Here is a 57,671-nt window from a genome sequence, read left to right as displayed (position 1 = left end):
GATGTGTAATTTGCCGGTCACAACAAACCTTTTATATACGATACCATCAATCCATGGTTAATAATTTAGAACAAACATTTCGCTGGTTTGGGCCTTCCGATCCGGTTACATTAACAGCTATCAGGCAAACTGGTGCTACGGGCATAGTTACATCGCTTTATCACATCCCGGTTGGCGAGGTGTGGAGTTTAGACGAGATCAACCAACGCAAAAATATTATTGAAGATGCCGGGCTTACCTGGTCGGTAGTAGAGAGCGTTAATATTCACGAGAGTATCAAAACAGCCTCGGCCGATAGAGATAAATACATTGCGAACTATGTAAGTACGTTGAAAAACCTTTCGCTGGCAGGTATCAATATTGTATGTTACAATTTTATGCCGGTGCTTGATTGGACACGTACCGATCTGGATTTCCTGTTACCCAACAAAGGAACCGCGCTGAGGTACGATGCCAAAGCACTGGCCGCTTTTGACCTGTATATCCTGGAACGTGAAGGTGCCGAAAATGATTTTACTGCCGAACAACAGCAAGCTGCAAGAACATATTTAGACAGCATCAGCGCCGAAGAAAAAGCCCAACTGATCGATAACCTGATGGCTGGTTTACCGGGTACCAATAAAGTATTAACTATCCCGGAGTTTAAAGAGCATTTAAAACGCTACGCCAATACTGATGCTGTTGCATTGAAAGCCAATTTGGGTTATTTCCTGAAGGGCATTATTCCCGGCGCCGAAGCAGCCGGAGTGAAAATGTGTATCCACCCGGACGACCCGCCGTTCCCGATACTGGGATTACCACGTGTGGTTTCCACAGAACAGGATCTGGTGGATGTGGTTAATTTTAGGCTATCGACAAGTAATGGCCTAACCTTTTGTAGTGGTTCATTGGGTGCCAGACCTGATAACGACCTGCCAGGCATCGTAGAAAGGTTAGGCGAGCATATCCACTTTTTGCATTTACGCAATGTACAGCGCGAGGATGATGGCAGCTTTTACGAGGCGGAGCATTTGAACGGCAGTACAGATATGTACGCCGTGATGAAAAATATTGTTTTAGAACAGCAAAAACGCCAGCAACAAGGCCGCGCAGATGTGGCTATACCCATGCGCCCGGATCATGGTCATAAACTGCTGGACGATTTTAATTATAAAACCTATCACGGCTATTCGGCCATTGGCAGGTTAAAAGGGCTTGCCGAACTGAGGGGATTGGAAATGGGAGTAAAACGCTCATTGTTCGATAAAGCATAATTTATAGCCTCACCCCGCCCTCTCCAAAGGAGATGGTTCGAAAGTGAAGTTAAAGTCCTCTCCTTTGGAGAGGATTTAGGTGAGGTTAAATAAGGTATAATTATAAACTTAAAAAGCAGTTTACCTGCTTAGCTACTAATGAAGAATTTTTTAGATCAGGATTTTTTATTAAATACCAAAACGGCGCAGCGCCTGTACCATGAATATGCCAGCCAGCTGCCTATTATTGATTATCACTGTCACTTACCGCCCGACCAGATAGCCCAGGATATTAATTTTAATAACCTCACGCATGCCTGGCTTTACGGTGATCATTACAAATGGCGGGCTATGCGGGCCAATGGTGTTAATGAAGCTTATATCACCGGTAATAAAAGCGACCAGGAAAAGTTTGCAAAATGGGCCGAAACAGTGCCTTACACTTTGCGTAATCCATTATATCACTGGACACACCTGGAATTACAGCGCTATTTCGGTATCCATGACCTGCTTTCACCGGCAACTGCTCAGCAGATATATGATGAGTGTAATGCCAAACTGAAAACTCCTGAATTCAGCATCCGCAATATCCTGAAAGGAAAGAATGTGGAAGTGGTTTGTACTACGGATGATCCGCTGGATAATCTGGCCTTTCATCAGCAGATCAAAAAAGATGGTTTCGAAATAAAAGTACTTCCGGCTTTCAGACCAGATAAAGCGATGAATGCTGATGATCTGAACGCGCTGAATCAATATATCGATCAATTGCAATCGGTTAGTAATGTTGATATTGCAAGCTATGATGATTACTTAAAAGCTTTGAAGATCCGTCATGATTATTTCGCGGCTAATGGCTGTACCTTATCAGACCATGGTTTATCGCATATTGATGCTGATGATTATACTGATGCTGAAATAGCCACGATTTTTTTAAAGATCAGGAGTAAAAAAGTTTTATTACCATTGGAGATATCCAAGTTTAAATCGGCTATGCTGTACCAATTTGCTTTGTGGGATCATGAAAAAGGTTGGGTGCAGCAATATCACCTGGGTGCATTGCGTAACAACAATACCCGTGGCTTAGCCAATTCCGGCCCGGATACAGGCTGGGACTCCATTGGCGATTTTAAGCAAGGTGTTACCTTATCCAAGTTTCTAAACCGGCTTGATGCTGATAATAGGCTGGCGAAAACGATATTGTACAACTTAAATCCATCAGATAATGAGTTGTTTGCCGCGATGACGGGTAACTTTAACGATGGTTCCGTTGCCGGTAAGGTGCAGTTCGGTTCGGCATGGTGGTTTTTGGATCAAAAGGATGGGATGATCAAACAACTGAACGCGCTGTCAAACATCGGCCTGGTAAGCAGGATGGTGGGTATGCTTACAGATTCGCGCAGCTTTTTATCCTTCCCAAGGCACGAGTATTTCCGCCGCCTGGTTTGTAACCTGTTTGCCGAAGATATAGAGAATGGCGAACTGCCAAACGATATAGAATGGACTGGCAAGATAGTGCAGGACATTTGCTATTATAACGCTAAAAACTACTTTAATTTCGATAAGCAGTAATGAGTAATTCTTTCAATAACGGATCAGCTAAAGGCAGTATACTTTCGTTTGGCGAATTGCTACTCCGGATATGCCCGGACGCGGGTGGCGAATGGCTGCACGAAAACCAGTTGCCATTTTTTGTAGGCGGTGCCGAGCTGAATGTGGCTACTGCTTTAGCTTTATGGGGGCTGCCATCGGCTTATTTTACGGCTTTGCCCGATAATGCTTTATCCACACAGATCCTGGATTTCCTGCAGGATAAAAATGTGGATACAACGCCGGTTTATAAGGGTGGCGATAGGATAGGGCTGTACTATTTAACCCGCGGAAAAGATATCAAGAACAATGCGCTGATCTATGACCGGGCTAATTCGGCCTTTGCCGGTTTAAAACCCGGACAGGTGGATTGGGATAAGGTGCTTGATTGCGTAAGCTGGTTTCACTTTAGCGCTATCTGCCCGGCTATTAGTCAGGATGTGGCTGATGTTTGCGCCGAGGTGCTGGAAGCGGCATCTGCACGAAACATCACCATATCGGTCGACCTTAACTATAGGGCGCGCCTTTGGCAATACGGTAAACAACCTATCGACGTAATGCCACAACTGGTAAAATATGCCGACCTGATCATGGGCAACATCTGGGCTGCCGAACGGATGCTGGGCATACCGGTTGAACCCAATGTAACCGAATCGGGTCAAAAAAGTATTTACCTGAAGGAGGCTCAAAAATCATCAGAAACCATTATTGCGCAATTTCCAAAATGTAAGGCTGTAGCCAATACATTCCGTTTTGATGCTGGCGAGGGGATAAACTACTACACGGCTTTGTACGATGGTGATAAACTGCACAGCTCAAAACAATATGATACCGATAAGGTGGTGGATAAAGTAGGCAGCGGCGATTGTTTTATGGCTGGCCTCATCTATGGCTTTTACAGTGATCTTGATCCGTTGGAGACACTGGAATTTGCCACCTCGGCTGCCTATCAGAAATTATTTATAGAAGGTGATGCAACCCATAAAACGGTTCAACAAATCATAAACGCTATTAAACCATGAGCAAAAAAGATATTGTACTGAATGCCATATTAAACCAGGGATCATTACCACTCTTCTTTTATGAAGATGCGCAAGTAAGCCTGGAGATAACCCGAACCTTGTACAGGGCGGGCATTAGGGTATTTGAATATACCAACCGCGGCACCGCGGCATTGGCCAATTTTATTGTGCTGAAAAAGGCGCAGCAGGAAGAAATGCCCGATCTGCAATTGGGTATCGGTACCATAAAAACCGCTTCTGAAGCAACCGCTTTTATAGCTGCCGGAGCCGATTTTATTGTAGCGCCGGTAATCAACCCCGAAGTAGGGGCTATAGCCAAACAACATGATCTGTTATGGATTCCCGGGTGTATGACGCCGACCGAAATTAATACCGCCCAGCAACATGGCGCGGCATTGATTAAGCTGTTTCCAGCTAATATTTTGGGGCCAGAGTTTATGTCGTCTATCAAAGATCTGTTTGCAGGTCAGTTATTCATGCCAACAGGTGGGGTTGACTTGAATATCGACAGCATCAGTACCTGGTTCAAAGCCGGTGTTTGCGCGGTGGGCATGGGAAGTAAGCTCATCAGCAAAAAAGTACTGGACGACCGCTTGTATGAGCAACTTTACGCAGACACTATCAAACTCGGTGAACTGGTGTCAAGTATCAAGTAAATAACAATGTAGTATCAAGTAGCGAGTATCACGATTTAAATGCTTTGTAGATATATACCAAAGGGTGTCTTGATACTTGATACTCGCTACTTGATACTAATAGAACAACAACCAATTAAAAACCAATCATAATGAAAGAAACTAAAGTTGGGAATTACAGATGGGTCATATGCTCGCTGGTTTTTTTTGCCACTACGGTAAATTACCTGGACAGGGCAGTGATCAGTCTTTTAAAATCCGATCTGACCAAGGAATTCAACTGGAACGACGGAGATTATGCCAATATTGAAATAGCATTTAAAATAGCCTACTCTTTGGGCCTGCTGGCAGCCGGAGGTTTTATTGACAAGGTAGGCACCAAGCTGGGTTACTTTTTATCAACCCTTTTTTGGAGCATCTCTGCAGTGTGCCACGCTTTTGTGGGCAGCACCTTTGGCTTTGGCGTTGTACGTTCGGCTTTAGGTATCAGCGAGGCGGGGAATTTTCCGGCAGCTATTAAAACAGTAGCCGAATGGTTCCCGAAAAAGGAGCGGGCATTTGCCACCGGGATCTTCAACTCCGGATCAAATATCGGCGCTATTGTAGCTCCTTTAACTGTACCTTTTATCGCGGTAACCTGGGGCTGGCGCTGGGCGTTTATCGTTACGGGTTCTATTGGTTTTATATGGTTGGTGCTTTGGTACCTGTTTTATGAAACACCTGCCAAACATAAAAAAGTGACCCAGGCCGAGCTCGATTACATCAACAGCGACCAGGAAATTTTGGGTCAGAAAGAGGAAGTAGTAGCAGGCAAAAAGATATCCTGGGGCAAACTGTTAACGTTTAAACAAACCTGGGCGTTTGTGATCGGTAAGTTTTTAACCGACCCTATCTGGTGGTTTTATTTATTTTGGCTGCCCGATTTTTTGGAGAGCCAGTATAATTTAAAAGGTACGGCAATAGCCATTCCTGTGGCATTGGTTTATACCATGTCTACATTCGGCAGTATTGGTGGTGGCTGGATACCTATGCGCTTGATCAGGAACAACTGGCCGGTATTTAAAGCCCGCAAAACTTCCATGTTTATCTACGCCTTATTCGTGATCCCTATTGTGTTTGCACAGGTATTGGGAGGTATTAATATGTGGCTGGCAGTAATTGTGATCGGCATCGCTGCATCCGCTCACCAGGCCTGGAGCGCCAATATCTTCACTACAGTATCTGATATGTTCCCAAAAAGATCAGTTGGATCGGTAACCGGTATTGGCGGCATGTTTGGTTCAATTGGTGGTGTATTTTTATCACTATTGGTACAAAAAAACCTGTTTGTACATTACAGGGCAATTCACCAGATAGAAACTGCTTATTATATCATGTTTGTGGTTTGCGGCAGCGCCTATATACTGGCCTGGTTTATTATGCACCTGCTTGTGCCTAAAATGAAGCCCATCAACTTATAAAATACATACATTGATCAACTAAAAAAGCCCCTGTAAAGGGGCTTTTTTTTATTAAAGTCTGCTTTCAACCTGCTCGGCCAGTTCATCTATCCAACTGGATAAGAAGGGCTCAGTGCCTGTAAGCCTGATCCACTCACCTTCGGCATCTTTGGCTATAATCAAGTGTAGTGTTCCGTCAGTTGATTTAAACTCGTAAGCGTTTGTAAAGTTAGGATATGTAATCCCCTGGGCGATACCGTCAATTGTACTGTCGGTACCCGAGAGTGTTGCTTCAAATTGTTCCATAGGTGTATATTTTATTAACTAACACTGTTTTGGTGTTTGTGTTTGTTGAAGAAAGATTTCTGAACCAGGATTAACTGGATTAAAGGATTCTCTTGATTTATATTTTGTTTTTGTGATTATGAGGTAATCACAAAATCCTGTTCATCATGGTTCAGATGTTTACTAACTTTATGCCGTGCAAAATTTACAACCCGACCCCAAAATATTGATTGATATCGTACAAACCCGGATGCCTTATGGTAAATATAAAGGAACCATTATAGCAGATATTCCGATAAGTTACCTGGAATGGATGGCTGGTAAGGGTTTTACCAAGGATAAAATGGGAATGCTATTATCAACTACTTTTGAGATCAAGACCAATGGACTGGGCGAAATTCTTTTTATGGTAAGAAAATCACTGAGTCAGAGCGGAAACCGATAACCGGATTTATTACTTATCGATGACCATCCAACCGAAAGGTTTCGGGCGTATATACGACTAAAGAGCTAAAATCATGGTGATATGAAAAAGTTGATCTTATATATAGTCGGAGTTTTTCTGTTTGCTGGTTGTGCCAACGGACAGTCATCCAATAAATTTGCCGCGTTACCAAAACCTAAAGTCGGCGAGGCCGAAGCCACTTTTGGCGGGGGCTGTTTCTGGAGCATGAGTGAGGCCTTATCTGAGCTGAAAGGGGTAAAAAGTGTTGTTTCAGGCTATGCTGGTGGCAACACCAAGAACCCAACCTATGAGGAGGTAAGTTCACAAAGCACCAATCACGCCGAAACAGTCAATTTAATCTATGATCCTAAAGTAATCAGTTACGCGCAACTGGCCGAGGCCTTTTTCTTTGCCCATGACCCTACAACCCTGAATAGACAAGGGCCTGACGAAGGTACCGATTATCGGTCTATTGCTTTTTATCGTACCCCCGAGGAAAAGAATACCCTGCTGGCTACCATCAAAAAAGTAAATGAGTCAAAGCATTATAATAGCCCGATAGTGACACAGGTGGTACCTTATAATGTCTTTTATCCGGCCGAAACATATCATCAGGGTTATTACAGGAGCCATCCAAACCAGCCATACATCATGTCGGTATCGGAACCCAAAGTAATGAAATTCAGAAAAGCTATGACTGCAGAATTGAAGCCGGAGTTCAAATAACACCTTTTTATTTTGTCATTCTGAACGTAGTGAAGAATCTATTCTACGATCTGCATGTCCAATAACAAATCCTTCACTACGTTCAGGATGACAAACTTATATTTTCCCTACAACTTATTAAACCATCCCTTTTTCCAAAATACAAATACCTGTATAATGGCTATGGCAAACATAAGCACAATGGCGTAAACGTAGCCGTGCTGCCAGTAAAGTTCGGGCATGTTATCGGGAATAACATGGCCTTTGTCGTCCTGGCGGGCAAAGTTCATCCCGTAAATGCCGGCAATAAAAGTGAGGGGGATAAATATCACTGAAATGATGGTGAGCACCTTCATGATCTCGTTCATCCGGTTGCTTACCATTGATAGATACAGATCAATAATGCTGGAAGTTACCTCTTTGTAGTTTTCAATCAAATCCATGGCCTGTATACAATGGTCATAGGCATCACGCAGGAACAACTTTACTTCTGCTGTGATCAATGGGCACTCCGAGCGGATCATGTCGTTGATCTTATCACGCTCGGGCCAGCTTGCTCTGCGTATGATGATCAGCGTACGTTTGATCTGCTGCGAATTAAACATGATGCTTTTATCTGCACTGTTATAAACCTTATCCTCAATGGCATCCAGCTTATCGCCGATGAGTGCCAGCAACATAAAGTAGTTATCAATAATGGTATCAATAAGGGCGTAACACATATAGCCCGGTCCTGCGGTGCGTATCGCACCTTTACCCGCCTTGAGCCGTGCCTTTACCGCTTCAAAAAATTCTTCGTGATCTTCTTCAAAGCTGATGATCAAATTGTCCTTAAGAATGGCCGAAAACTGGTTGTTCACCAGTTCGTCCTCTTTGTTAAAACTAACCATACGACTGGTGCAAAAAGCATAATCATCGTATTCATCAAATTTGGGGCGCTGGTGGGTATTGGCTATATCTTCCAGCACCAATGGGTTAATGTTTAAGTGGGTGCCTATTTCTTCAATCAAGGTTGCGTTGCCCAGGCCGTTAATCTTTATCCAATGCGTATGATTATCGCATTTTTTTAGCTGGTTTAAAATTACTTTAATGTCTTTCCCTTCGGAGGTAACCAGCTCGTGCTCATTATAAGAAAACATAGCGATATGCGGTTTCAATGCGCCCTCAGGCAGTACAATTGTTCCTGGCCTGTCGCCAACATTGCCCTGGTGCCTGTTTACTTTATAGCGTACCCGTTTTATCCTGCTGTCCATTTACAAATAATTAATACTTTGCGGTCCCTGGTTAAATAACAGATCAACAATGCTCAGATTTTTCAGAAAACCCTTCCGATCTTCAAAAACCTGAAAATAAGGTTTTTGTTCCAGTTCCGTTTCTTTTTTTGGATGGATAGAAATTCTCAGGTCGGCAACGGATGACGGATATTCGGGTTGATACTCGTCCGTGTATTTTATATCGGCTTTTATTTTAATGAATTTCAGCAGCAACTGCAAAAGCTCTTCATTATAGTCAAAAAGAAAGGGTACCTGTTTCTGCTTTTGATAGAACGCGGCAAAATCATCCTCGTAATATTCAAAATAAGCCGAACGGCGATAACAGGCCCCCAGGCTTTGCCAATGCAGGCGTTGCCAGTCAAAGTCATAACTGATCTTCACATCCTTGGCCTTGGTATGATTTTTTGAACCTTTAATGACCGGAACGGTGAGGGCCAGCAGCCCATCGGGCGAGTAAATATTGGCCCGGTTGCGGTAGGTTTGTTTAGGGAAATGCTCTTCTCTTTCTATCAGAATATCAGGTTTATACGTGTTTAACTGTACGAAATATTCAACCGGCGGAAGATAAAACATAGGGAACACAGCGCCTTTTTCAATCATATATTTTATGTTTGTGTTCAAAATTGGTTAAAATAATGATAAAAAAAGGGTTTTTGAGGTTAGGTATATTTTTTTTGTACCTCATATCGTTACTTCCCTTTTGGTTTTTGTACATCCTGTCTGATATACTGTTTGTTATTATCTATTACCTGGTGCGGTACCGCAGGGATGTGGTGCAGCAAAATCTGGCCAATTCCTTCCCCGAAAAAACGGCTAAAGAACGCCGTGATATTGAATTCAAATACTACCGTTACCTGGCCGATCTGATTGTGGAGACAGTTAAAATGATCACCGTGTCGGAAAAACAGATCCAAAAAAGGGTAGTAGCTACCAATTCAGAACTGGTGCATGAGTATTTTGCCAAAGGTAAAAGCATTATAGCTGTGGCGGGGCATTATTGCAACTGGGAGATGGCGGCGCTCAACTTTAATTTTGTTACCGATAAAAGGTTCATGATTGTGTATAAACCACTGTCTAACTTTACATTTGACGAATTTTTTATACAGGTACGGTCTCGCTTTGGCGGGCAGCCGGTAGCCATGAAACAAACCATGCGCAAGATGGTTGAATACCGCAACGAACTTACCGTAAGTGTACTGGTGGGCGATCAGACACCGGTAATGCACGAAGTAAATTACTTTACTAATTTTTTAAATCAACCTACAGCCGTATTTTTAGGCATCGAAAAAATATCAAAGGCTATTGATGCCGCCGTGGTGTTTTACGATATGAAACGCGTAAAAAGAGGTTATTACACTTATACATTGGTTCCCTTAACAGAAAATCCTAAACAAACTGCCGAGCACGAAATTACCGATGCGCATGTGCAATACCTGGAAGGGATGATCAGACGGGAACCGCAATATTGGCTATGGTCGCACCGAAGGTGGAAATTTAAGCCGGAGGACATACATAAATGATCAACACACCCAAAGTTGCTGTAGTTATATTAAACTGGAACGGCGTTAAATACCTTAAACAATTTTTACCATCGGTATTAGCCTCCACCTGGCCGGGATTGGAGATAGTGATAGGTGATAATGCCTCTGCAGATGATTCCATCGCTTTCATAAAAGAAAACTACCCGGCTATCAGGATTATTCAAAACGATAAGAATTATGGTTTTACCGGCGGTTATAACCGGGTGCTGAGCCAGGTTGATGCCCACTATTATATCCTGCTCAACTCTGATGTGGAAGTAACACCCGGTTGGATAGAACCGGTGATCAGTTTAATGGAAAGCGATGAGCAGATTGCCGCCGCCGCGCCTAAACTGTTATCGTTCCCGCAAAAAGATCAGTTTGAACATGCCGGGGCTGCCGGTGGCTTTATTGATAGCTTTGGTTACCCATTTTGCCGTGGCCGTATGTTTTATGAGCTGGAGCACGATCTGGGGCAGTATGAACAATCGGGCGAGGTATTCTGGGCATCTGGTGCATCCTTATTTATCAAAAAGAAATATTGGGACGAAGCAGGTGGCTTTGATGAGCACTTTTTTGCCCACATGGAAGAAATTGACCTTTGCTGGCGATTGAAAAACCTGGGGTATAAGGTGATGTACTGCGCGCAATCAACCATATACCATGTGGGGGGCGGCACGCTGAATGCAGAAAATCCATTTAAAACCTATCTCAATTTCCGTAATAACCTGCTGCTGCTGAAAAAGAACCTGCCTTTTTGGAGAGCCCTGTTTGTGATTGGCATACGGTTTTGCATGGATCTGCTGGCCATATTCCGTTTCCTTGCCGAAGGCAAACGTAAGGATGCCTGGGCGGTTAGCCGGGCCCATCAGAATTTTGTACTGGGGCTTTTCGGGATACATGTTTCCGGTTATGGTGTTAAAGACCTGGGCAATGGCGAAAATAAGCTGTCGCCTAAAACGCACAAATCAAAACGGATAGTACATAATCTTAAAGGCATGTACAAAGGCAGTATTGTATGGGCTTTCTTCGTTAAAAAGAAAACCAGGTTTACTGATCTTGACCAGACTGATCTGATTTAGCATCATCCGCGCCGCTTTCTTTTATCCGCTTGGTCTTTGGAGCTTTCTCTTTGTCAGTAGAGCTGATAACCAGGCTTTCAGGCGGCCATATTAAATGCACATCCTGTTGAGGGAGTTGAATCCCTGCCTTATTTAGTACGTTATAAATATCGGCCAGTATCTGGCTTTTAAGGCCAACCCAGGTGCTGATGTCGGCAGCCCAGAAAAGTACCCTGAAATCAACCGAACCTGCCGTGAGGTTATGCAGCAATACCGATGGCTCGGGTACTTGCATAATATCGTTATGCGTATCCAATACGCCCTTCAGTAAACTTTTAACTTTTTCAATGTCAGCGCCATAGGCCACGGTAATAATGAGCTCTACGCGGCGGTTATTGTTGCTCAGTGTCCAGTTAATTACGTGGTGGGATATCAGGTCGCCGTTGGGAATAATCACTTCGGCACCATCGGCAGTGGCTATTTTACTGGCCCGGATGCCAATATCCAGAATAGTACCCGAGCGACTGTCGACCTCAATAATATCACCCACTTGTATTGGTTTTTCAAAGGCTAGTATCAGCCCCGAAACAAGGTTATTGACAATGTTTTGCAAACCAAACCCAATACCAATACCAAAAGCACTGATAATGATGGTTATCTTGTCAATCGGTACGCCTGATGCGGCAACCGCCAGGAAAAAGCCCACAGCAATAACGCCAATACGGATAAGCAGGGTAGAGGTGCGGTTTTTCTTTTTCAGTACATCCATATCATGCCTGTGTTTGGCCGATACATCATACAGATAACTGATGATCTTGGAACTGATAGACGATAGCCAGATCACCGCGATAAATATGATAACACTTTGAAACGTGAACACCGTATTGGTGCCGCCAATACTGCGGTTAGTGGTTAAAAATGCTTCAATGTGGTCAAAAACGGTATCTTCAACACTCAGGTTTTGAGTAAGCATCACAATCCAAAGCAAGCTGACTAAAACAGTAAGCACGCTCCTGAACTTATTTTTGAGTAACTGAAAGTCGATATATGAGCTGAAATTATTGCTGTTCTTACTGGCCTCCAGTTGTAAAAACAAAGCTTCCATGAACATTTGTACAATATAATACATCGCTATAGCCAACCATAAGTTATGCACTGCGGTTACCCCAATTATTTTACCCAAGCTAAAACGACCGAAAATATTACACAAAACCGAGGCAAGTTCAAGCACAATAAATACTTTAAGCACTATTCTGCTATAAGGTAAAAAGCCTTCGGGCGACTTTTTAATAACCGGCAATAGCCTGATACTGATATAGCCAGAAGCCAGCCCGAGTATTAGCACCGCAACCCTGTCGGCATTGGTTACCTGTATAAACAGGTTACTGATACAATAGAAGTTAGTGATGATAAACAGCAGCAGCAAATAATTGAACAGCGGTTTAGGGCAGGTTTTCCAGGTTATGTATAATATGCCAGTTATCAGAATCACAAAAAATGTTTCCAATACAACTACCGGCGGATGATCATAGAAATTCGGAACCAGGGTAAAAGCGATGATCACTGCCGAGGCCATTGGATAAAGGATCACATAATTGGCCTGTGTAAATACCGCATCAGGCGTATCATTGGCTTTTAATATCTTTTTACGGCTCGAATAAATCCAGGCCAGGAAGCCCACCAATACCAGCAGCCCGGAAAGATGAGTTAATATATCACGACCGATAAAAAAGCTGAAAAGCTTGGAATTCATTGAAGTGGTTTTGGAAAGCGCCTCCTTAAAATCGATACCCTCGCTGGCTTTCATATTCCAAATATTGCTGTATTCGGCCGATAACGCTCTTTCGCCAAAGTCTCTTATTTTTTGATCTATCTGGTCTTTGAGATCAAGTATGGCTATATATACCGACGAAGTTCGGTTTTGCAACAAGCCTACCTTTACCATTAATTTTTTGTTAACGGTATCTAACCGGTGGTATTTACTGTCGATTGCTATTTTTTGAATCAGGAAAGTGGTGGCTAACGAACTATCAGACGGAAGGATCTTCAAGGTGCTATCCTTGGATATGGCATTCAGATCGGTTTGATTCTGGACCATTTTGGAGTTGATGTCGGCAAGCTGATCCTGCCATCCATCCAACTTGTCGCCCAGGCGGGTTAAAACATCGCGTATGGTATATAAGTAACGCAATGTGCTCGATTTATCGTTATCGATCAACGATTTGATGACTCCTACGCTTTTTTCATACCGGGGTAGTTGCGCGCTGATGTCGATCGTGTCTATCTTTTTGGAAAGGTTTGATTTGATCTGGTTAAAGGCCGATGTATAATATTCTACCTTTTGCAGTAAATTATTGGTTGATGTGTCCGATCTTTTGAGGGCCCGCATCATTGAGTCGCGAGAGAGGATAGCCGCCCGGAGCGAATCTCTTACCGATCGTGTTTTTTTCTTTTTGGTTTGGGCCAAGGCGTCCGCACCGGAAAAAAGGGTGATAAGCAACAGGCAGTACGCGGTAATTCTGTATAATTTATGCATAGGGGTAAATACGCTAAACGCCATGAGTTAACACTTTATTTTAAAAAAGATGCAAGATATAAGAATCAGGAATCAAGCGTTGGGAATTAAGACGGGTTGTTTCCTGTCTTGATTCTTGGCTCTTACTTCTTGATTCCTGTTTTTAAGAACCCACCAGGTTTTCAATCGCAAGGCGGTATGAGTCCATACCAAAACCGGCAATCACCCCTCTGCAGCTCGCTGCCAGCATAGAGTGATGTCTGAATGCTTCACGTTTATGTACGTTTGAAATATGCACCTCAATAACCGGTGTATTGATAGCCGCGATGGCATCAGCAATAGCTATGGAAGTATGGGTGTACGCGCCGGCATTCAGTACAATTCCGTCATACGAAAAACCAATTTCATGTAGTTTGTTTATAATTTCGCCCTCAACATTACTTTGATAATAATTAATAGTGATGTTTGCATAGCGCTTACGCAACCCGTCGAGATAAGTCTCAAAACTGGTATCGCCATAAATCGACTTTTCGCGTACGCCAAGCAGGTTTAAATTGGGGCCGTTTATAATTTGTATATTCATTAGTTCAAACTTAAAATAAATCATTTAAAAAAAGTAACAAATTGGAGTGGCGTTCGGCAATAAAAGGTTTTCAGGCCTATTTGAAGTTAGAAAAATCGCTTGCCGATAATTCTATCGAGTCGTACAGTCGCGATATTGAAAAATTATTCCAGTTTTCCGATGCGCAGCAAGCCCAACTAAAACCGGAAACTATTACGTTAAGCGACTTACGATTGTTTATAACCTGGGTAAATGAACTGGGCATGATCCCATCATCGCAGGCCCGGATATTATCGGGCATCAAGGCTTTTTACAAATACCTGCTGATGGAGGACATCATCAAAACAGACCCATCTGAGTTGCTGGAATCGCCCCGGATAACACGTAAACTGCCCGATACCCTCAGTTACCAGGATATTAACCGGCTCATAGCGGCTATTGATCTGTCGAAACCAGAAGGTATGCGTAACAAGGCTATATTGGAAACCTTGTATGGCAGTGGCCTGCGCGTGTCTGAACTAACCGAGCTCAAGCTCTCCAACCTGTACCTGGATATTGAATTTATAAAAGTAACCGGCAAAGGGAATAAAGAGCGCCTTGTACCTATTGGCGCCGAAGCTATTAAGGCAATAAAAATGTGGATTGAACATGTGCGGGTTCATATTGCTATAAAAAAAGGGGAAGAGGACATTGTTTTCTTGAACCGGCGCGGTTCCCGCTTAAGCCGGGTTTATATTTTTCTGCTGATTAAGGATCTGGCCGAACGTATCGGGTTGAATAAGGCTATCAGTCCACACACTTTCAGGCATTCGTTTGCCACCCATCTGGTAGAAGGAGGGGCCGATCTGCGGGCGGTACAGGAGATGCTCGGGCACGAAAGTATCACCACTACCGAGATATATACCCATCTTGATCGTGAATACCTTAAAAGCACTATCAGTCAGTTTCATCCGCGTAGTTAAGAGGTAAAAAATATGGCCCGATGGTATGCTAATTCCCCGATTGTGGCGGGATTTACCCAGCTTGTTTTGCGAAATTTAATTAACATACATGATACTGACTTTAAGTAGATTTCGGCATTTAGCTTGCATAGGGTTAATTAAAGATTAATACCATGTTAGATTATATAGAAGAATTAAATGAGCTAAAGGAGTTGTTTGACGGCCTGGGCAACTATTCGAAAATTAATGCTTACGTGCTTCAGGTGCTTTTAGAACGCTATGATGGCGTTGTTGAACAGTTATACTGTATGAATGATCAGGTGTTCCAGTCTTCGGTAGCTACCATTCTGGAAGCCGAAAATGAGCTTAGCGTATTGATGAACGACGAATTACCATCAGTAAGAAAGAAACTGATATTTGAGATAAATAAGTTTAAGCTTAAAGTTGCTGTTAACAGCGATCTGAGTCGCTATGGACATTACAAAATGATCCAACAGATCAACTATAATTGATTAACCCTTATTTAACTGTTTCTATAAAGTGCACCAGGTTTATTCCAGGGCATTAAGCCGCGAAAACTCATAATTTCGCGGCTTTTACCATTCTATCGCGGCCGCTCATGTCCTGTTTTAAAATAATGTCTGTAAATCCCTTTTTGCGCAGCATTTCAACAGTCTCAGGCCCGTAGTTTTCGTTGATTTCAAAAAATAACAGGCCATTTGCAGGTAGTTTAGCCAGGGCAAAATCGGCAATGGTATGATAAAATAGCAAGGGATCATCCTCTGGTACAAATAGAGCGCTGTGTGGCTCGTGATCTGTCACATTAGCATGCATCTGCTTTTTATCCAGAAGTGTAACATATGGAGGATTACTGACTATTAAATTGTACAAGTCAAATTTTGCCATTTGCGCCTGCCAATTCAAAATATCATTATGAATAAAATGAATATCGGTTTTGTTCAAACCGGAATTCTCCCGGGCTGTTTGCAGCGCACTTTCCGAGATATCAACTGCCGAAACCTTGGCATTAGGCAGGTTTTTTTTAATACTGATAGCGATACAACCGCTGCCTGTGCCAATATCAAGGATACTGCCTGTAAAATGCTCGCTGTTTTCGGCAAATAACCCGCCGAAGGTTTCCAGTATCCACTCTACCAGTTCCTCTGTCTCGGGGCGGGGAATCAATACCGATGGATTTACTTTGAAGGGTAAACCATAAAATTCCGTTTCGCCTAAAATGTATTGTACAGGTTCGCCGGTTTGAAGGCGGAGGAGTACATCTTTGAGTTGATCGCTTTGTTCTACGCTTAATTCCCGTTCCGGGAACGCTTTGATGGATGCTTTTGATAGTTTGATTATTTGGCTGATGACCAATAAAGTAAGGGCTTCCGTTTCCGTGCTATGGTATATATTGTTCAGCTGTTTGTAATCTTCAAAAACATCCTTTATTGTAATCATGCAACAAAGTAACATAAAAGCTACTTTTGCAGCATGCTTAAACATGAAAAATATATGCAGCGCTGCCTGGAACTTGCCCAACTGGGTGCCGGGCAGGTAAGTCCAAACCCAATGGTTGGGGCAGTTGTGGTTCATGATGATAAAATAATAGGCGAGGGCTATCACCAAAAATATGGCGAGGCCCATGCCGAAGTGAATGCCATTGCCCAGGTAATCTCCCGGTTTGATAACGCCGCTGAGTTGTTAAAGCAATCAACTATATATGTTTCGTTAGAGCCTTGCGCACATTATGGCAAAACCCCACCCTGTGCCGATCTGATCATCAAACACCAGATACCACAGGTGGTAGTGGGTTGCCGCGATACCTTTGAGCAGGTGGATGGCAAAGGGATAGCTAAACTAAAAGCTGCCGGTATTGAGGTGATAGCGGGTGTGCTCGAAAAAGAATGCCAATGGCTTAACCGCCGTTTTTTTACCCGGATACAAAAACACCGGCCATACATTATATTAAAATGGGCGCAAACCACTGATGGCTTTTTTGCTCCGTACGATAATAGCCAGCTTTGGATAACCGGCGAACAATCGCGCAGGTGGGTGCACCAATGGCGCAGTGAAGAAGATGCCATACTGGTGGGTAAAAATACGGCCGCCATTGATAACCCTAAACTTAATGTACGCTATTGGGAGGGTAAATCGCCAAAACGTATAGTGATAGACCGAAGACTAGAATTAGATAAAAACTTGAATGTGTTTGATCAATCGGTTGAAACATTCATATTTAATGAGATTAAGTTTGATGCCGATGGCAAGAATAAATACATAGCCCTGGAGGATTTTGACCGTTATGTGCCCCAGTATATTTTGTACCAGTTATATCTGCAGGATATCCAGTCGGTTATTATTGAAGGTGGTGCCCGCACGCTGGAAAGTTTTATAGAAGCAGGTTTATGGGATGAGGCCCGCGTGTTTACCGGTAAAACTGTTTTAACAAAGGGTATAAAAGCACCGCAAATAACAGGTATAATTGCAGAAGAATTATCATCGGGCGATGATCGCCTGACGATAATACATAACATTTAAGTATCAAGTAGCTAGTATCAAGTATCACGACCAGAAAAACGGGTTGTGAAAACTGGATACTTAATTGATGAAAATCTTGTTACTTGATACTAACTACTTGATACCAATTATATCATGCTCTACGTTTTTTTAAGTATTTGCTGCAGCGTTGTAGTTTCTGTGCTATTGAAACTGGCTAAACGCTACCATATCGATGTATTTCAGGCCATCACCTGGAACTACTCTATGGCTATATTGCTTACCTGGATATTTTTTAAACCGCAGCTTAGCATCAATTTTACGGATGCACCAATTTATAATTATATAGCGCTCGGGATCTTATTTCCTTCGTTATTTGTCGTCATGGCCTCTTCTGTGCGGCTGGCGGGTATTGTACGCACCGATGTGGCGCAGCGGCTATCGTTGTTCATTCCCATTTTCGCGGCGTTTTTTATATTTAATGAGGCTAAGGATACCATAAAGATCATCGGCATTGTATTGGCTTTTATCGCTATCATATGCTCTATACCCTGGCAAAAGGCTTCACGTGATAAGGCCGCCAAAGTTTCCTGGATCTATTTACTCGTCGTTTTTTTAGGTTTTGGTATTATTGATGTGCTTTTGAAACAGATAACCAAGCTGAACAAAGTGCCGTTTACCTCGGCCATTTTTGTGATCTTTATATTGGCCTTCGCGCTTTCCATGATCGGACTTATTTACCAGGTAGCTACCAAAAAGACAAAATTCTCCTGGCCGCATATCCTCATTGGGTGGATACTGGGGATAGCTAATTTTGGCAATATTCTGTTTTACTTAAAAGCTCACCAGGCTTTGGCTAATAGTCCTTCGGCGGTGTTCTCATCCATGAACATCGGTGTAATTATAGTGGGGACTTTTATCGGGATATTCATATTTAAAGAAAAACTGAGTATGCTCAACAAAATTGGTATTGTAGTAGCTATACTGGCTATTGTAGTCATTTATTTCCCGCAGCTTTTTAGTTAACTATTGAATTATTGATTTAGTGAATTAGTGATTTATTCTTCATTATTGAGTTGTGAAAAAAAAATATGAACAATTTAGTAAAATCCTGAAATCCCTTAATCCGGAAAATCGAGGTTCAGATATTTAGTGAATTATTTGAATTTTTAAATGAGTTGTCGGTTTTTAGCTTTCCGCTTTTAGCCTTCCGCTTTTCGCTTAAAAAAATGCTTTTTGACGATACTTATAAAACTATAGAGAAACCAACTGAAGGTATATTCCGCGACCGGGGCAGCAAATTCCTGGCTTATGCCTATCCAATCAACTCAGAGAATGATATTAAAGGAATTATCACCAACTTGAAGGCTGAACATCCCAAAGCCAATCACCATTGCTGGGCCATGCGCTTGAGTATTGATAGGGGAGTGTTCAGGGTTAATGATGATGGCGAGCCCTCGGGTACTGCCGGTCGGCCGATACTCAATACACTGCTGTCGCGCGATTTGACCAATATAGTAGTTGTGGTAGTACGTTATTTTGGCGGTACCTTACTGGGGGTTCCCGGTTTGATTAATGCTTACAAAGTAGCAACAGAAGAAGCCCTGAACCAGGCGACCATCATTCATAAAACGGTGAACGATATATATACCATCAGCTTTGATTACTTGCAGATGAATGACGTAATGCGCGTTATTAAAGACGATAACCTGGCTATTCTCCATCAGCAATTTGACAATGATTGCCGCATACAGGTTTCCATCCGTAAAACCCAGGTGGAGCAAACCTTGTTTAAGATCAGCAAGCTTAGTGGCGCCGTGGCGAAATATGATCACAGTTTGTAAGATGCAAGAGTCAAGAGCCAGGAATCAAGATAAAGATGTTTTTTTTCTGTCTTGACTCTTGGTTCTTGGTTCTTGATTCTTGTCTCTGGTTTAAAAAACTGACTTTCTTTTCCTTACTCTTGGTTCTATAATTCCCGGCATAAATGACTATTTTAGTCGGAATATGCAATCTTTTGAAATCGATAAAACCGACCTGCTCCGCATTAAAGCCGCTCTGGAAAGCGATGATGTTGAGTTAGAGAAAGTTCTGCAGGGATACCACGCCTCTGAGATTGCTATTCTGTTTGAAAAACTTCCGCAGGAAGCTAAAGAACGCATCATCAATATTCTGCCAACCGACATCGCATCTGAAGTAATTTCGGAAATGGACGAGGAACACCACCCGGAAGAACTGCTGGTGAATCTTGACCCGGATAAACGTACCGAGATTGTTGAGGAATTGGATTATGACGATGCTACCGACATTATCTCGCAACTGGATGAGGAGCAGCAGCATGAGATCCTGAAAGATATTGACCAGGAGGATGCCAGCAGTATCCGCGCCCTGCTCAGTTATGACGAGGATACGGCAGGTGGTTTGATGAACTCCGAGGTTATCCGGGTAAATATCAACCTGGATAAGAAGGACGCGCTCGACGAGATCATCCATCAATCGGAAGAGATGGAGGAACTATATACTATTTATGTGGTTGATGACGCGGCTACGCTGAAAGGTATACTCTCCATCAAAAAACTCATTAAAGCTAAAGCCGACGCGCGGATAAGCGATTTGGTGCAAACCACCTTTGTGTATGTAAAGGCCGATGTTGACCAGGAGGAAGTGGCCCGTTTAATATCGCAATACAACCTCACCAATATCCCGGTAGTTGATGAACACATGAAACTGCTGGGCCGCATTACGGTGGATGACATCATCGACGTGATGGAGGAAGAAAATACCGAGGACATCCTGAAAATATCGGGTGTATCTGAGGACGAAGAGCTGAGCGGCAACTGGAAAGACGCGGTAAAAAGTCGTTTACCCTGGCTGGTTATCAACCTGGGTACGGCGTTCCTGGCGGCATCCATCATCCGTAATTTCGATTCGACGGTGGCTAAGCTTTCTATTATTTCGGCCTATATGACCATTATCGCGGGTATGGGCGGTAACGCCGCAACACAAGCCCTGGCGGTAACGGTAAGGCGTATTTCCTTGAACGATCTGAGCGATAAACAGGCCTATAACACCGTGCTGAAAGAGTTTTTGGTAGGGATGATCAATGGCGCGGCAAATGGTTTGATTGTTTTTACGGTGGCTTTTTTCTATGATGCCAACCCGATGCTGGGCCTGGTACTGTTTTTAGCCATGACGGGTAACCTCATCATAGCGGGTTTAACAGGCGCGTCTATTCCGCTGATATTAAAGCGGGTAGGGATCGATCCGGCGGTAGCGTCGTCTATAATCATTACCACGTTTACAGATTGCATAGGCTTTTTATTACCGCTTTGGCTGGCCACAAAGCTTTTGTTACACCACTAGGTAATTATTGAATTATTGATTTAGTGATTGGGAGAATGGTCTGATTGTTAGTGAGTTATTAAATTATTAAAGTTCTGTTAATTCTTTAATTCTGTAAATTCCGATCCAAGACAAATAAATCGCTAAATCACTAATTCACTAAATCACTAATTATTTTAAATTTGACCCATCAAAATCATAACAGAAATGACCGAGGTAAGATACAACTGGACTAAAGAAGAAATCGCTGAAATATACCATACCCCACTGCTTGACCTTGTTTACAAGGCCGCAACCATACACCGTGAAAATAAGGACTACGCCGAAGTGCAGATCAGCTCGCTGATCTCGATAAAAACCGGTGGCTGTTCTGAAGATTGCGCATATTGTCCGCAAGCAGCGCGTTACAATACCGGTGTTAATGTGCATGCCATTATGCCTAAGGATGAAGTGATTGCCGCGGCCGAAAAAGCCAAAGCCGGTGGTGCTTCACGCTTATGCATGGGTGCTGCCTGGCGCGAGGTACGCGATAACCGCGACTTTGACAAGGTGATAGATATGGTAAAAGCCGTGAATGCGCTGGATATGGAAGTTTGTTGTACCCTGGGTATGCTTACCGAAAGCCAGGCGCAACGTTTGGCCGATGCGGGCCTGTATGCCTACAACCACAACCTGGATACTTCTGAGGAAGATTATAAGCGTATCATCACCACCCGTACTTATGATGAACGTTTGCAGACACTGGAGCATGTGCGTAAAGCAAAAATTACCGTATGCAGCGGTGGTATCATTGGCCTGGGCGAAACTGTAGAAGATCGTATATCGATGCTGAAAACGTTATCAAACCTGCCTAAACACCCGGAATCAGTACCGATCAATGCGTTGGTACCTGTACAAGGCACACCACTGGCCGATCAGCCAAGGGTATCTGTTTGGGATATGGTACGTATGATAGCTACCACCCGTATCATTATGCCAAAAACGGTAGTGCGCCTGTCTGCAGGTCGTACAGAAATGAGCGTGGTTGAACAGGCTTTCTGCTTTATGGCCGGAGCCAACTCTATTTTCGCCGGTGAGAAATTATTGACCACGCCAAACCCATCATTTGATACCGATATGGCTATGTTTGAATTGCTGGGCTTGTCACCTCGCAAGGCATTTAAAAATGGTCGACCTAATGAAGTTAAAGAAGTTGAAGTAGCAGGGTAAGTCCTGTTATTCAAATACCATAAAAGAGAAAGAGCCGCAATTTGCGGCTCTTTCTCTTTTTATAAATAAAGCATCATTGCGAGCGCAGCGTGGCAATCCCTAATTAGCAGAGCCGCTCCGTATGTCGGGGATTGCCACGCTGCGCTCGCAATGACGTTCAAGTAATATTGGAATAGGAGCGGGTATTAGTCCCTCATATTAATATACTGCAATGGCTGACCGAAATTATCACCACGGCAAAGGCTGATCACCGCCTGCAGGTCGTCAATTTTTTTACCTTGCACACGCACTTGGTCGTCCATGATAGAAGCTTGAACCTTGAGGCCACTGTCTTTGATCTTTTTAACGATCTTCTTAGCTGTTTCTTTATCAATACCTTCTTTCACTTTGATCTCCTTGCGGATCATGTTACCCGACGCGTATTGTTCTTTACCAAAATCCAAAGCGTTAGAATCTAAATGCTGTTTCACCATACGGCTGATGATGGAATCCTGGATGGCTTTTAAACGCATATCATTTTCGGTAACAATAGTGATCTCGTTGGTTTTTTTATCCAGATCGATAGTGCTTTTTGAATCGTTAAAATCATAACGGTTCAAAATTTCCTTTTTTGCGGTATTGATAGCGTTATCAAGCGTTTGTCCGTCTATCTTGCTTACTATATCAAATGTGGGCATAAGTAAATGTTTTTAGTTTTATAAGTGTGCACAAAACTAAGTAATTTATAGTTTATAGTGTATAGTTGTTGGTTTATGGATGATAGATCATGGTTCATTGTTAAGAATCAATAGTGTATTGAATTTGCCAATCTTTATGGTTAATATACAGCAATAAACTATGCTCCATCATCTATGAACCATGAATTACCACCTATGAACAGTACCCCATGAACTATGTGTGAATAAAAACTCGTTAAATACTAATGAGTTAATATTAAGTTAACAAATAAATAAGCAGTTTTGTAAAAGTGAGCCCCAGGGGGGCAATTTATATGGATAAACAGGTTCCCTTAATAAACAGAGAGATAAGTTGGTTATATTTTAACGATAGGGTTTTGCAGGAAGCTGCCGACCCAACTGTTCCGCTAATTGAACGGGTAAGGTTTTTAGCCATATTTTCATCCAATCTTGACGAATTTTATCGTGTACGGGTAGCTACCATGAGCCGCCTGGCCAACCTGAATGAAAAATCGAAGGAAATACTGGGGTATAATCCCAAAAAGATCCTCAACCAGATCAAAAACCTGGTTGTAAAGCAGGAGCGCAAGTTCAATAACCTTTATGAAAACATCATTGTAAAGGAGCTCGCCGAAGAAAAGATCTTTTTGCTGAACGATAAACAGCTTAACGTAACCCGCGGCGCCTTCGTCAAAACCTATTTCAGGGAAAAGCTATTGGCAACGTTGGTGCCCATTATGCTGGATGATACCATGCCGCTACCCGAGCTGCGCGACAGGGCCATTTACTTTTTTGTAAAACTAACCAAGAACAATAAAACCAGGTTTGCCCTTATCGAGTTCCCGGATAACCTATCAAGGTTTGTAACCCTGCCCGAAACCAACAATCTGAAGTTTATTATCCTGCTGGATGATATCATCAGGTACAGTTTGGAAGACATATTCTTCATTTTTAACCACGATACTATCGAGGCTTATTCCTTACAGCTCACCCGTGATGCCGAGCTCGACCTGGATAAGGAAGTAAGTGAAAAATTCATCGATTCGCTGGCTAAAAGCCTGCAAAAACGCAAAAAGGGTAAGCCCATGCGTTTGCTGTATGATAGCGAAATGCCGTTGGATATGTTAAAATATCTGGTGAACAGGATGGGGCTGCACGGCGAAAGTTTAATACCCGGCAACAGGTATCATAACTTTAAAAATTTTATCTCGTTCCCTAACGTAGGCCGGCCCGAGCTGGAATATCCTAAGTATCCACCTTTACCTGTTGGTGATATCTCATTTGGTAAAAGTTTGATTGGTTTGATCGCCAAGCGCGATTACCTGGTGAGCACACCTTACCAGTCATATGATTATATTGTCCATTTTTTACGCGAAGCGGCTATTGACCCCAAAGTACGGGAAATTAGCATCGCGGTATACCGTTTGGCCGAAAACTCGCAGGTGATACACGCCCTTATCAACGCGGCCAAAAATGGCAAAAAGGTGAACTGCCTTGTAGAGCTTCGGGCGCGGTTTGATGAGCAGAACAACATTTTCTGGAGCAACAGGCTCGAAGAAGAGGGCGTTAATGTATTGTACGGCGTGGCTGGCTACAAAGTGCACTCCAAAATATGTTTGATTACCCGTATCGAAAAACGAAAACTGGCTTATTACGCTTGTCTGTCAACCGGTAATTTCAACGAGAAAACAGCACGTATCTATGCCGATCACACACTTTTTACGGCCAATCCAAAAATCACAGGCGATCTGGTAGTAGTGTTCAAGGCTTTATATAAAAACGCGTTGCCAAAAGGGCTTAAAAATCTGATCGTATCGCCCATTGATTCCCGGCCGGCTATTTATAAGCTGATCGATAACGAGATCAAGAATGCCAAGGCTGGTAAAAAGGCATACATGATACTAAAAATGAACAGCCTCGCCGATGAGGATTTGATCAATAAACTGTACCAGGCCAGCAATGCCGGTGTTAAGATCAGGATGATCGTTAGGGGGATGTGTTGCCTGATACCTGGCGTAAAAGGGTATAGTGACAATATCGAGGTGATCAGTATTGTTGATAAATACCTGGAGCATGCCCGGGTGCATATTTATTGCAATGGAGGCAGCGAGTTGCTGTACCTGACATCGGCCGATTTTATGAGCCGTAACATTGATAACCGTATTGAGGTAGGTTTCCCGGTGTATGATGAACAATTGCGCAAAGAGATCAGGGATATTATTGATATCCAGTTACATGATAATACTAAGGCCCGAGAAATAAACAGCCATAATAACAACAAGTACCACAAAACTCACTCCGCCGAGTCGCATCGTGCGCAGATTGAAATATATAATTATCTGAAAGCTAAAAATAAATAACAAATTGAGATACGCCGCTATAGACATAGGTTCAAACGCAGTAAGGCTGCTGATTGCTGATATTATTGAAAACAATGGTTCGGTTTCTTTTAAAAAGAATACGCTGATCAGGGTGCCTTTGCGCCTGGGCGATGACGCGTTTATACAGCACCATATTTCTGAACGTAAAACCAATGATCTTTTAAAGGCGATGCAGGCCTTCCGCAACCTGATGGATGTGTATAAGGTGACCGATTACCTGGCCTACGCCACATCGGCTATGCGTGAGGCCGAGAATGGAGAGGAGGTGGCTAAACTCATCAAACAGGAAGCAAATATCGATCTGGAAATCATCCATGGCTCGAAAGAAGCCAAAGTGATTTACGCAAGTCATGTTGATCAAAACATCGATAAAAGTAAAAACTACCTTTATATCGATGTAGGCGGTGGTAGTACCGAGCTTTCCTTGTTTTCTACAGGACAGCTCATGGCATCCAAATCGTTCAACATCGGTACCATCCGGATACTCGATAACCAGGATACCGAAGAAACCTGGAACGAGATGAAAGATTTTATACGTGAGCATACCCGTGGTTTTAAACAATTGTCAGGTATTGGCACCGGTGGTAACATCAACAAGCTATATAAACTCTCCGAAGAAGAGAACGAAGCACCACTGAGCTTTAATAAGCTTCGCCAGCTATATACTTATCTTACGTCCTTCTCCCTTAAAGACCGCATCAACGTGCTGGGCCTTAATCAGGACCGCGCCGATGTAATTATACCCGCCTGCGAAATATATCTTACCGTGATGAAAAATGCCGGTATTAAGAGTATTTATGTGCCCAGAGTAGGTATGGTTGATGGTATTATTCAATTACTTATCGAGAAGAATTTATAAAAACTTAACGTAAAATTATTTTTACAAATTTGTTTAGTAATTTAAAAACTCTTATTATATTTGTAGTGCCCTCTCAAGGGCATGTTTTTCATAGGTAGATGTAGGGTCGGGTACTTGTTATTCGACCCTTTTTTATGCCCGTAACTTTGGTAAGTTTGCGTTGTTGATGAAGGATTAATTATGAAGAAGAAGATCGTAGTTGCCATTACGGGTGCCAGCGGCGCAATTTACGCCCGCCTTTTGTTAGAAAAGCTAAGCCAGCTAAAAGACCAGATACAAGAAGTAGCCGTTGTGATGTCTGATAATGCCAAGGATGTTTGGCGTTTTGAGCTCGATAACGAGGATTTTAGCCAGTACGACTATCACTTTTACGCCAAGAATGACTTTATGGCCCCCTTTGCCTCCGGATCGGCAAGGTTTGATACCATGGTTGTGGTTCCCTGCTCTATGGGCACGCTGGGCCGTATAGCTGCTGGGATCTCTGATGATCTGATCACCCGCGCCGCCGATGTGATACTTAAGGAGCGCCGCAAACTCATTCTGGTAGCCCGCGATACCCCTTTAAACCTTATCCACATCCGCAATATGGAAACGGTGACCGAAGCGGGTGGCATAATTTGCCCGGCCATTCCTTCATACTACAGCAAACCCAAAACCATCGAAGAGCTGGCCATGACGGTAATAAACCGCGTCATTGACCTCATCGGCCTGGATAACGAAAGTTACCGCTGGAATGAAGGACAATAATAACTGTGATTACTAAGGCAGCTGATGCTTTTTATTCGTTCCGATATTCATCAGCACAACTGCGAGCAGGATCAGGATAACGCCTGCCCATTGTAAAAAGCTCACGGGCTCTTTTAGCAACAAATTTGCCATCAATACAGAAACCGGTATTTCTATAGATGAAATAATGGCTCCCAGTCCCATGCCTGTTAGCGGCATTCCTCTTGTGAATAGCAGCGGAGGAAGGATGGTCCCGAATAAAGAAAGGAGAAGACCCCACCGCAGGAATATCCCGCAGGAGAATTCGTGGTTGAGTGATGAATGGAAAATGAGTATGATCACGATCAATCCACCCAATATCATGTAAATACTTCGTTTTAACGGAGGAGCATGAAGCTCTATATTGTTCGAAGAGTACATGGTTGCCGTATAGCAAAGCGCTGCCATTAGTCCCCAGCCAAATCCGGTCCAGTTGATACGCACAGATTGGCTATGCAAATGGGTAGCCAATACAGTGCCGGTCAGGATAATAACGATGGATATTATTTTACTTAAGCCGGGCGATTTTTTATGCAGGATTGTTTCTACAATAACACCCATCCACACGGTTTGCATCAGCAACACAATAGCAACACTTACCGGTACGTATTGTACGGAGAAATAGTAAAAAGCGCTGGTCAGCCCCAATGATGTCCCCGCTATGATCAGCTTAAATACACCCTTTATGCCTGTCGATTTTGTTGCCGGTGCAGGCTCCCGTTTACGCAGTAAGGTTAAAATAAATAACCCTGCGACGCCAAGCATGTACTGCGAAAGTGTTACCTCGGCGGTGCTGAATCCTTCACGGTAGGCCATTTTTACAAAGGTTGCCAGCATTCCGTAACTTGCAGCGCCCAGCGCAATGAGAATGCTCCCTTTGAATACATTGTTTTTCATTTACACCAGTTCCCTCTCTATCAAGTCTCTGATATCCTGGTGCGATGTATCAATGGATGTTTTAGCTTTCTCCGGCCCGTAGGATAACCCGTTAATAGTGATTATGTGGATATTGCTGATGCCTATGATATTAAATACTGTTTTTAAATAGGTGCTCTGGAAATCCATGTACTCGTTATAATCTCCCTTGCCGTATCCAGGTTCGCCTCTTGAAAGCAAAAGAAACAGCGTTTTATTTTCAAGTAGTCCGGTATAAGTGTTCTGTACATCGGCCCGGTTAAAGGTAAAAGTCTCATTCACCCTTATAATCTGGTCGATATAGGCCTTAAGCACGCTGGGGATTGACCAGTTGTACATGGGCGAGCCTAATACAATCACATCAGCTTCCTTTAACTCGGCAATGTAGGTATCGCTTGTTTTTAATGTTTCCATTTCCTCGGCTAACCTTGCCGCTTCAGGCTTAAAAGCCGCGGCTATCCAGTTTTCGTTCATGTGGGGTACATCGATGTTCCCCAATTCCCGGGTGGTAATCATGGCATCACCATGGATGCTTGTCCAATGATCGATAAATACTTCTGTCAGTTTTCTGCTTTGCGATCTGAGCGCCCGGGCACTTGAATTGATGACTAATACTTTTTTCATTTCGATAATTTTATACAAAAGTATTGGGCTGTTGGGTTATATTTGTATGCCAATTTTTATAAAAACTACAGCCCAGATGTTGCCTTACAAATCATTGATCCTGGTTGAGCGAAATGCCTCCGTAGCGTTACATATCCAGGTGTGTAATAGTTTTATAGCGTTGATCACTAATGGCACGCTGCAGCCCGCTGATTTATTACCGAGTTCGAGGATATTGGCAGATCTGATCGGCATCAACAGAAATACGGTAAAACTGGCTTATGAAGAACTGATCAGCCAGGGTTGGGCCGAATCTATGGAGCGCAAGGGCGTGTTTGTACTTTCCAAGCTTCCTATACGTCGTTCCAAAACAGTATTACCCGAGGAGGAAAAAAACAATACTTCCAAAGAATCTTTCTCATGGAAAAAGCTGGGGAAGACTGCACCCAATGAAAATTTACAACAACAAACCATGTTGGCCATTGACGACGGTTTCCCTGATGTACGTTTGGCTCCTGTAGATGTATTGATGAGAGAATACCGGAGCCTTTCCCGACGGTTTCACGGCCGCAATTTTTTGAAGTACGGTAGTGCCATGGGGTCGGAACACCTTCGCCATTCTATTTGCAATTACCTTTCCCATAGCCGGGGTCTGATTGTCGCTGCCGAAAATATACTCATTACCAAGGGCAGCCAGATGGGCATCTATTTAGCCGCGCAATTGCTGCTCAATAACGGCGATAACATTGCGGTAGGTATTTCAAACTATAGCTCCGCCGATGAGACCTTTAAATACGCAGGCGCCAACCTGTTACGGATATCGGTTGATGATAATGGAATGGATGTAGATGAGCTGGAAGTGGTTTTACAGCACAAAAAAATAAAGGCGGTATATATTATTCCGCACCATCATTTCCCTACAACGGTAACCATGAGCATGGAACGCAGATTAAAACTATTGAACTTGGCCCGGGAATACCATTTCGCCATTATTGAGGATGATTATGATTTTGATTTCCATTACGATAATAAACCTTATCTGCCGCTGGCTGGTATCGACCATAATCATAATGTGATTTATATCGGCTCTATCTCCAAAACGTTTGCCCCGGCTTTACGTATCGGATTTATGACGGGGCCGGTAGCTTTTGTGGAAGATGGGGCATCATTACGGCAACTGATAGACAAACAAGGCGATACCCTATTGGAAGAAGCATTCGCGGTACTGTTTGATGATGGAGAAATGGAGAGGCATTTCCGCAAATCATTAAAAATTTATAAGCAGCGCAGGAACTTGTTTTGCGATATACTCCAATCCGATTTTAAAAACGTAATACAATTCAAGATCCCGGAAGGAGGGCTTGGCGTGTGGACAGTTTTTGATGAAAAGATTGACATGACCAAAATGTCACAAGAAGCCTCCAAAAAAGGGCTTTACATTGGCAATGGTAGTTTTTATAAGAACGAATCTTTTGCGGCCAATGCCCTGCGGATGGGCTTTGCCTCGCTAAAAGAAAATGAAATGATAGAAGCCCTCGGCATCCTGAAAACGATAATTCGCTGAGTTTGCTGGGCCACCCTTTATCTGCTAACTGGCATATTTAACACCCGTATCATCGGAGTAACTTTGTGGTAAATAAATCATAAAGACATGCAAACACGAATTAAAATTGACAAAATAGAGCCGGCAGTATACAGGGCAATTCTTGGCCTCGAAAAGTTCATTGAAAGCACATCGTTAACAAGAACGCATAAAGACCTGATCAAGATCAGATCGTCACAAATAAACGGATGTGCTTTTTGTATCAATATGCACACTTTGGATGCCCGTAAAGCCGGCGAAACAGAACAGCGTATATATGGCCTTAACGCCTGGCGCGATACCCCATTTTTCTCAGAAGAAGAACGCGCGATATTGGCCCTCACCGAAGAAGTTACCCTGATCAGCAACCATGTAAAGGATGAAACTTACGAGCAGGCAGCCAAATTATTGGATGAAACCTACCTGGCACAGGTGATCCTGGCTATTATCACCATTAACACCTGGAACAGGATCGGCATCACCACTAACTTAATACCGGCATAATTCTGCCATATAATGACGATGAAAGCCCTCTTATTGGAGGGCTTTTTTTTTTCTTTATCCGCTGCTGTCTTGAAGGCAGATAAAAACAGATATAGTGCTATGCCTTCTTCCGGGGATAATTTAATTACAATAAAGACTTTATAAACACCATCGGGGTTAAAGATTTTACTTCTGCGGAGTATCGGTAAGTTGATGGTAATGTATGAAGGGGGGCACCATTACTCCATAAATCACTAATTCAATAATTAATGCATTGTCATAACTCAATAATTCATTAACTCACTAAATCAATAATTAACTATCTTTGCGCCTTTTAGGATGAATAAGAAAGTTGCCTTTTATACGCTGGGCTGTAAGCTCAACTATTCGGAAACCTCGTCTATAGGGCGCCTGTTTAACCAGGCCGGCTACGATACGGTGGAGTTTACGAATACCCCCGATGTTTTTGTGATCAACACCTGTTCGGTTACCGAAAACGCGGATAAAAAGTGCAAGAAGATTGTTAAGGAAGCGCTTAAAATATCGCCAAACGCTTATGTAACCATTGTTGGTTGCTACGCTCAGCTAAAACCCCAGGAAATAGCCGAAATACCAGGTGTGGACATGGTACTGGGCGCTGCCGAAAAATTCCAGATCATTGATCACATCACCGATCTCACCAAAAAGCCTAAGGCGGTAGTATATAACCAGCCCGTAAGTGAGGCTAACGAGTTTGTACCCGCTTATTCTTTTGGCGATCGTACCCGTACATTTTTAAAAGTTCAGGATGGTTGCGATTACTCCTGTACCTTTTGTACCATACCATTGGCCCGTGGCAGCAGCCGCAGTGATACTATCGAAAATGTGCTGGAGCAGGCCCGCCAGATAGCCGCATCGGGCGTAAAAGAAATTGTACTGACCGGTGTAAACCTGGGCGATTTTGGCATCAGGAATGGCAAACGTGAAGATAAATTCTTCGACCTGGTACAAGCCCTGGACGAAGTAGAAGGGATAGATCGTTTCCGGATCTCATCTATAGAACCCAACCTGCTAACCGACGAAATTATTGCCTTTGTGGCCACTTCTAAACGTTTTGTGCCGCATTTTCATATCCCGCTTCAGTCAGGTTCAGATAAAATACTGGGACTGATGCGCCGTCGCTATAAACGCGATCTGTATATAAACAGGGTAGCCAAGATCAAAGAACTGATGCCGGATTGCTGTATCGGGGTAGATGTGATTGTTGGTTTCCCCGGTGAAACCCGTGAAGATTTTGTGGAGACCTATAATTTTCTGAATGAGTTGAACGTTTCATACCTGCATGTGTTTACCTACTCGGAGCGGGAAAATACCCTGGCCAGCCAGATGACCGGCGCTGTACCGGGTTCGGCCCGTGGCGAGCGCAGTAAAATGCTGCATATCCTGTCTGACAAAAAACGCCGGGCATTTTATGAAAGCCAGATAGGTAAAACAGAAGAAGTTTTATTTGAAGGGGATATCAAAGATGGCTATATGCACGGTTTCACCCGTAACTATGTAAAGGTGCGCACCAAGTATGACCCCGTGCTGATCAACGAATTGAAAAAGGTACACTTAACAAATATTTCACCTGATGGTGATGTCGATATAACAGAAAGCGAAGAAATATTAGTGCATTAAAATACTATATTCGCTTCAAACTATAACCTATGTTTCCAACCATTACATCGCTTCTTCAGTATCTTTTCGGTATAAATATCCCTTTGCCTGTTCAAACCTTCGGGTTTTTTGTAGCCATTGCTTTTATGGGTGCCTATTGGGCCTTTGCACAGGAATTTAAGCGGAAGGAGAAATTAGGCATCATTCATTCGTTTAAAAAAACGGTTACTGTAGGCAAACCAGCCTCGGTTAATGAATTAGTAGGAAATGGTGTCTTTGGCTTTGTTTTAGGCTATAAACTGGTTGATTGCATATTGAATTACCGCATGCTTTTAGACAGCCCGCAGGATTTTTTATTATCCTTACGCGGCAGTTGGATAGGCGGAATTATTGGGGCCGCGGCATTTGCTTATTGGGCTTATCATGAGGCCGAGAAACAAAAACAACCCAAGCCAGTAACCAAAGAGGTAACCGTGCATCCACATGAGCTCATGGGTAATATTTTGCTATGGGCTGCGATTTTTGGTTTTGCCGGAGCTAAGCTATTTAACGCGCTGGAAAACTGGGGCGAATTCATGAAAGACCCTGTAGGTATGTTGGTTGGCTTCAGCGGACTTACTTTTTATGGTGGTTTAATATGCGGCGGTGGCGCCGTGCTTTATATCGCCAATAAACATAATATTAAGCCGCTGGATATGCTGGATATCGGCGGACCGGGTATGATGCTGGCTTACGCCTTAGGCAGGGTAGGCTGCCAAATGTCTGGTGATGGAGATTGGGGGATAACCAATACCGCGCCAAAACCGGGCTGGCTGAGCTGGGCCCCTGATTGGATGTGGGCCTTTAAATTTCCGCATAATGTGAATGATGAAGGTGTGGCCATTCCGGGTTGTGTAGGCAAATTTTGTCATGAACTGGCTTCCCCTGTTTATCCTACATCGTTTTATGAAGTAATTGTTTGCTTATTATTGTTCTGGCTTTTGTGGAGCATCCGCGACCGTATCAAACCAGCAGGCGTTATGTTTGGTATATACATGATATTAGCCGGTGTTGAACGCTTTTTTATTGAATTGATACGCGTAAATACCAAATACCATGTTGCCGGTATCAGCTTTACCCAGGCCGAATTTATTTCGTTGCTGATGGTTGTTGGTGGAGCCATTTTGATTGTGAATGGGTTAAATAAGGATAAAAAATCAGCTGTTTTAAAGCATGGCTAATACTAAGCGAGCCAACAAATTACTGGACAACCAGGTATTCAGATTTGTTATTTCTGCAGGGGCAGGTTTTTTAGTTGATGTCTCTGCCTTTTACTTATTTTACCATAACTTATTGGTGAGGCATACTTACCAGATATTTTCATTCACGGTTCGTAATTCTACTCTATCCCTGGCACTGTCGTTTTTTATGGGTGTGATTGTGAATTTCCTGATAACCAGGTATATGGTTTTTACGGAGTCGAAGCTATCAGCTTATAAGCAGTTTATTCGCTTTGCATCCGTGGCTTGTCTTGGCTTTTTCGCCAATTTAGCGGTCATCAAAATACTGATACAGGACTTTGGCATATATCCGCCGGTGGCCCGGATAGGAGCCGCGTTAAGCTTGTTCTTCGCGAGCTTTTTTGTACATAAAGCATTTTCATTCAGCTTATCATTACGCAAACATGCAACTCAAAAACATAACTGAACAAGTAATTGAGGTTTCAAAACAAGCCGGGGATTTTATAAGACAGGAGCGTAAAACCTTTAACGCTGATAAAATTGAATACAAAGGCTTGAACGACCTGGTATCCTACGTAGATAAAACTGCCGAAAAACTGATTGTTGAAGGTCTGAAAAAGATATTACCCGAGGCGGGCTTTATTACCGAAGAAAAAACTACAACCACCGTTGGCGAAAGATATAACTGGATCATCGACCCTTTGGATGGTACCACCAATTTTATACATGGCATACCTTCATTTTCGGTAAGTATAGCACTTAAAGAATATGATGAACTGGTGGCTGGTGTAGTATACGAAGTGAACCTTGACGAATGCTTTTATGCCTGGAAAGATGGCCCTGCCTATCTTAACGGTACCGAGATCAGGGTGAGTAATAATCAAACCGTAGCTAACAGCTTATTAGCAACCGGGTTCCCATATTATGATTTTGGAAAACAAGACGCTTATATAGCCCTGTTTGCCGATTTGATGAAGAATTGCCATGGCCTAAGACGTTTAGGCTCTGCCGCTGTCGACCTGGTTTACACGGCCTGTGGCAGGTTTGATGCTTTTTACGAATACAACTTAAACTCCTGGGATGTGGCTGCCGGTATAGTTATCGTAAGGCAGGCCGGGGGCGAAGTAGTAACCTTTAGCGGTGGCAGCGATGTACTGGAAGCAAGAGAAGTGGTGGCAACTAACGGAAAAATAACAGGGGAATTGGTGCAGTATATCCAGAAATATTTCGTTTAGGATTTCACTGAAATAAAAAAGATTTCACGATCTCAATTGGATTAACAATATGAGATCTGTGAAATCTTAAATAATCTGTGTAATTAAATATTTATAGCGCTTCTGATACCACTTCGGTAACTTCAGGAACCATACGTTTCAACAGGTTTTCGATACCGGCTTTCAGGGTAACAGTTGATGAAGGGCAACCACTGCATGAACCACGCAGTTCAACGGTAACCACGCCTTCGTTAAATGAACGGTATGAAATAGCGCCGCCATCTTGTTCAACAGCCGGGCGAACGTAGTCATGTAATATCTGTTGTATTTTTACTTCGGTTTCAGAACCTTCAAAGTTTGCTGCTTCAGTTTCTTCCTCTAATTGTATTTTGAGTTCAGATTCAACCGCGCCTTTTACAAACTCTTTCATAATAGGCTCTACATCATCCCATTCGCTGCCTTCGGTTTTAGTAATGGTAACAAAATTACTGGCGAAGAAAACACCATTAACAAAAGAGAATTTATATAACTCTTTAGCAAAAGGCGACTTTTCTGCACTTTCTTTTGTGGCGTAATCGGCACTGCCATTAATAAGCAACTTGTTCACAATGAACTTCATGGTTGCCGGGTTTGGCGTTAACTCTGTATATACGTTGATATTCATTTCTTCTGCTATTTTTAATAAATCTTAATTAACAAATTTAAGTAGCTTTTTGATTTAAAGTTAGCTATTAATTAGTTATGACACATAAATGATAGACGTGAAAATATGCAGACGTGAAAATGTGCAGATATGCAAATGATTAAGGTTTTAAATGTCTTATAATCTGCACATCTGAAATCCGCACATCTGCACATCAGATTCCCGTATAATTTGACGGTGTTATCTGTTTTAATTCCTGTTTAATAGCGTCATTTACATTTAACGTATCAACAAAGGCTGCTATTGTTTGCCCGTTAATTTGTTGATTGGTTCTGGTAAGGTCTTTTAAAGCTTCGTATGGATTAGGATAGCCCTCGCGTCTTAAAATGGTTTGTATGGCTTCTGCCACAACCGGCCAGTTAGCTTCCAGATCGGCATTAATGGCATCCTGGTTCAACAGTAGTTTACCTAAACCTTTTATGGTTGATTTGATAGCGATCAGTGTATGCGCCAAAGGAACGCCGATATTCCGAAGAACGGTTGAATCGGTAAGGTCGCGTTGTAACCTGGAAACCGGCAATTTAGCGGCCAAGTGTTCAAATAAAGCATTGGCAATGCCCAGGTTACCTTCCGAGTTTTCAAAATCGATGGGATTAACCTTATGTGGCATGGCCGATGAGCCCACTTCGCCTGCTTTTATCTTTTGTTTAAAATAGTTCATGGATATGTAGGTCCACATATCGCGGTCCAGATCCATGATAATGTTATTGATCCTTTTCAGGGCGTCGCAATGTGCCGCGAAATTGTCATAATGCTCTATCTGCGTAGTGAATTGCGAGCGGTTAAGGCCTAATATATCGTTAACAAAGTGGTTACCAAAAGCTTTCCAGTCGTTTGATGGATAGGCTATATGGTGGGCATTAAAATTGCCCGTAGCGCCACCAAACTTGGCCGAATAAGGAACGGTAGCCAATAATTCGAGCTGAGCCTCTAAGCGTTCCACAAAAACCTGGATTTCTTTACCCAGGCGTGTTGGCGAAGCCGGTTGTCCGTGCGTGTGGGCCAGCATAGGTACGTGCTCCCATTCGCGCGCGTAGTTTTTCAACGTACTAACCAGTTCTTGAATAGCGGGGTAGTAGGTGTTATTTACCGCCAGTTTAAAGGTGTAAGGTATGGCTGTATTGTTAATATCCTGGGAGGTAAGGCCAAAATGGATGAACTCCTTATAAGGTTCAAGTCCGCCTAATTTATCAAATTCTTTTTTTATAAAATACTCAACCGCTTTTACATCGTGATTGGTAGTTTTCTCAATCTCTTTGATGCTTTCGGCATCGGCCTCGCTGAAGTTTTTATAGATATCGCGTAACTTTTCAACCACACCGGCATCAAAATGTTGTAATTGAGGTAGATTGATTTTCGTTAAGGCAATAAAATACTCTATCTCAACAAATACGCGGTATTTAATCAGGGCGTATTCCGAAAAATAATTGGCAAGTTCAGCGGTCGTATTACGGTAGCGGCCATCAATAGGCGAAATTGCTGAAAGCGGAGAAAGCGTCATGTTCTTTAAAATTTTGGCAAAGGTAAGAAAATAGACGCGCAGATGCTCCATATGTCGAGGGGTAAATGGAGGCTCTAAAATATTTATGATCCGATGTCCTGTTTTAGGATTATCAATTGTTATAAACTAAAAGTAATAAGGTATTCAAATTAAATAGCATGATATCAGTATGTTAAAATACTTTGTCAGGTAATTGTATTTTCTAACGGAAACTTTGAAATCAAAAAATGTTTCCTTAGTTTTGACCCGGAAAGTCAATGAGTCAAACAGAAAGAATATTACGCGGAAGCCTGGAACTGTTTTTAAGGGCAGGGATCAAGAGTATTACGATGGATGATATAGCCAGGCATATAGGCATGTCAAAAAAAACCATATACCAGTTTTTTAAAGACAAAAACGAATTGGTTACCGCGGTACTTAAAGCTCAGTTGAAAGAAGATGAAGAGCAAATCAACGATATCATCGGTAAATCAAACGATGTAATAGAAGCGATGATCAATATGATGAAATGCTCCGAAGAAATATTTGCGGAGATGAACCCTACCGCGGTGCATGATATGCAAAAATATCATCCTGAAGCCTGGGCCGAATTTCAAAAGTTTAAAGCCGAAGTATTGATCAGTACCCTGGAGGAGCTTTTAACAAAAGGAATGAAGCAAGGTTACATCCGTCAGGATATCGACGTAAAAATAATGGCAAGGATGCGGGTGAGCCAGATAGAGCTGGGTTTCAATACCGAAATTTTTCCAATTGGAGAGTTTAATACCTGGAAGGTACAGGTACAGTTCGAAGAGCATTTTAATTACGGCGTGTGCACCCTTAAGGGATACAAGTTGCTAAACCAATATAAAAACATACACGAAGAATAAAATTATCACCCGGCAGGTTACCGGTAAACGGTATAATCTTTAAATAAATAAGAATAAAACAGAATAATAACCCCAACCATACTATATAAAAATGAAATATTTACTTTTTACGGCAACAGTGTTTTGCGCCATAGCTTTTAAAAGTTATGCGCAAGAGGCGCCACCTAATAACCAATCCTTCAACTTTAGTATACAGGACTGTATAAATTATGCCTATGAGCATCAGGATTCTGTTGTAAACGCCGGGCTTGATGTTAAAAGCGCGGAATATAAGGTTAAAGAAACAAGAGGTATAGGTTTACCCCAGATAAGCGGAACGGCTAATTTTCAGGATTATTTGAAAATCCCGACAACCCTGCTGCCCGGCGAAGTATTTGGTCAGCCTGCTGGTACTTTTATTCCGGTAAAGTTTGGGGTTAAATACCAGTCAAGTATTGGTGCAACTGCTGATCAGATACTTTTTGATGGTAGTTATCTGGTGGGTTTAAAAGCATCTAAAACTTATAAAGAACTTTCATTGAAGACTCTGACCCGTAATAAGATCCAAATTAGCGTATCGGTGACCAAGGCCTACTATCAGGTGCTGGTGAGCAATGAACAGTTAAGATTAACAGATGCCAATCTTAAACAATTAAAGCAGCAATATGATGAAACGGTAGCGCAAAACAAACAGGGTACCGTTGAAAAGATAGACGTAGACCGTATAGCGGTTCAGTATAATAACTTAGTAACCACCCGCGAAAATACTATTCGCTCACTCGCCTTAAATTACCAGGTTTTAAAATTTCAAATGGGAATGCCTATAGAAAGCGCGCTTTCTTTAAAGGATAAGTTGGAGGATATTAAACTGGACGATACCGCCGATCTGGCAGCCGATACCTCATTTTACCATAACCGCATTGAGTATAGCTTATCAGAAACAAATATAGCCCTGAAGAAGCTTGATCTGAAGCGCCAGCAATCACAGTATTTACCAACACTAAAGGCCAATGCATCTTATACGTCATCTTACCAGAATAATAATTTTGGTAACTTGTATAAAATGAATTTTCCATCCAGCTACATCGGGCTTACACTCAATGTTCCCATATTTAATGGATGGCAGCGCCTAAACCAAGTAAGGCAATCAAAAATAGCAGTTTTAAAATCCCAAAATGATTTAGAGAACGCAAAAAACGGACTAAAGCTACAAGCTAATCAAGCTAATGTTGCCTATGTTAATGGACTGCAAAGCCTCAATAACCAAAAAAGGAACCGGGAATTGGCCGAAGAGGTATTACGTGTTTCTAAAATAAAATATCAGCAAGGGGTTGGTTCAAGCATCGAGGTAACACAGGCCCAAACATCTCTTGATGATGCAAATGATAAATATATACAGGGACTCTACGATGCCTTAATAAGCAAAGTTGACCTGGATAAGGCATATGGCCGCATTAAATAAACAATTACTAAACCTACTACTATATAAAAAAGGACATGAAAAGAATATTATATATCCCGGCATTCATTTTTTTAGCGGCTTGCTCCAGTAAACAACCCAAAAATAAAGCCGCAGAACTGGCCGATCTGAAAAAACAACAGGCCGAACTGAATGCAAAGATTGTTAAGCTGCAGGCCGAGGTTGGTTCAACAGATTCAACCAAATCTACCGATGTAAGTACAATTGTTATAAAGCCGGCCCCGTTTACCAATTATGTACAAATACAAGGTAAAATTGACGCTCAGGATAACGTAACAGCTTACCCGCAGGCTTCGGCTGTTATTACGGCTATATATGTAAAAGTTGGGCAGCATGTAAGCAAGGGACAAACACTGGCCCAATTAGATGATAACGTGTTGCGACAAAATATTGCAAAAAGTGCCGCCCAGGTTGATTTGAACCAAACCTTATTCAATCGTCAAAAAAATCTTTGGGATCAAAAAATAGGTACCGAGGTGCAGTTTTTACAGGCGCAAACAACACTGCAAACCGCTAAAAAAGATTTAGCTGGATTGAAACAGCAAGCCAGCCAATACCGCATTGTATCTCCCATTAACGGAACAGTTGATCAGATGGATCTTAAGTTAGGGCAAGCAGCATCACCAGGCCAAACAGGTATCCGGGTAGTTAATGCTGATCTTTTAAAAGTAAAAGCCGATGTACCAGAATCATATGCAGGCAGTGTAAATACCGGCAACCAGGTAAAAATATCAGTACCTGATGCTAATGATTCCCTGGTTACTAAAGTAACATTTGCCGCTAAGGTAATTGATCCTACATCACGCAGTTTTGGTGTGGAAATCAAATTGCCGGTGCGTAAAAGCCTTCGCCCAAACATGACCGCCATTATCCAGATAGCCAATTACTCTAAGGCTAATACTATTGTGGTTCCGGTTAAAGCTATCCTGAAATCAGAAAACGGTGATTATGTGTATGTTAACCAAAACGGAATTGCCAAAAAAGTGAACGTTAAATCTGGTACAACTTATGGTGGGAATACCGAAATATTATCGGGATTGAAAGACGGGGATCAGTTGGTTACCGAAGGCGCTACCGAAATTGAGGATGGTGATAAAATCAAGGTACTACAGTCTGCTAACTAATTATAAACGTTTGATCTGTTGATTATGAAAGATCTGAAAAAAGAATTTGGGCCCTCAAGTTGGGCCATTGACAATAAAACGGCCATATACGTGCTCATATTTATGATTACGGTACTGGGACTGATAAGCTACAACAACTTACCCAAGGAAAACTTTCCGGATATAGCGATACCTAAGATCTATGTAACTACAACGTTTGTAGGCCAGTCGCCACAAAACGTGGAAAATCTGGTGACCCGGCAGATAGAAAAGAAGTTAAAATCTTTGAAAGGATTAAAAAAGGTTACTTCGAATTCGGTACAAAACGTATCTGTTATTACGGCCGAATTTAATACTGATGTAAAAACCAAGGATGCCAAGATAGATGTTAAGGATGCTGTAGACAAAGCTAAGCAGGATTTGCCCCAAAATGATGATAATTATAAAGAACCGGTCATATCAGACATTAACGTGGCCGATCAGCCTATTTTATATATCAACATCTCCGGCGATTATGATCTGAAAAAGCTAAAAGAGTATGCCGATCTTTTAAAAGATGAGATTGAAAGCTACAAGGAAATATCCAAAGTTGATGAAGTGGGAGCTTTAACGCCCGAAATTCAGATTAATGTTGATTTGAATAAGATGGCGGCGGCACAAATAAGTTTTAGTGATATTACCCAGGCCGTTGGTAACGAAAATATATTACAGTCGGCAGGTACTATTAAAACTGATGGCGTACGCCGGAGTATAGATATTAAGCAGGATTTTAAAAACGCCGATCAAGTTGCTGCTATGGTGATCCGTAATCCGAAAGGGCAGGCGGTTTATTTAAAAGATATTGCCGAAGTTAAGGATTCGTTTTTAGAGCAGGAAAGTTATGCCCGTTTAAAAACCAACGATAACCCCAAATTTAAAAATGTAATTACGCTCAATGTAAGTAAAAGGGCAGGTGAGAACCTGATTCAGGCTTCGGATAAAATTAATGAATTGATCAAGCTGAAACAAAAAACGGTATTCCCTAAAGGCTTGGATATTGTGGTAACCGGCGATCAGTCTGATAAAACCCGTACCACGCTCAATGATCTGATCAATACCATTGTAATTGGTTTTGTACTGGTTACGGTGATCCTGATGTTTTTTATGGGTACCACCAATGCCATATTTGTGGCGCTTTCGGTTCCGCTATCATGTTTTATCGCGTTTCTGGTAATGCCAGCGATAGGGTTTACGTTGAACATGATCGTGTTGTTCTCCTTCCTGCTGGCCTTGGGTATTGTGGTGGATGATGCCATTGTGGTGATCGAAAATACACACCGTATTTTCGCTAACGGTAAAGTGCCTATTAAAGAGGCCGCGAAAATGGCGGCAGGTGAGGTGTTTTTGCCTGTATTTTCAGGAACAATGACCACTTTGGCACCGTTTGTACCCTTAGCGTTTTGGAATAGTATTATAGGGCACTTTATGTTCTTTTTGCCTATTACACTGATCATCACCTTGCTGGCATCTTTAGTTGTGGCTTATATTATTAACCCCGTTTTCGCGGTTGATTTTATGAAACCGCACCATGATGGTGAACACGATAACCCCAAATTTGATAAACCAACCAGACGAGCGCTTATATATCTGGCTATAGCCGCGGTATTGGGCTATCTGATGAATATAGGTATTGGCAATTTGGTGGTATTTATAATGGCGCTGTATCTGTTGAACCATTTCGTGTTGTTAAGAGTGATAGACCGGTTTCAGAAGAATGCCTGGCCAAAATTTAAAGACTGGTACGCCAGATGGCTTGAAAAGGCAGTTAAAAGACCTGTTACCATGCTCATGGGAACAGTTGGCTTGTTTGTCTTATCCATTGTTCTATTGGCAACTATCGGTAAAACGCCGGAGTTTTTCCCTTCGGGCGACCCTAACTTTGCCTACGTATATATCACTATGCCAATTGGTACCGACCAGGCTACAACCAATGAGGTAACCAGGAAAATTGAAGAACGCGTAGCCAAAGTAGTTGAACCTTACAAGGGCATGGTATCATCAATTATCTCCAATGTTACCAAAGGCGTAACAGATCCTTCAGATGAAGATCAGGGCGATTATGAGAATAAGGGTAAGGTAACCGTTGCCTTTGTGGAGTTTGGAAAAAGAAACGGGCAGGATACTAAAGTAGCTTTAGCCAAAATACGCGAAGCGGTACAAGGTTTGCCTAGTGTTAAAATTGCTGTAGCTCAGGAAGCCAGCGGTCCACCGGTACAAAAGGATATTAGTATTGAAATCATTGGCGATAACCTGGATACGCTGGTGTCAACCGGTAACCGTTTAAAAGCCTATTTGAATAAACAAAATATTGCCGGTATAGAAAACCTTGTTGCTGACGTGCAAAGTGATAAACCGGAAGTTGTATTTGACATTGACCGTGAACGCGCAAACCGTGAGGGCATAACATCTGGCCAAATAACGCAGAACCTGGTTACCGCGGTATTAGGTTGGAAAGCCGCTGACTTCAGAAACACGAAAGAGGATGATTATCAGATAAAGGTAAGGGCGCTGGAAAGTCAGCGAGGTAATCTTGACGAACTGCGTAACTTAAAAATAACCTATCGGGATCTGGCTACCGGTGGTGCTATCCGTCAGGTACCAATCTCAGCGTTTTCAGACATACGCTATACTACTACCTATAGTAATATCAAGCGCAAGCAACAGCGTAGGGTACTTACTTTGGGTTCCAATGTAATTAAACCATACAATGCCAATGAGGTTAATGCCAATATTTTACAGGCTATTAATAACTTTAAAAAAGCTGATAATATAAGCATCAGGCAGGGTGGTGGGCAGGAAGATCAGGCGGAGGCTATGAACTTCCTGTTAGGAGCATTAGCTACATCATTTGGGTTGATATTGATCATCCTGATGATCCAGTTTAACTCTATTGGTAAAACCTTCATCATCATCAGTGAGATTTTTCTGAGTATCATAGGTGTATTCCTGGGCGTAAGTATCTTTGGTATGACTATGTCTATCGTAATGACCGGTATCGGCATCATTGCCCTTGCGGGTGTGGTGGTACGTAACGGTATATTACTGGTTGAGTTTACCGATATGCTCATTGACCAGGGCGCCAATTTGCATGATGCAGTTGTAGAAGCCGGACATACCCGTATGACCCCGGTATTATTAACCGCTACAGCAGCTATATTGGGCTTGATACCACTGGCTGTAGGATTCAATATCGACTTTGTGGGCCTATTTACTCACTTTGAACCACACATACATTTTGGTGGTGATAACGTAGCTTTCTGGGGGCCATTAGCCTGGACAATGATATTCGGACTTGGGTTCGCAACCGTCATTACCCTGATATTGGTTCCGTGTATGTACATTATCCGTTACAACCTGAAAAAATATTTCTTTGGTAAAAAATCCGTTGAGCCTCATAAAGAGCTTTTGGAAACTGAAACGGTTTAATTAAATATAAAAGCAAAAAAAGAGGCTGTCTCATCAATAATGAGATAGCCTCTTTTTTGTTTAAAATAGTCGATTTAATTTTAATTTTTTAGCTGAACATATTTTTCAAGGTCGCCCAGGTCATTTCTGGTTTTGGGTAAGCTGCCCGGGTAATTCTGTTGAAGAAAGGTGATGAGATTTTCGCGGATGTAACAACGAAGATCAAACGCGTCTGACGATGTTCTTGAGCTCATCAATACCCTGATCTCGATAACGCGCTCCTTTACGTCGGTTACCTGTACTACTTTTACCCGCTTGTCCCACAAGGGTGTTTTTAAAATAAGGCGTTCAAATTCCTCTCTTATGGCGTTTACCGGCACGGTATGATCCATATATAAAAACACGGTGCCCAGTATATCGGCCGAGGTGCGTGTCCAATTTTGAAAGGGCTTTTGTATAAAGTAATTGATAGGCAGGATCAATCTGCGCTCATCCCATATTTTTAAAACAACGTAGGTAAGGGTAATTTCTTCAACCCGGCCCCATTCGCCCTCAACCACCAGCACATCATCAATGCGTATGGGCTGTGTAAACGCGATCTGAAATCCCGCCAGCAAATTGCCCAGCGAATTTTGGGCCGCGAAACCCACAATGATGCCGCCTATACCAACGCCGGTTAACAGTCCCGTGCCAATTTTGCGCATACTCTCAAAGCTGAGCAGGATAATAGCGATGGTTACAAAAACAATCACCACTACGATAAGCTTACGCATAAACTGTATTTGGGTGCGTATTTTTCGTTCTTTTAAATTGTCAGCCTTGTTCAGATCATAAGTGTGGTAAATATAATCTTCCAGTATCCTTACCGAACGAACCAGTATGCCGGCAAAGGAGATGGTCAACAAAATTTCAATAGTTTTATCGAGTGGGGTTACATAAACCTTATCCATTCGCATAAAGGGGATAAATAAATTAAGCAGAAATAGCGGGATGAAGTAGGTTATGGCGCTGCCCAGGTTAATGATCACAGATCTGAAAAACGAATAGGAGGTTTCTTTTTTGGCATATAGCCGGAAAAGACGGGTAACTATAAATTTTATAATGAGCCCTACTAAAATAGCTATTACAGCAATCCCAAGGTCCCATATTACAGCGGGAACGCGTTGTGACAACTCGAGCAAACCAGGTGGCAGTTTATTTTCCATATTGATAGCATATATGTTTATAAAATCTACTTTAAAAATAGTTGGAATGTAAAATTGTTTTCGCAATAGTCGGGGCAGCGTGTGTTGATAGTTATATTTATAGAATTTTTGATAGTTTTGTTAAAAAAGTCAGGAATGTTGATCTGGCTTAGGGTTTTATATAATTTATAGATCAAATGGCTGCAGTCAATGACCATCAGGATATAAAGCGGGAAAAAATTTTAGAAGCCTCTCATCAACGGTTTTTACATTATGGTTATTCAAAAACTACCATGAATGAAATTGCCGGAGACCTGTCTATGTCAAAGGCTTTGCTTTACTATTATTTTCCTGATAAAAGCCAGTTGTACATTGCAGTAATGCGTAAACTGGCCAATGATTATATCAAAAACCTGGAAGAGCATATTGATACTTTTGCTAACTTAAAAGACGCCTTTGTTTTTCAGATCAATACCAACCACGATTTTATTGTAAGCAACTACAATTTCTTTGATTTTTTCAGGCTGAATGAACAAAACCTTCCGGATACCATTTGGGAGATTGTGGAGCAGGTGCACCTGGCCGAATTGAATTTATTAAGCAGAGCCATAAAAACCGAAATAGAACGGGGAGCCATCAAACCCGTTGAAAACCCGGAAGAAATTATCGATCTGCTATTAGATGCTTTGCATGGTATTAAAGTGAGCGCTGTATCGCAAAAGAAAATAAACTTCCCTCGTAAAGAGCATCTGGACGAAATTCATACCAAAAGATTATTGCTGATAGATATTTTTATAAAAGGATTGATGTATTAGTCATCCTTAACTAATGAAGCTGATTTACTGTCAGTTATTAGTCAAAATACAAGCAAGTGATCAATCACAAATTTTATTATAGATAACTTTGTTTTGTACAAATAACCAGTGGCATTTAATGAATGCCCGGATTATTGAAAGAAACTTCCTATTTAATAAGAGGTGATTGTTTTAGAGTGATTTAGCAGAATGGAGCATATCCATTCTGCTTTTTATGTTTAAAGGGCTTAAATAAATTTTCCATTGCCTGTGTCCTCACAGGCAATTTCCTTTTCTCTTGTCCATACTCGTTGTCTGTCAGGACACAGACAACGAGTGTCCAAATAAGCTACTGCTGCTTTGTGCCCATATCATGAACAAGCTGGTGTTGAAGCAATACAACAGAACGGCCGTCTATCTGGATAGTATCTTCAGCTTTAAATGTTCTGATAGATCCGTTGTCATCCGGGTTGGCTGTATCGATCAGAAGTTCCCAGTCCAAAGCGTATTCTGCATACGGCAGTTTATAGTTCAGCGGTTCATCATGGGCGTTAAAAATAATGTAAAAGCTATCATCAACCACTTTATCACCTTCGGCGTTAACACTGTGCAAGCCCAGGCCATTTAAAAATACGGCTACTGATTTGGCAAAATCATGACTCCAGTTATCATCGTTCATTTCAGATCCATCGGGCAAAAACCAGGCTATATCGGCAATACCGTTACCTATAACCGGTTGCCCGTTGAACCAGTTTTTACGCGAAAAAGCAGCGTGCTCTTTTCGTAACTTAATGAGTTTACAGGTAAAAGCATATAATTCCTTATCCATGTTTTGCCAGTTTATCCATGAAATTTCATTGTCCTGGCAATAAGCGTTATTGTTTCCTTGCTGTGTTCTGCCTATTTCGTCACCGGCAACAATCATGGGCACGCCCTGCGAAAGAAAAAGTGTTATTAAAAAGTTCCTTTTTTGTTTGGCACGCAGATTATTAACAGCCTCGTCATCCGTTGGGCCTTCTGCTCCGCAATTCCATGACCGGTTATGGCTTTCCCCATCCTTATTGTCTTCACCGTTTGCCTCATTGTGTTTTTCGTTGTAGGATACCAGGTCGGTTAGGGTAAAACCATCATGAGCGGTAATGAAATTGATACTGGCGGTAGGTCTTCGGTATGATTTATACAGATCTGAACTGCCGGTGATACGGTTGGCAAATTCGGCCAGGGTACTTTCGGCACCGCTCCAGTAATCGCGGATACAATCGCGGTATTTACCGTTCCACTCGGCCCAGCCGGCTGGGAATTTACCAACCTGGTAACCGCCTTCGCCCAGATCCCAGGGTTCAGCTATCAACTTAACACGTGATATGGTAGGGTCCTGGTGAATGATATCAAAAAACGCGCTCAAGCGGTTCACTTCGTGCAGCTCGCGGGCCAGTGTAGCCGCCAGATCAAAACGGAAGCCATCAACATGCATTTCTTCTATCCAGTAACGAAGGCTATCCATCATTAACCGCAGTGCATTGGGTAAATTGGCATTCAGGGTATTGCCTGTGCCGGTGTAGTCCATGTAATATCGTTTGTCGTCGTCAACCAAACGATAGTAAGATACATTATCAATACCCCTGAAGGATAAAGTTGGACCCAGGTGACTGCCCTCGCCGGTATGATTGTATACCACATCCAGAATAACTTCGATACCTGCCTTATGCAATTCCTTCACCATGTTTTTAAATTCCTTCACCTGCTCGCCAAGTACACTACAGGATGCGTAGCGTGCATCGGGAGCAAAGAAACCTATGGTATTATAACCCCAGTAATTGCTAAGGCCTTCATTAACCAAATGCCTGTCGGATAGAAAATCATGTACCGGCATCAATTCAATGGCGGTGATACCCAGATCTTTTAAATAGGTAATAGCTGCCGGGTGGGCGATAGCAGCGTAGGTTCCCCTGATGTTTTCAGGTATCTCCGGATGCAATTTGGTAAACCCTTTTACATGAGCTTCATAGATGATCGATTTGTAATAGGGTATATTGGGGCTTTTATCCTCTTCCCAGTCAAAATTATGATCAATAACAACTGACTTGGGTATAAAAGCCGCGCTGTTTGTTTTGCTGAAGCTGAGATCTGCCTCCGGGTTGCCTACTTCGTATCCAAACAGGGAGTCGTTCCAGTCAATTGTGCCTGCAATGGCTTTGGCATAAGGATCAACCAATAACTTGTTGGGATTAAAACGATGGCCATTCTCAGGCTCATAAGGGCCATAAACCCTGAAGCCATATAGCTGCCCGGGTTTTAAACCTGGTATATAAATATGCCATATCAATTCAGAATACTCGGTAAACGGTATCTGTGCCGATTCAACTTCATCGTGGATAGTGTTAAATAAACAAAGATCAACCCCGGTAGCATTTTCAGAATAAAGTGTAAAATTAACCCCTTCACCATCCCAGGTAGCGCCAAGTGGGAATGGTTGTCCGGGATATGTTGTTATCTTCATTTGGTGTTCAGATAAATTATGTTCTTAGTGTCGGTACAAACTCACTAATTGAAATTAAAGAAAATTGTTTTATACGCAACCCTATTTATGGTATTAAACATGGCAATGTAAAAACAGCGTCAAAACGATTGCTTTATTTTTAAATAACTTAATTAGTAATTGATTGTTAATACTGTGCTATGTAAATTTGTTTATCTACACCAGTAAACCTATGAATAAGAAAATATTTATTGTGGAGGACGACGCCGATCTGTCTGAAGCCATACAGCTAATCCTGCGCGAAGAAGGGTATGATACCGCTGCTTCGCTGGATAAAAATTCAATAAAGGGCGTAATACTGCACATGCCCGATCTGGTATTGGTTGATAACAGGTTGAAAGATGGCTTTGGCAGTGAGCTATGTATATCTATCAAAAATCATCCCTTAACCAGCCATATCCCAGTAGTATTAATGTCGGGATGGGCAAATTTGGAAGATACCGCCCGTGATTGCGGAGCCGATGCTTATTTAAGCAAGCCTTTTGAAATGAACCAGCTGCTTGAGGCTGTAGATAAGCACCTGAGGCACCTGGTTTAATTATAAATTAAGAAAGATCAAGGATTAAAACAGATCACTATTTATTGTCTGCAGCTTGTAATGATCGTAGTTTTTAAGCTCTATGGCGTTGGCGGCTTCATCAACGGTGCGTTGCATCTCTTTCAGAAAACTTCTTAACAGCTTTTCTTTTCCGGGTAGCTTAAGCATCACGCGCAGCATGGCAGTTTGCAGCCAGAGCTGTTTTTTTGATTTAGGCACCATATCCTTTAAAACGGTTACCCCCAGCCTTTGATTAGCTTTCACAAACCACCGCATCTGGCTCTCGTAATTGGCAAATGCTATTTGATGATTGCCAAATGCAGCGGCCAATTCTCCAGCCAGCACATAGGCACCAACCATGGCCAAACTGCTTCCCTGACCGGAGGCAGGAGAGGGACAATAGCCTGCATCGCCCAGCAATACTACACGACCGTTGGAAAGGTTTTCGGTTTTTACCTGGCTTATGGCGTCAAAATAAAAATCGGGTGTATCATGAATAGCTTCCAGGATTGTTGAAACTACGGGTCCTTCATGTTTAAAATGATTTATTACCATTTGTTTCTGTCGGGCTATATCGCGATGATCATAATCAACAGCCGGCGCGGCAAACATCAGCATCACTTTAGCTTCCCGGTTTTTGCCTGTGCTGTATATATTGATGATCTTATCAACCGCCGGGTAGTTGAGCTCCCAATGGTCGAGGTTGTGATCGTTCGGGACGCTGAAAACAGATATAAAATATCCCAGGTGATCAATGGATGTTTTTTCCTGTTCAAATGCCAGTCCGCGTACATTTGAGCGTAAGCCATCGGCTGCTACAACCAGGTCAAAATCACGCTGTTCGCCATGTTTAAAAGTGACGGTTACACCATTATCGGTTTGGGTTAAAGCTGTTATAGAATTATCAAAAATATATTCTGTTTGATCCTTTGTTTCGGCGTAGAGTATACCGGCGAGCTCGCCCCGCATAATCTCCACATCGGTATCCTGCCGCATGCCAAATATATTGGGGTCGTTCAGGTCGGCATATCGTTTACCTTCGGCATTGATCATGGATGAGCCACGCATGGCGGTATTCAATTCCCTTACCTGGTTCAATATGCCCATACGCTCAGTTACATCAGTTGCTACCCCGCGAAGGTCGATGCGGTAACCACCTTTACGCAGTTCCGGGGCTTTTTCAACAACGGTAACATTAAACCCGTATCGGTTTAGCCACCAGGCCAGGGCCGGGCCGGCAATGCTTGCGCCTGAGATCAGAATATTCCTGTTGTATATGTCGTTGCGTATCATTGGTCGTTCAGATAACAGGTCAAATATGGAGTGGCAGCGAAGTTTTTTTTAATGGATTTCGGTCAAATACCCTAAATTGTCGGTGAATGCGGGAGAAAGTAAATTGAAATTATTGAAACAGGGATGACGGTATAGTCGCCACGGTTTTATAGGTTTGTTATCACAATGGAGAAGCATGACGTTTCATGGATGCAGGTTGACAGGGAACTAAAGGATTCCTTCGCCATTAATTATCTGCATGCTCATGTTTTTGAAGCGCAAACCGTTTGCAGGATTAATTACCATCGCATTTTTATCATTCAGGCAGGTAGCGGCGCTATCCAGATAGATGACGGCAACTACCAAATTTCGGGTAACGAACTGTTTTTATTAGCGAAAGGTCAGCTATACACTTTTGAGGATGAGAGCCGGATAACCGGCTATGAGCTTTCCTTTGGCGATTGTTTTTGGGAAAAAGCACCCGGCAGTGCCAGCAATTGCAAGGCGGTATTGTTTAATAATGCCGTTGACAATCAGCAATTACCATTGAACAATGCCGATCAATCTGAGCTCAATAATCTTTTTCAAACGCTTCACCAGGAATATATAAAAGATGATTACCCCAATAAGCTGGATGCTATGGCCGCCTATTTAAAGATCATCATGATCAAGATAGCCAACGTGAACGCCTTGCTTGCCCGCGGATACGACAGTTACGAAAACCAGGTTTACCGGCAATACCTGGAGTTGGTGAGCAGCCAGTACCAAACCACGCATGAGGTGGCCGATTTTGCGCGTCAGCTGGGGATCCCGGCCCGTAAACTATCTGATCTGTGCCGTCGGTGCAGCGGTAAGGGAGCCAAGGATATTATCAACGGACAAATCATCGCCGAAGCTAAACGCTCCCTGCAATTCTCCTCCAAACCGGTTAAGGAGATAGCCTATCACCTTAACTTTTCTACACCCGATCAGTTCAGTCACTTTTTTAAGAAAAATACCCTGATATCACCTAATGATTACCGTGGTCGCTTTGTAAATATTGGCATGTGATTGGCCGTTTTTAACATTTACCGGGTATGCCGCCACAGCTAATTTTGCTGATATAAAATCAACAAAATATGTCTGTAAATAAAGTAAAAACCATTGCCGGGATCACCATCCCCGATAGCACTATCGCCACCCAGGCCACCGAACTTTTATTGGAGCACGGTACCGAATTTATCTATAATCACTCTTTAAGGGTTTTTCTTTTTTCATCGCTGAACGGCAAACGCAACAATTTAAAATATGATGCCGAATTGCTATACGTGAGCTCGGTATTTCACGACCTTGGTTTAACCAAACACTACAGCAGCCCCGACCTGCGCTTTGAAGTCGACGGTGCCAATGCCGCCCGTGATTTTCTGAAAAGCCACGGACTGCCAAAAGAATCATTACAGCTGGTTTGGGATACCATAGCCCTGCACACTACCATTGGTATCGCCGAGCACAAAGAACCCGAAGTTGCCCTGATGTATTCTGGAGTGGGCCTTGATGTAATTGGTGAGGGGTATGAAAACCTGAGCGCCGAAAATAGGAAGGAGATCATCCACGTGTTTCCTCGGAATGATTTTAAGAAAAACATTATCCCAACTTTCTTTAGTGGTTTTGAGCATAAAACAGAAACCACATTTGGCAATATCAAAGCCGATGTATGTGCCTACATGATCCCGAATTTTCACCGCAAAAACTTCTGCGATTGTATTTTGCACTCGCCATGGAGTGAATAAGGGAGGTAAACCCAACTGTCATTTCGAACGAGGTACGAGGAGAAATCTTTTGCGCCGGACTAATCGCGCGCATAAGATTTTTCACTCCGTTCAAGAGATAGTATTTCACTTCGTTCGAAATGACATTTTTCTTCCCACCATTAATGATATTTTAATAAAATATTTATCCAGGACAATAGGTTTGTGGCATACCCCGCTTCGCAAACCTGTTTAAAAACCTGGATAATGAATCTACCTGTATCAATTCTAAAAAGAGTTTATGGCTGCGCTATGGCAGTCGCGCTGTTGTTTATCTGTATTTTTAGTAAAGCCTCGCCATTGCCCGATCGTGGCGATTATCAATTCGACAAAAAAATATCGCGCAAGGTATTGGAGAATTATCTCGACCGTTCCATTACCATGCAAAGCCTGCTGGTTGGCCAGGGTAGTTTTGACGACAACCTGCGTATGATCAAAAATATAGGTGCCAAGTTCATTGGCCGGGCCGTTTGCCAATGGGGGCAGGAAGATGAGATCACCCAGAATTTGATCAAAGAAAAGGAACTGGCTGCAAGGGTGCATACGGCCGATGCCGACATTGTTTTGCAAGCCTGCATCTTCGAGATCGTAACGCCTAAAGTGGAGCAACTGCCTATACCTGCCTGGGCATTTGAAGCTTTAGGGATGCCCGTACAAAAACGGAATTTTAATTATGCGGATATGCTGTACCCCGATGGCAAATTTAAAAATCAATGGGGCAGGGGTTCCGTACCAGATGTAAGCCGTGCCGAAACCAAACTATTCTTCTATTTCCTGGCCAAATCATATATCGACGCGGGTATCGAAGGCATCCATTTTGGGCAAGTAGAGCTCATGAATAAAAATGATCCTAACCTGGATAACTACGCCCAGATACTCACCCTCATCCGGGAGTATGCCGGTAAACATGCCCGCAGGCATATGATCATTTGCGATTCGCACGTACCCGGCGGGGGCTTTGTGCGGAATGGTAAACTATTGATGGATGTTCACGCCTTTCCACTCCGTATTATGGAAACCCCGGGCAAGCCCGAGGAAGCAACACTACAGGTTGGCCATACCGATGCCCTTTACCTGCGCAGCAAAGGCGGTATTACACCCAGCGGCTGGACTTGTGAGCATCTGCCATACCTGGTGGAATTTGATAACTACGGTGTAAGTAAAAAGCCCGGGCAGGAAAACGCGGGCGACATCCCTTTTTGGGTTTGGGGCTATGATGAGATCAGCTGGTTCGCTCATCAGAATAAAGCCTACCGCACGCAATGGCTGCATTACGCGTATGATTGGTTAAAGAAAACAGATCCGAATGGCCACCTCGAAATGCCGGGCGGCAGGCAAACTACATCTCCCCTGGATAAAAAGCGCTGGTACTATGCCAATAATCCCGGCAATGCCGTACCCGATGGTCATGGAGATGAGGATACTATTCGGGATATATGGGGAAAGGGGAAATAGGATAAACAGGGTGGTGTCATGCTGGTTTCTATGATAAAAACAAAAGGTTTTAATTAAGAAAGCCATTTTTAATTCCCTCCCCACGGGAGGGGTGTGTTGGGCAGGTGTATTGGCAGGGAGGGGTTTCTACGCGCGATAATTTGTCTAATCCATAAACCCCTTCCTCCCCTTCCCGAGGGAAGGAATCGCACAGGGCTTTGGCTTCTTGGCTGGATGTTATGCTAAGCACCGTCGAAGCATGGTGGGCGGGCCTCTACGCTCTACCCTTCGACGGTGCTCAGGGTGACACCCCTTTTTTCAAATGCTACGCAAAAACAAAACGGCCTGATAAGTTTTGCCTACCCGACCGTTTGCCTGCCCCGGTTTGAAGATTATCCTGAATGCCTTATGACCTGAAGATCATCCTTAATGATTGATCTTTTGACACATATGCAGTACCCCAGTTATACAGGGTTTTTAATTTATTACGATAGTTTACCAGCGATATCAGGTGAACAAACAACCACATAAACAAGGCCATGATACCGCCGATGTGCAGCTTGTTCTTAAACAGGTCAACAACCGCCTTGTTCCTGCCAATGATAGCCATATCGCCTTTATCAAAGTAGTTGAAAGCGCTTAGCGGCTTACCCTTTAGCATGGCTATAAAGTTTTTGGCCAGGTTACGGCCCTGTTGTATGGCTACCTGCGCCAGTTGCGGGTGACCTTTAGGATAACGCTCGTCTGTTATCTGAACGCTGGCATCGCCAATAGCGTATACATTCTCCAGGCCAATTACCTGGTTATATTCATTGGTGATCATCCTGCGGCCAATACCCAGACTGGTTTCCGGTATACCTTCAAAAGTATTGGCGGTAATACCGGCCGCCCAGATCAATGTTCCGGCCTCAATAGTTTCCCCGGTTGACAGCGTGACCTCATGTTGATCATAATCCTTAACCTGTGTGTTCAATTTTACTTTTACACCCAGTTCAGAGAGTACCTTGTAGGCTTCCTGGTGTGTTTTTTCGCTCATGGGGCCCAGCAGGTTTTTGCCGCCATCAACAATATAGATACCGCCCGGGGTGCCTTTCAGCTCCGGATAGTCTTTCAGGAAAATATTCTTTTTCATTTCGGCCAGCATACCGGCAATCTCTACCCCGGTAGGGCCGCCGCCGGCAACCACAATAGTTAACAGTTTTTTCCGCTCGGCCATGTCTTTAGTCATGGCTGCCTGTTCCATGGTTTGCAGCAGGGCATTACGCATGTGCAGGGCATCATCAATAGTTTTCATGGGGATGGCATTCTTTTGAACATTTTCCATCCCAAAAAAGTTTATCCTGGCACCTGATGCAAACACCAGGTAATCATAGGTAAGTTCTTCGTTGGTTAAGTGTACGGTTTGTGATGAAGGATCGATCTTTACTACTTCGGCCATGCGGTAACTGATCCGTTTATTGCGGAACATTTTACGAAATGGGTAACTGATATCTGATGGATCCAAAAAGCTGGTAGCCACCTGGTAAAGCAGTGGAGGGAAGTAGTTATAATTGTTTTTATCAAGCAAAATAACCTGGTAGTTTCTGTTTTTGGCTACTTGTTCAGCAAGGTTTATCCCGGCAAATCCACCTCCAACAATAACAATCTTTTTAACAGCGTTTTGGACACCGTCCGTAGCTGCTGGTGTAGTTTTAGGAGTGCTCATTTTATCAATTATTTTGATAGTGTATTTTATACACAAATATACCTCTATTTTGTCTGTTGTATTCGTTTTTGAGCGGTTATTTAAGGCTGATATGAAAGTGTTTACAATAGGATGATTAAGTGTGTATTTTTTACACTAAGAACGGGTGTTTTAAGATTGAAGATGCTCCGCTTAAACGAGCGGTTACGGGGCGTTTTGAGTGTAGGTACTTGTCATATAAAGCCTCCGCGCGTCATTGCGAGGTACGAAGCGAGAGCCTCACCCAAACCCTCTCCATCCCGATAGCTATCGGGAGAGAGGGCTTTAAAACTCTTTTTTTGAAGTCTCCCCTTTGGGGGAGATCCGATAGCTATCGGATTAGAGGGGGCTTTTGCTTCGTACTTCGCAGCAATGACGCTTGGAGAAGAGTTTCATTACACCACCTCAATCACAATAGTCGCTTCATTCTGATCAATACTCAGGGGGATGGCCTCCAGGCCCGGTACAAAGTTAAATACCCTGCCTTTACTGGTAGTAGGCATCGCTGTAAACTTAGCGCTTGATGCTATTTGTAAGGTGGTTTTATTCTTGTTTACACGTAGCAGTGTTTCTTCGAACACAAACTTCTCTGTTGATCTGGAAACTACCGGCAGGATGATCCTGGTTTGCCCGTCGTAACCGCTTTTTTCGATGTTGTATCTGATGATGACCCGTTCGCCTGTAAACTGGTAAGTTACCTGGCAGTTCACTTCGCCTGCCGGTGGGTTTTGCTGGTTTTTGTCTACCAGTTTTGACCGGGTTTTGATCACCTCCTGCCCGCTGATGTCTCCGCGCTCTATCAGGGCTCCCAGGTCGTTGATGTTTGTAAATACAGTATCACCTAACCGGAGTTCTATACGTGGCGTTAGCGGCATGGATAGCGGGTCGGTATCGGGCTGCATGTTATCGGCCTCCAGCAATTGATACTGGTTCATGCTGCCGGCAAATATAGGACCTGTTTTTGGGTGCCAGAGCATGGTAAGGGCACCGCCGGTAGCATGCCCGTCGCTGGTTTCCTTATATTGCCTGTCGTACCCGGTAATGGTCGCCCTGAACTTTCCTTTGGCCACCAGCCAGGTCTGTATATCGCTAAAAGGCCGGATGCCATAAGCCTCTTCACGGGGTAGTTGGATACTATCGACATTTACTTTCGCCGGTTGGTGCTCATGATCTAATATGGTAGTCAAAGCTTTGATATGGCAAAAAGTATGGTGTACACAAACAGGTACCTGGTGCGATACGTAATGCGGGCCGCCATACAGTAAATTATCTTTGGTACACGCTTGCAGTAATTGCGTATTCCGGAGGGCTACTTTATAAAACCTCGGATCGCGCCCGGCCATCAGCGTGTATGCCGCCTGGCAGCCATCGCTGGTGCGGCTGCCCCAGTAGGTCCATTTATAATTGCGTGTGCCCCAGTAGGTCCATTTATAATTGCGTGTGCCCCAGCTGTTATCCCAGCCGCCATCGGGCAGCATAAATTCCATATGCGTGCGCAGGCTACGGGTCACGGCGTCTAATACCTCTTCGTCCTTTGTCAATAAGCCATAAAGCACCAATGAAGGCAATGATTCTTCTACATTATAACCCAGGTCGACAGAAAAACATCCCTTCGGACTTGCCTTGTCGTTTGGATGGCCCTCGCCATAAATAAAACCGTCCTTACGTGTAATGTATTTTAAAGCGGCGTGTGCAAACTCCCGGCCTTTGTCTTTATACTTGGGTATATCCAGCATGGTGCCTATCAGCGATAGCGCGTATGAGGCAGTAACGGGGTAGTTAATATTACCATACTCCATCGAAAAATTGCTGTAAACATAGTCGGCCGCTTTTTGTAAGCGATCGGTTAGTTCGGTTTTAAAACTATTATCCATGATGGAGCCATGGTTTTTCAGTGTTTCGGCCAATGCTATAGACGAAAATACGGTAGTACCCTTCCAGGAGCCCTTTACCGGCTCATTGAGCCAGGATCCATCGGGCTGGCTAACCCGCGTTTTCATCCAGTTATAAAGTAATGCGGCGGCATCAGTGTATTTGGAATCGCCGGTTTTTTGAGCCAGGTGATAGAAGGGGTAAATAGCGTCGCTACCACGGCCATGCACTGTCTTGTTGGCCGGGCAATATAAACCACCGTAGTTATCGGTATTTGATTTATCCAGAACCTGCAGCGCCAGTAAACCTTTGGCCCATTGCCGCATCAGCTGATCACTCAGGGCGTACAGATCATCAGCAACAGGCGGAATGGTTAAGGCAAAAGCATTGGCCAATGGTGCCGCGCCGATAAGGCCAGCCGTTCCGATAGCGGTGGTTTTGATAAAACTTCTTCTGGATAATGTCATGGTTATAACAGGTATGGATCACAAATGTAATTGATAGATGATTATCGATCGAAAAAATCAACTACAACGATGTAATAGCCATTTTTACCATGTTTGGGCGGTTCCTTATCTTACAAAATACTTTATGATTGAGCTACCATTTTTTGCTTATTCAGCTGGGTGATGATCACCCCGGTCATAATGATCACCAGCGCAATTATTTGTTTAAAAGAGATTTGCTCGGCTGCGAGCAACCATCCCATAACAATAGCGATCACCGGGTTTACATAAGTATGGGTACTCACTATGGCGGGCGGCTGCACAGTGATAAGCCAGGTAAAAGATAAGTAAGCAACCAACGACCCCATTATCACCAGGTAAGCCAGGCCAGCCCAG

Annotated in this window: 51 protein-coding genes (1 of these 51 cut by a window edge); 34 read left to right on the top strand and 17 right to left on the bottom strand. The window is 42.9% G+C overall.

The features are described from left to right. The first annotated feature begins 53 nt into the window (after positions 1 to 53). From uxuA to ACTJKG_RS06935, 5 genes are all read left to right on the top strand, one after another. Positions 54 to 1,253, top strand: a complete 1,200-nt coding sequence (uxuA, locus tag ACTJKG_RS06955; protein WP_440738753.1) for a mannonate dehydratase — start codon at positions 54 to 56, stop codon at positions 1,251 to 1,253. Between the two features lie 138 nt (positions 1,254 to 1,391). Next, entirely contained in the window at positions 1,392 to 2,801 is a 1,410-nt protein-coding gene (uxaC, locus tag ACTJKG_RS06950; protein ID WP_440738752.1) for a glucuronate isomerase, read from the top strand. After that, a complete protein-coding gene (locus ACTJKG_RS06945; protein WP_440738751.1) occupies positions 2,801 to 3,841 on the top strand; it encodes a PfkB family carbohydrate kinase in 1,041 nt (346 codons plus the stop codon). The genes uxaC and ACTJKG_RS06945 overlap by 1 nt, the downstream gene beginning before the upstream one ends. Next, on the top strand, positions 3,838 to 4,497 hold the full coding sequence (locus tag ACTJKG_RS06940; protein WP_440738750.1) for a bifunctional 4-hydroxy-2-oxoglutarate aldolase/2-dehydro-3-deoxy-phosphogluconate aldolase: 660 nt from the start codon (positions 3,838 to 3,840) through the stop codon (positions 4,495 to 4,497). Before ACTJKG_RS06945 ends, ACTJKG_RS06940 begins: the two co-directional genes overlap by 4 nt. Positions 4,498 to 4,628: 131 nt before the next feature. Further along, positions 4,629 to 5,936 carry an MFS transporter gene (locus tag ACTJKG_RS06935; protein ID WP_172333064.1) on the top strand — a complete coding sequence of 436 codons (1,308 nt, stop codon included), beginning with the start codon at positions 4,629 to 4,631 and terminating at the stop codon, positions 5,934 to 5,936. Between the two features lie 51 nt (positions 5,937 to 5,987). Here the strand turns inward: ACTJKG_RS06935 and ACTJKG_RS06930 are convergent, their stop codons facing one another. After that, positions 5,988 to 6,221 carry a hypothetical protein gene (locus ACTJKG_RS06930; RefSeq protein ID WP_172333065.1) on the bottom strand — a complete coding sequence of 78 codons (234 nt, stop codon included), beginning with the start codon at positions 6,219 to 6,221 and terminating at the stop codon, positions 5,988 to 5,990. A gap of 175 nt (positions 6,222 to 6,396) precedes the next feature. Here ACTJKG_RS06930 and ACTJKG_RS06925 point away from each other — a divergent pair, with 175 nt between their 5' ends. Then, the gene (locus ACTJKG_RS06925; protein WP_172333066.1) at positions 6,397 to 6,645 is read left to right on the top strand and encodes a DUF3820 family protein; all 249 of its coding nucleotides are present in this window, start codon (positions 6,397 to 6,399) and stop codon (positions 6,643 to 6,645) included. 81 nt (positions 6,646 to 6,726) lie between these two features. Beyond that, a complete protein-coding gene (msrA, locus tag ACTJKG_RS06920) occupies positions 6,727 to 7,371 on the top strand; it encodes a peptide-methionine (S)-S-oxide reductase MsrA (protein WP_440738749.1) in 645 nt (214 codons plus the stop codon). Between the two features lie 107 nt (positions 7,372 to 7,478). Here the strand turns inward: msrA and corA are convergent, their stop codons facing one another. Beyond that, positions 7,479 to 8,603 (bottom strand): magnesium/cobalt transporter CorA, encoded by a 1,125-nt coding sequence (corA, locus tag ACTJKG_RS06915; RefSeq protein WP_440738748.1) that lies wholly within the window; start codon positions 8,601 to 8,603, stop codon positions 7,479 to 7,481. Continuing rightward, positions 8,604 to 9,224: a WbqC family protein gene (locus ACTJKG_RS06910; RefSeq protein WP_440738747.1), complete on the bottom strand. Its 621-nt coding sequence runs from the start codon at positions 9,222 to 9,224 to the stop codon at positions 8,604 to 8,606. Positions 9,225 to 9,259: 35 nt separating this feature from the next. Here ACTJKG_RS06910 and ACTJKG_RS06905 point away from each other — a divergent pair, with 35 nt between their 5' ends. Further along, positions 9,260 to 10,144, top strand: coding sequence for a lysophospholipid acyltransferase family protein (locus ACTJKG_RS06905; RefSeq protein WP_440738746.1), 885 nt, complete (start codon positions 9,260 to 9,262; stop codon positions 10,142 to 10,144). Then, positions 10,141 to 11,226 (top strand): glycosyltransferase family 2 protein, encoded by a 1,086-nt coding sequence (locus ACTJKG_RS06900; protein WP_440738745.1) that lies wholly within the window; start codon positions 10,141 to 10,143, stop codon positions 11,224 to 11,226. The genes ACTJKG_RS06905 and ACTJKG_RS06900 overlap by 4 nt, the downstream gene beginning before the upstream one ends. Here the strand turns inward: ACTJKG_RS06900 and ACTJKG_RS06895 are convergent. Both ACTJKG_RS06895 and aroQ read right to left on the bottom strand, forming a co-directional pair. Then, on the bottom strand, positions 11,195 to 13,741 hold the full coding sequence (locus ACTJKG_RS06895) for a mechanosensitive ion channel family protein (RefSeq protein ID WP_440738744.1): 2,547 nt from the start codon (positions 13,739 to 13,741) through the stop codon (positions 11,195 to 11,197). The genes ACTJKG_RS06900 and ACTJKG_RS06895 overlap by 32 nt on opposite strands. Positions 13,742 to 13,883: 142 nt before the next feature. Then, positions 13,884 to 14,303 carry a type II 3-dehydroquinate dehydratase gene (aroQ, locus tag ACTJKG_RS06890; RefSeq protein WP_172333072.1) on the bottom strand — a complete coding sequence of 140 codons (420 nt, stop codon included), beginning with the start codon at positions 14,301 to 14,303 and terminating at the stop codon, positions 13,884 to 13,886. Between the two features lie 41 nt (positions 14,304 to 14,344). Between aroQ and xerD the strand changes: the two genes are divergently transcribed. Beyond that, positions 14,345 to 15,244 carry a site-specific tyrosine recombinase XerD gene (gene xerD / locus ACTJKG_RS06885; protein WP_172333073.1) on the top strand — a complete coding sequence of 300 codons (900 nt, stop codon included), beginning with the start codon at positions 14,345 to 14,347 and terminating at the stop codon, positions 15,242 to 15,244. Between the two features lie 152 nt (positions 15,245 to 15,396). Beyond that, complete coding sequence (locus tag ACTJKG_RS06880; protein ID WP_172333074.1) at positions 15,397 to 15,735, top strand: hypothetical protein; 339 nt, start codon at positions 15,397 to 15,399, stop codon at positions 15,733 to 15,735. A 67-nt stretch (positions 15,736 to 15,802) separates the two neighbouring features. Here the strand turns inward: ACTJKG_RS06880 and prmC are convergent, their stop codons facing one another. Beyond that, complete coding sequence (gene prmC / locus ACTJKG_RS06875; protein WP_440738743.1) at positions 15,803 to 16,681, bottom strand: peptide chain release factor N(5)-glutamine methyltransferase; 879 nt, start codon at positions 16,679 to 16,681, stop codon at positions 15,803 to 15,805. A gap of 33 nt (positions 16,682 to 16,714) precedes the next feature. Between prmC and ribD the strand changes: the two genes are divergently transcribed. The 5 genes from ribD to bioB all read left to right on the top strand — a co-directional run bounded on the left by ribD (position 16,715) and on the right by bioB (position 22,270). Continuing rightward, entirely contained in the window at positions 16,715 to 17,761 is a 1,047-nt protein-coding gene (gene ribD, locus ACTJKG_RS06870; RefSeq protein WP_440738742.1) for a bifunctional diaminohydroxyphosphoribosylaminopyrimidine deaminase/5-amino-6-(5-phosphoribosylamino)uracil reductase RibD, read from the top strand. A gap of 114 nt (positions 17,762 to 17,875) precedes the next feature. Next, entirely contained in the window at positions 17,876 to 18,745 is an 870-nt protein-coding gene (locus ACTJKG_RS06865) for an EamA family transporter (RefSeq protein WP_172333076.1), read from the top strand. A gap of 203 nt (positions 18,746 to 18,948) precedes the next feature. Then, positions 18,949 to 19,563 (top strand): IMPACT family protein, encoded by a 615-nt coding sequence (locus ACTJKG_RS06860; RefSeq protein ID WP_440738741.1) that lies wholly within the window; start codon positions 18,949 to 18,951, stop codon positions 19,561 to 19,563. Between the two features lie 163 nt (positions 19,564 to 19,726). Next, complete coding sequence (gene mgtE / locus ACTJKG_RS06855; protein WP_172333078.1) at positions 19,727 to 21,082, top strand: magnesium transporter; 1,356 nt, start codon at positions 19,727 to 19,729, stop codon at positions 21,080 to 21,082. Positions 21,083 to 21,268: 186 nt separating this feature from the next. Further along, positions 21,269 to 22,270 (top strand): biotin synthase BioB, encoded by a 1,002-nt coding sequence (gene bioB, locus ACTJKG_RS06850; RefSeq protein ID WP_419698658.1) that lies wholly within the window; start codon positions 21,269 to 21,271, stop codon positions 22,268 to 22,270. Between the two features lie 185 nt (positions 22,271 to 22,455). Here bioB and ACTJKG_RS06845 read toward each other — a convergent pair whose 3' ends face one another. Further along, positions 22,456 to 22,947, bottom strand: a complete 492-nt coding sequence (locus ACTJKG_RS06845) for a YajQ family cyclic di-GMP-binding protein (protein WP_172333080.1) — start codon at positions 22,945 to 22,947, stop codon at positions 22,456 to 22,458. 314 nt (positions 22,948 to 23,261) lie between these two features. On the opposite strand from ACTJKG_RS06845, the gene ppk1 reads away from it, so the two are divergent. From ppk1 to ACTJKG_RS06830, 3 genes are all read left to right on the top strand, one after another. Then, positions 23,262 to 25,307 carry a polyphosphate kinase 1 gene (ppk1, locus tag ACTJKG_RS06840; RefSeq protein WP_172333081.1) on the top strand — a complete coding sequence of 682 codons (2,046 nt, stop codon included), beginning with the start codon at positions 23,262 to 23,264 and terminating at the stop codon, positions 25,305 to 25,307. A 4-nt stretch (positions 25,308 to 25,311) separates the two neighbouring features. Beyond that, complete coding sequence (locus ACTJKG_RS06835) at positions 25,312 to 26,187, top strand: Ppx/GppA phosphatase family protein (protein WP_172333082.1); 876 nt, start codon at positions 25,312 to 25,314, stop codon at positions 26,185 to 26,187. Positions 26,188 to 26,367: 180 nt separating this feature from the next. Next, a complete protein-coding gene (locus ACTJKG_RS06830; RefSeq protein WP_440738740.1) occupies positions 26,368 to 26,934 on the top strand; it encodes a UbiX family flavin prenyltransferase in 567 nt (188 codons plus the stop codon). A gap of 12 nt (positions 26,935 to 26,946) precedes the next feature. On the opposite strand, the gene ACTJKG_RS06825 is transcribed toward ACTJKG_RS06830, so the two are convergent. Together ACTJKG_RS06825 and ACTJKG_RS06820 are read right to left on the bottom strand one after the other, a co-directional pair. Then, the gene (locus ACTJKG_RS06825) at positions 26,947 to 27,849 is read right to left on the bottom strand and encodes a DMT family transporter (RefSeq protein ID WP_440738739.1); all 903 of its coding nucleotides are present in this window, start codon (positions 27,847 to 27,849) and stop codon (positions 26,947 to 26,949) included. Then, on the bottom strand, positions 27,850 to 28,491 hold the full coding sequence (locus tag ACTJKG_RS06820) for an FMN-dependent NADH-azoreductase (RefSeq protein WP_440738738.1): 642 nt from the start codon (positions 28,489 to 28,491) through the stop codon (positions 27,850 to 27,852). A 46-nt stretch (positions 28,492 to 28,537) separates the two neighbouring features. Between ACTJKG_RS06820 and pdxR the strand changes: the two genes are divergently transcribed. The 6 genes from pdxR (at position 28,538) to ACTJKG_RS06790 (ending at position 34,628) form a co-directional block, all read left to right on the top strand. After that, positions 28,538 to 30,034 carry a MocR-like pyridoxine biosynthesis transcription factor PdxR gene (gene pdxR / locus ACTJKG_RS06815; RefSeq protein WP_440738737.1) on the top strand — a complete coding sequence of 499 codons (1,497 nt, stop codon included), beginning with the start codon at positions 28,538 to 28,540 and terminating at the stop codon, positions 30,032 to 30,034. A gap of 87 nt (positions 30,035 to 30,121) precedes the next feature. Continuing rightward, complete coding sequence (locus tag ACTJKG_RS06810) at positions 30,122 to 30,556, top strand: carboxymuconolactone decarboxylase family protein (RefSeq protein ID WP_440738736.1); 435 nt, start codon at positions 30,122 to 30,124, stop codon at positions 30,554 to 30,556. A 318-nt stretch (positions 30,557 to 30,874) separates the two neighbouring features. Further along, positions 30,875 to 32,194 (top strand): tRNA (N(6)-L-threonylcarbamoyladenosine(37)-C(2))-methylthiotransferase MtaB, encoded by a 1,320-nt coding sequence (gene mtaB, locus ACTJKG_RS06805; protein ID WP_440738735.1) that lies wholly within the window; start codon positions 30,875 to 30,877, stop codon positions 32,192 to 32,194. 29 nt (positions 32,195 to 32,223) lie between these two features. Next, positions 32,224 to 33,393 (top strand): prolipoprotein diacylglyceryl transferase, encoded by a 1,170-nt coding sequence (locus ACTJKG_RS06800; RefSeq protein WP_440738734.1) that lies wholly within the window; start codon positions 32,224 to 32,226, stop codon positions 33,391 to 33,393. After that, entirely contained in the window at positions 33,386 to 33,859 is a 474-nt protein-coding gene (locus ACTJKG_RS06795) for a GtrA family protein (RefSeq protein ID WP_172333090.1), read from the top strand. The genes ACTJKG_RS06800 and ACTJKG_RS06795 overlap by 8 nt, the downstream gene beginning before the upstream one ends. Continuing rightward, positions 33,837 to 34,628, top strand: a complete 792-nt coding sequence (locus ACTJKG_RS06790) for an inositol monophosphatase family protein (RefSeq protein WP_440738733.1) — start codon at positions 33,837 to 33,839, stop codon at positions 34,626 to 34,628. Before ACTJKG_RS06795 ends, ACTJKG_RS06790 begins: the two co-directional genes overlap by 23 nt. Before the next feature lie 91 nt (positions 34,629 to 34,719). Here the strand turns inward: ACTJKG_RS06790 and ACTJKG_RS06785 are convergent, their stop codons facing one another. Continuing rightward, complete coding sequence (locus ACTJKG_RS06785; protein WP_172333092.1) at positions 34,720 to 35,271, bottom strand: NifU family protein; 552 nt, start codon at positions 35,269 to 35,271, stop codon at positions 34,720 to 34,722. Between the two features lie 193 nt (positions 35,272 to 35,464). Next, positions 35,465 to 36,811 carry an adenylosuccinate lyase gene (gene purB / locus ACTJKG_RS06780; RefSeq protein ID WP_440738814.1) on the bottom strand — a complete coding sequence of 449 codons (1,347 nt, stop codon included), beginning with the start codon at positions 36,809 to 36,811 and terminating at the stop codon, positions 35,465 to 35,467. Positions 36,812 to 37,068: 257 nt separating this feature from the next. Between purB and ACTJKG_RS06775 the strand changes: the two genes are divergently transcribed. From ACTJKG_RS06775 to ACTJKG_RS06760, 4 genes are all read left to right on the top strand, one after another. Beyond that, positions 37,069 to 37,680 (top strand): TetR/AcrR family transcriptional regulator, encoded by a 612-nt coding sequence (locus ACTJKG_RS06775; protein WP_172333094.1) that lies wholly within the window; start codon positions 37,069 to 37,071, stop codon positions 37,678 to 37,680. Between the two features lie 91 nt (positions 37,681 to 37,771). Continuing rightward, entirely contained in the window at positions 37,772 to 39,121 is a 1,350-nt protein-coding gene (locus ACTJKG_RS06770) for a TolC family protein (protein ID WP_440738732.1), read from the top strand. 35 nt (positions 39,122 to 39,156) lie between these two features. Continuing rightward, on the top strand, positions 39,157 to 40,263 hold the full coding sequence (locus ACTJKG_RS06765; RefSeq protein WP_172333096.1) for an efflux RND transporter periplasmic adaptor subunit: 1,107 nt from the start codon (positions 39,157 to 39,159) through the stop codon (positions 40,261 to 40,263). Positions 40,264 to 40,287: 24 nt separating this feature from the next. Beyond that, complete coding sequence (locus tag ACTJKG_RS06760; protein WP_440738731.1) at positions 40,288 to 43,707, top strand: efflux RND transporter permease subunit; 3,420 nt, start codon at positions 40,288 to 40,290, stop codon at positions 43,705 to 43,707. 80 nt (positions 43,708 to 43,787) lie between these two features. Here ACTJKG_RS06760 and ACTJKG_RS06755 read toward each other — a convergent pair whose 3' ends face one another. Next, positions 43,788 to 44,891 carry a mechanosensitive ion channel family protein gene (locus ACTJKG_RS06755; RefSeq protein ID WP_440738730.1) on the bottom strand — a complete coding sequence of 368 codons (1,104 nt, stop codon included), beginning with the start codon at positions 44,889 to 44,891 and terminating at the stop codon, positions 43,788 to 43,790. A gap of 176 nt (positions 44,892 to 45,067) precedes the next feature. On the opposite strand from ACTJKG_RS06755, the gene ACTJKG_RS06750 reads away from it, so the two are divergent. After that, the gene (locus tag ACTJKG_RS06750; RefSeq protein ID WP_440738729.1) at positions 45,068 to 45,685 is read left to right on the top strand and encodes a TetR/AcrR family transcriptional regulator; all 618 of its coding nucleotides are present in this window, start codon (positions 45,068 to 45,070) and stop codon (positions 45,683 to 45,685) included. A gap of 328 nt (positions 45,686 to 46,013) precedes the next feature. On the opposite strand, the gene glgX is transcribed toward ACTJKG_RS06750, so the two are convergent. Further along, positions 46,014 to 48,164, bottom strand: coding sequence for a glycogen debranching protein GlgX (gene glgX / locus ACTJKG_RS06745; RefSeq protein WP_172333100.1), 2,151 nt, complete (start codon positions 48,162 to 48,164; stop codon positions 46,014 to 46,016). 211 nt (positions 48,165 to 48,375) lie between these two features. On the opposite strand from glgX, the gene ACTJKG_RS06740 reads away from it, so the two are divergent. Continuing rightward, positions 48,376 to 48,741, top strand: coding sequence for a response regulator transcription factor (locus tag ACTJKG_RS06740; protein WP_172333101.1), 366 nt, complete (start codon positions 48,376 to 48,378; stop codon positions 48,739 to 48,741). Positions 48,742 to 48,765: 24 nt separating this feature from the next. Here ACTJKG_RS06740 and ACTJKG_RS06735 read toward each other — a convergent pair whose 3' ends face one another. Then, positions 48,766 to 50,034: an FAD-dependent monooxygenase gene (locus tag ACTJKG_RS06735; protein WP_440738728.1), complete on the bottom strand. Its 1,269-nt coding sequence runs from the start codon at positions 50,032 to 50,034 to the stop codon at positions 48,766 to 48,768. Positions 50,035 to 50,199: 165 nt separating this feature from the next. Here ACTJKG_RS06735 and ACTJKG_RS06730 point away from each other — a divergent pair, with 165 nt between their 5' ends. The 3 genes from ACTJKG_RS06730 to ACTJKG_RS06720 all read left to right on the top strand — a co-directional run bounded on the left by ACTJKG_RS06730 (position 50,200) and on the right by ACTJKG_RS06720 (position 53,255). Next, positions 50,200 to 51,063 carry a helix-turn-helix domain-containing protein gene (locus ACTJKG_RS06730; RefSeq protein ID WP_440738727.1) on the top strand — a complete coding sequence of 288 codons (864 nt, stop codon included), beginning with the start codon at positions 50,200 to 50,202 and terminating at the stop codon, positions 51,061 to 51,063. Between the two features lie 68 nt (positions 51,064 to 51,131). Beyond that, positions 51,132 to 51,782 carry an HD domain-containing protein gene (locus ACTJKG_RS06725; protein ID WP_440738726.1) on the top strand — a complete coding sequence of 217 codons (651 nt, stop codon included), beginning with the start codon at positions 51,132 to 51,134 and terminating at the stop codon, positions 51,780 to 51,782. 225 nt (positions 51,783 to 52,007) lie between these two features. Next, entirely contained in the window at positions 52,008 to 53,255 is a 1,248-nt protein-coding gene (locus ACTJKG_RS06720; RefSeq protein WP_440738725.1) for a hypothetical protein, read from the top strand. A 385-nt stretch (positions 53,256 to 53,640) separates the two neighbouring features. Here ACTJKG_RS06720 and ACTJKG_RS06715 read toward each other — a convergent pair whose 3' ends face one another. The 3 genes from ACTJKG_RS06715 to ACTJKG_RS06705 form a co-directional block, all read right to left on the bottom strand. Then, a complete protein-coding gene (locus ACTJKG_RS06715; protein WP_440738724.1) occupies positions 53,641 to 54,939 on the bottom strand; it encodes an NAD(P)/FAD-dependent oxidoreductase in 1,299 nt (432 codons plus the stop codon). Positions 54,940 to 55,352: 413 nt separating this feature from the next. Further along, entirely contained in the window at positions 55,353 to 57,296 is a 1,944-nt protein-coding gene (locus ACTJKG_RS06710; RefSeq protein WP_440738723.1) for a twin-arginine translocation signal domain-containing protein, read from the bottom strand. 122 nt (positions 57,297 to 57,418) lie between these two features. Continuing rightward, positions 57,419 to 57,671, bottom strand: the 3' portion of a protein-coding gene (locus ACTJKG_RS06705) for an EamA family transporter (protein WP_172333107.1). 677 nt of this gene lie beyond the right edge of the window; the window shows 253 of its 930 coding nt (coding positions 678-930); its start codon lies off the right edge, out of view; it ends in the stop codon at positions 57,419 to 57,421.

The organism is Mucilaginibacter sp. 22184, assembly GCF_052045695.1.
GTDB lineage: Bacteria > Bacteroidota > Bacteroidia > Sphingobacteriales > Sphingobacteriaceae > Mucilaginibacter.
The sequence above is the reverse complement of the archived record's forward strand: the minus strand, read 5'-3'. Positions and strand labels throughout refer to the sequence as shown.

Bases quoted from the DNA above. Each gene is read 5' to 3' on its own strand.
- uxuA (WP_440738753.1), top strand. From the start codon at position 54: ATGGTTAATAATTTAGAACAAACATTTCGCTGGTTTGGGCCTTCCGAT.
- uxaC (WP_440738752.1), top strand. From the start codon at position 1,392: ATGAAGAATTTTTTAGATCAGGATTTTTTATTAAATACCAAAACGGCG.
- ACTJKG_RS06945 (WP_440738751.1), top strand. From the start codon at position 2,801: ATGAGTAATTCTTTCAATAACGGATCAGCTAAAGGCAGTATACTTTCG.
- ACTJKG_RS06940 (WP_440738750.1), top strand. From the start codon at position 3,838: ATGAGCAAAAAAGATATTGTACTGAATGCCATATTAAACCAGGGATCA.
- ACTJKG_RS06935 (WP_172333064.1), top strand. From the start codon at position 4,629: ATGAAAGAAACTAAAGTTGGGAATTACAGATGGGTCATATGCTCGCTG.
- ACTJKG_RS06930 (WP_172333065.1), bottom strand. From the start codon at position 6,221: ATGGAACAATTTGAAGCAACACTCTCGGGTACCGACAGTACAATTGAC.
- msrA (WP_440738749.1), top strand. From the start codon at position 6,727: ATGAAAAAGTTGATCTTATATATAGTCGGAGTTTTTCTGTTTGCTGGT.
- corA (WP_440738748.1), bottom strand. From the start codon at position 8,603: ATGGACAGCAGGATAAAACGGGTACGCTATAAAGTAAACAGGCACCAG.
- ACTJKG_RS06910 (WP_440738747.1), bottom strand. From the start codon at position 9,224: ATGATTGAAAAAGGCGCTGTGTTCCCTATGTTTTATCTTCCGCCGGTT.
- ACTJKG_RS06905 (WP_440738746.1), top strand. From the start codon at position 9,260: ATGATAAAAAAAGGGTTTTTGAGGTTAGGTATATTTTTTTTGTACCTC.
- ACTJKG_RS06900 (WP_440738745.1), top strand. From the start codon at position 10,141: ATGATCAACACACCCAAAGTTGCTGTAGTTATATTAAACTGGAACGGC.
- ACTJKG_RS06895 (WP_440738744.1), bottom strand. From the start codon at position 13,741: ATGCATAAATTATACAGAATTACCGCGTACTGCCTGTTGCTTATCACC.
- aroQ (WP_172333072.1), bottom strand. From the start codon at position 14,303: ATGAATATACAAATTATAAACGGCCCCAATTTAAACCTGCTTGGCGTA.
- ACTJKG_RS06880 (WP_172333074.1), top strand. From the start codon at position 15,397: ATGTTAGATTATATAGAAGAATTAAATGAGCTAAAGGAGTTGTTTGAC.
- prmC (WP_440738743.1), bottom strand. From the start codon at position 16,681: ATGATTACAATAAAGGATGTTTTTGAAGATTACAAACAGCTGAACAAT.
- ribD (WP_440738742.1), top strand. From the start codon at position 16,715: ATGCTTAAACATGAAAAATATATGCAGCGCTGCCTGGAACTTGCCCAA.
- ACTJKG_RS06865 (WP_172333076.1), top strand. From the start codon at position 17,876: ATGCTCTACGTTTTTTTAAGTATTTGCTGCAGCGTTGTAGTTTCTGTG.
- ACTJKG_RS06860 (WP_440738741.1), top strand. From the start codon at position 18,949: ATGCTTTTTGACGATACTTATAAAACTATAGAGAAACCAACTGAAGGT.
- mgtE (WP_172333078.1), top strand. From the start codon at position 19,727: ATGCAATCTTTTGAAATCGATAAAACCGACCTGCTCCGCATTAAAGCC.
- bioB (WP_419698658.1), top strand. From the start codon at position 21,269: ATGACCGAGGTAAGATACAACTGGACTAAAGAAGAAATCGCTGAAATA.
- ACTJKG_RS06845 (WP_172333080.1), bottom strand. From the start codon at position 22,947: ATGCCCACATTTGATATAGTAAGCAAGATAGACGGACAAACGCTTGAT.
- ppk1 (WP_172333081.1), top strand. From the start codon at position 23,262: ATGGATAAACAGGTTCCCTTAATAAACAGAGAGATAAGTTGGTTATAT.
- ACTJKG_RS06830 (WP_440738740.1), top strand. From the start codon at position 26,368: ATGAAGAAGAAGATCGTAGTTGCCATTACGGGTGCCAGCGGCGCAATT.
- ACTJKG_RS06825 (WP_440738739.1), bottom strand. From the start codon at position 27,849: ATGAAAAACAATGTATTCAAAGGGAGCATTCTCATTGCGCTGGGCGCT.
- ACTJKG_RS06820 (WP_440738738.1), bottom strand. From the start codon at position 28,491: ATGAAAAAAGTATTAGTCATCAATTCAAGTGCCCGGGCGCTCAGATCG.
- pdxR (WP_440738737.1), top strand. From the start codon at position 28,538: ATGCCAATTTTTATAAAAACTACAGCCCAGATGTTGCCTTACAAATCA.
- ACTJKG_RS06810 (WP_440738736.1), top strand. From the start codon at position 30,122: ATGCAAACACGAATTAAAATTGACAAAATAGAGCCGGCAGTATACAGG.
- mtaB (WP_440738735.1), top strand. From the start codon at position 30,875: ATGAATAAGAAAGTTGCCTTTTATACGCTGGGCTGTAAGCTCAACTAT.
- ACTJKG_RS06800 (WP_440738734.1), top strand. From the start codon at position 32,224: ATGTTTCCAACCATTACATCGCTTCTTCAGTATCTTTTCGGTATAAAT.
- ACTJKG_RS06795 (WP_172333090.1), top strand. From the start codon at position 33,386: ATGGCTAATACTAAGCGAGCCAACAAATTACTGGACAACCAGGTATTC.
- ACTJKG_RS06790 (WP_440738733.1), top strand. From the start codon at position 33,837: ATGCAACTCAAAAACATAACTGAACAAGTAATTGAGGTTTCAAAACAA.
- ACTJKG_RS06785 (WP_172333092.1), bottom strand. From the start codon at position 35,271: ATGAATATCAACGTATATACAGAGTTAACGCCAAACCCGGCAACCATG.
- purB (WP_440738814.1), bottom strand. From the start codon at position 36,811: ATGACGCTTTCTCCGCTTTCAGCAATTTCGCCTATTGATGGCCGCTAC.
- ACTJKG_RS06775 (WP_172333094.1), top strand. From the start codon at position 37,069: ATGAGTCAAACAGAAAGAATATTACGCGGAAGCCTGGAACTGTTTTTA.
- ACTJKG_RS06770 (WP_440738732.1), top strand. From the start codon at position 37,772: ATGAAATATTTACTTTTTACGGCAACAGTGTTTTGCGCCATAGCTTTT.
- ACTJKG_RS06765 (WP_172333096.1), top strand. From the start codon at position 39,157: ATGAAAAGAATATTATATATCCCGGCATTCATTTTTTTAGCGGCTTGC.
- ACTJKG_RS06760 (WP_440738731.1), top strand. From the start codon at position 40,288: ATGAAAGATCTGAAAAAAGAATTTGGGCCCTCAAGTTGGGCCATTGAC.
- ACTJKG_RS06755 (WP_440738730.1), bottom strand. From the start codon at position 44,891: ATGGAAAATAAACTGCCACCTGGTTTGCTCGAGTTGTCACAACGCGTT.
- ACTJKG_RS06750 (WP_440738729.1), top strand. From the start codon at position 45,068: ATGGCTGCAGTCAATGACCATCAGGATATAAAGCGGGAAAAAATTTTA.
- glgX (WP_172333100.1), bottom strand. From the start codon at position 48,164: ATGAAGATAACAACATATCCCGGACAACCATTCCCACTTGGCGCTACC.
- ACTJKG_RS06740 (WP_172333101.1), top strand. From the start codon at position 48,376: ATGAATAAGAAAATATTTATTGTGGAGGACGACGCCGATCTGTCTGAA.
- ACTJKG_RS06735 (WP_440738728.1), bottom strand. From the start codon at position 50,034: ATGATACGCAACGACATATACAACAGGAATATTCTGATCTCAGGCGCA.
- ACTJKG_RS06730 (WP_440738727.1), top strand. From the start codon at position 50,200: ATGGAGAAGCATGACGTTTCATGGATGCAGGTTGACAGGGAACTAAAG.
- ACTJKG_RS06725 (WP_440738726.1), top strand. From the start codon at position 51,132: ATGTCTGTAAATAAAGTAAAAACCATTGCCGGGATCACCATCCCCGAT.
- ACTJKG_RS06720 (WP_440738725.1), top strand. From the start codon at position 52,008: ATGAATCTACCTGTATCAATTCTAAAAAGAGTTTATGGCTGCGCTATG.
- ACTJKG_RS06715 (WP_440738724.1), bottom strand. From the start codon at position 54,939: ATGAGCACTCCTAAAACTACACCAGCAGCTACGGACGGTGTCCAAAAC.
- ACTJKG_RS06710 (WP_440738723.1), bottom strand. From the start codon at position 57,296: ATGACATTATCCAGAAGAAGTTTTATCAAAACCACCGCTATCGGAACG.